This window comes from Allobosea sp. (assembly GCF_035944895.1).
Taxonomy (GTDB): domain Bacteria; phylum Pseudomonadota; class Alphaproteobacteria; order Rhizobiales; family Beijerinckiaceae; genus Allobosea.
The window spans coordinates 56,995-113,159 of record NZ_DASZAT010000014.1; the positions used below are offsets into that span (position 1 = coordinate 56,995).

49 protein-coding genes (2 of these 49 only partly in view) are annotated in these 56,165 nt (G+C 67.4%); 25 read left to right on the top strand and 24 right to left on the bottom strand.

Going from position 1 to position 56,165, the window contains the following annotated elements:
* The 3 genes in view from VGV58_RS25665 to VGV58_RS25675 are tightly spaced (at most 47 nt apart) and all read right to left on the bottom strand, a layout consistent with a single transcriptional unit that may run on beyond the window.
* A protein-coding gene (locus VGV58_RS25665) for a phosphotransferase family protein (protein WP_326876901.1) crosses the window boundary here: on the bottom strand, positions 1 to 834 show its 5' portion. It extends 207 nt beyond the left edge of the window; only the first 834 of its 1,041 coding nucleotides appear in the window; its start codon is at positions 832 to 834; its stop codon lies off the left edge, out of view.
* A 47-nt stretch (positions 835 to 881) separates the two neighbouring features.
* Positions 882 to 2,282: a bifunctional serine/threonine-protein kinase/universal stress protein gene (locus VGV58_RS25670; RefSeq protein ID WP_326876902.1), complete on the bottom strand. Its 1,401-nt coding sequence runs from the start codon at positions 2,280 to 2,282 to the stop codon at positions 882 to 884.
* An 8-nt stretch (positions 2,283 to 2,290) separates the two neighbouring features.
* Positions 2,291 to 3,031: a metallophosphoesterase family protein gene (locus VGV58_RS25675; RefSeq protein ID WP_326876903.1), complete on the bottom strand. Its 741-nt coding sequence runs from the start codon at positions 3,029 to 3,031 to the stop codon at positions 2,291 to 2,293.
* 291 nt (positions 3,032 to 3,322) lie between these two features.
* Between VGV58_RS25675 and VGV58_RS25680 the strand changes: the two genes are divergently transcribed.
* Together VGV58_RS25680 and VGV58_RS25685 are read left to right on the top strand one after the other, a co-directional pair.
* Positions 3,323 to 4,117: a phytanoyl-CoA dioxygenase family protein gene (locus tag VGV58_RS25680; protein ID WP_326876904.1), complete on the top strand. Its 795-nt coding sequence runs from the start codon at positions 3,323 to 3,325 to the stop codon at positions 4,115 to 4,117.
* A gap of 115 nt (positions 4,118 to 4,232) precedes the next feature.
* Entirely contained in the window at positions 4,233 to 5,822 is a 1,590-nt protein-coding gene (locus VGV58_RS25685) for a CYTH and CHAD domain-containing protein (RefSeq protein WP_326877076.1), read from the top strand.
* Positions 5,823 to 6,011: 189 nt separating this feature from the next.
* On the opposite strand, the gene VGV58_RS25690 is transcribed toward VGV58_RS25685, so the two are convergent.
* Both VGV58_RS25690 and VGV58_RS25695 read right to left on the bottom strand, forming a co-directional pair.
* Positions 6,012 to 6,386 carry a hypothetical protein gene (locus tag VGV58_RS25690; protein ID WP_326876905.1) on the bottom strand — a complete coding sequence of 125 codons (375 nt, stop codon included), beginning with the start codon at positions 6,384 to 6,386 and terminating at the stop codon, positions 6,012 to 6,014.
* 182 nt (positions 6,387 to 6,568) lie between these two features.
* Entirely contained in the window at positions 6,569 to 7,444 is an 876-nt protein-coding gene (locus VGV58_RS25695) for a LysR family transcriptional regulator (RefSeq protein ID WP_326876906.1), read from the bottom strand.
* A gap of 161 nt (positions 7,445 to 7,605) precedes the next feature.
* Between VGV58_RS25695 and VGV58_RS25700 the strand changes: the two genes are divergently transcribed.
* Together VGV58_RS25700 and VGV58_RS25705 are read left to right on the top strand one after the other, a co-directional pair.
* Entirely contained in the window at positions 7,606 to 7,860 is a 255-nt protein-coding gene (locus tag VGV58_RS25700) for a hypothetical protein (protein WP_326876907.1), read from the top strand.
* A gap of 117 nt (positions 7,861 to 7,977) precedes the next feature.
* Positions 7,978 to 8,763 carry an ADYC domain-containing protein gene (locus tag VGV58_RS25705; RefSeq protein WP_326876908.1) on the top strand — a complete coding sequence of 262 codons (786 nt, stop codon included), beginning with the start codon at positions 7,978 to 7,980 and terminating at the stop codon, positions 8,761 to 8,763.
* A 141-nt stretch (positions 8,764 to 8,904) separates the two neighbouring features.
* Here VGV58_RS25705 and VGV58_RS25710 read toward each other — a convergent pair whose 3' ends face one another.
* Positions 8,905 to 10,143, bottom strand: coding sequence for an aspartate kinase (locus tag VGV58_RS25710; protein ID WP_092158817.1), 1,239 nt, complete (start codon positions 10,141 to 10,143; stop codon positions 8,905 to 8,907).
* A gap of 149 nt (positions 10,144 to 10,292) precedes the next feature.
* On the opposite strand from VGV58_RS25710, the gene ubiG reads away from it, so the two are divergent.
* The gene (ubiG, locus tag VGV58_RS25715) at positions 10,293 to 11,045 is read left to right on the top strand and encodes a bifunctional 2-polyprenyl-6-hydroxyphenol methylase/3-demethylubiquinol 3-O-methyltransferase UbiG (protein WP_326876909.1); all 753 of its coding nucleotides are present in this window, start codon (positions 10,293 to 10,295) and stop codon (positions 11,043 to 11,045) included.
* A gap of 6 nt (positions 11,046 to 11,051) precedes the next feature.
* Here ubiG and VGV58_RS25720 read toward each other — a convergent pair whose 3' ends face one another.
* A complete protein-coding gene (locus VGV58_RS25720; RefSeq protein WP_326876910.1) occupies positions 11,052 to 11,414 on the bottom strand; it encodes a DUF4180 domain-containing protein in 363 nt (120 codons plus the stop codon).
* A 176-nt stretch (positions 11,415 to 11,590) separates the two neighbouring features.
* Here VGV58_RS25720 and ccrA point away from each other — a divergent pair, with 176 nt between their 5' ends.
* Together ccrA and VGV58_RS25730 are read left to right on the top strand one after the other, a co-directional pair.
* Positions 11,591 to 12,865: a crotonyl-CoA carboxylase/reductase gene (gene ccrA / locus VGV58_RS25725; protein WP_326876911.1), complete on the top strand. Its 1,275-nt coding sequence runs from the start codon at positions 11,591 to 11,593 to the stop codon at positions 12,863 to 12,865.
* Between the two features lie 203 nt (positions 12,866 to 13,068).
* The gene (locus tag VGV58_RS25730) at positions 13,069 to 14,001 is read left to right on the top strand and encodes an acetamidase/formamidase family protein (RefSeq protein WP_326876912.1); all 933 of its coding nucleotides are present in this window, start codon (positions 13,069 to 13,071) and stop codon (positions 13,999 to 14,001) included.
* A gap of 201 nt (positions 14,002 to 14,202) precedes the next feature.
* Here VGV58_RS25730 and VGV58_RS25735 read toward each other — a convergent pair whose 3' ends face one another.
* Positions 14,203 to 15,060 carry a YihY/virulence factor BrkB family protein gene (locus tag VGV58_RS25735; protein ID WP_326876913.1) on the bottom strand — a complete coding sequence of 286 codons (858 nt, stop codon included), beginning with the start codon at positions 15,058 to 15,060 and terminating at the stop codon, positions 14,203 to 14,205.
* Positions 15,061 to 15,225: 165 nt separating this feature from the next.
* Between VGV58_RS25735 and VGV58_RS25740 the strand changes: the two genes are divergently transcribed.
* The 7 genes from VGV58_RS25740 to VGV58_RS25770 all read left to right on the top strand — a co-directional run bounded on the left by VGV58_RS25740 (position 15,226) and on the right by VGV58_RS25770 (position 28,937).
* Positions 15,226 to 16,110 (top strand): DMT family transporter, encoded by an 885-nt coding sequence (locus VGV58_RS25740; protein WP_326876914.1) that lies wholly within the window; start codon positions 15,226 to 15,228, stop codon positions 16,108 to 16,110.
* A gap of 101 nt (positions 16,111 to 16,211) precedes the next feature.
* A complete protein-coding gene (locus VGV58_RS25745; protein ID WP_326876915.1) occupies positions 16,212 to 16,979 on the top strand; it encodes a fumarylacetoacetate hydrolase family protein in 768 nt (255 codons plus the stop codon).
* Between the two features lie 173 nt (positions 16,980 to 17,152).
* The gene (locus VGV58_RS25750) at positions 17,153 to 19,168 is read left to right on the top strand and encodes an autotransporter assembly complex protein TamA (protein WP_414644110.1); all 2,016 of its coding nucleotides are present in this window, start codon (positions 17,153 to 17,155) and stop codon (positions 19,166 to 19,168) included.
* Positions 19,168 to 23,490, top strand: a complete 4,323-nt coding sequence (locus VGV58_RS25755; protein WP_326876917.1) for a translocation/assembly module TamB domain-containing protein — start codon at positions 19,168 to 19,170, stop codon at positions 23,488 to 23,490. Before VGV58_RS25750 ends, VGV58_RS25755 begins: the two co-directional genes overlap by 1 nt.
* A 532-nt stretch (positions 23,491 to 24,022) precedes the next feature.
* The gene (locus tag VGV58_RS25760) at positions 24,023 to 25,366 is read left to right on the top strand and encodes a porin (protein ID WP_326876918.1); all 1,344 of its coding nucleotides are present in this window, start codon (positions 24,023 to 24,025) and stop codon (positions 25,364 to 25,366) included.
* A gap of 210 nt (positions 25,367 to 25,576) precedes the next feature.
* A complete protein-coding gene (locus VGV58_RS25765) occupies positions 25,577 to 27,913 on the top strand; it encodes an OmpA family protein (protein WP_326876919.1) in 2,337 nt (778 codons plus the stop codon).
* 10 nt (positions 27,914 to 27,923) lie between these two features.
* Complete coding sequence (locus VGV58_RS25770; RefSeq protein ID WP_326876920.1) at positions 27,924 to 28,937, top strand: hypothetical protein; 1,014 nt, start codon at positions 27,924 to 27,926, stop codon at positions 28,935 to 28,937.
* Between the two features lie 123 nt (positions 28,938 to 29,060).
* Here VGV58_RS25770 and VGV58_RS25775 read toward each other — a convergent pair whose 3' ends face one another.
* The 5 genes from VGV58_RS25775 to VGV58_RS25795 form a co-directional block, all read right to left on the bottom strand.
* Complete coding sequence (locus VGV58_RS25775) at positions 29,061 to 29,948, bottom strand: alpha/beta fold hydrolase (protein ID WP_326876921.1); 888 nt, start codon at positions 29,946 to 29,948, stop codon at positions 29,061 to 29,063.
* Positions 29,949 to 30,028: 80 nt separating this feature from the next.
* Positions 30,029 to 30,400 (bottom strand): MarR family winged helix-turn-helix transcriptional regulator, encoded by a 372-nt coding sequence (locus VGV58_RS25780; RefSeq protein ID WP_326876922.1) that lies wholly within the window; start codon positions 30,398 to 30,400, stop codon positions 30,029 to 30,031.
* A gap of 106 nt (positions 30,401 to 30,506) precedes the next feature.
* A complete protein-coding gene (locus VGV58_RS25785; RefSeq protein WP_326876923.1) occupies positions 30,507 to 31,802 on the bottom strand; it encodes an MFS transporter in 1,296 nt (431 codons plus the stop codon).
* Positions 31,799 to 32,959, bottom strand: coding sequence for an amidohydrolase (locus VGV58_RS25790; protein ID WP_326876924.1), 1,161 nt, complete (start codon positions 32,957 to 32,959; stop codon positions 31,799 to 31,801). Before VGV58_RS25790 ends, VGV58_RS25785 begins: the two co-directional genes overlap by 4 nt.
* Before the next feature lie 442 nt (positions 32,960 to 33,401).
* Positions 33,402 to 35,540 (bottom strand): lytic transglycosylase domain-containing protein, encoded by a 2,139-nt coding sequence (locus VGV58_RS25795; RefSeq protein WP_326876925.1) that lies wholly within the window; start codon positions 35,538 to 35,540, stop codon positions 33,402 to 33,404.
* Positions 35,541 to 35,738: 198 nt separating this feature from the next.
* Here VGV58_RS25795 and dapA point away from each other — a divergent pair, with 198 nt between their 5' ends.
* A complete protein-coding gene (dapA, locus tag VGV58_RS25800) occupies positions 35,739 to 36,632 on the top strand; it encodes a 4-hydroxy-tetrahydrodipicolinate synthase (RefSeq protein WP_326876926.1) in 894 nt (297 codons plus the stop codon).
* Between the two features lie 38 nt (positions 36,633 to 36,670).
* Complete coding sequence (gene smpB, locus VGV58_RS25805) at positions 36,671 to 37,144, top strand: SsrA-binding protein SmpB (protein ID WP_326876927.1); 474 nt, start codon at positions 36,671 to 36,673, stop codon at positions 37,142 to 37,144.
* Between the two features lie 17 nt (positions 37,145 to 37,161).
* On the opposite strand, the gene VGV58_RS25810 is transcribed toward smpB, so the two are convergent.
* From VGV58_RS25810 to lepB, 6 genes are all read right to left on the bottom strand, one after another.
* On the bottom strand, positions 37,162 to 37,548 hold the full coding sequence (locus VGV58_RS25810) for a nuclear transport factor 2 family protein (protein ID WP_326876928.1): 387 nt from the start codon (positions 37,546 to 37,548) through the stop codon (positions 37,162 to 37,164).
* Positions 37,549 to 37,610: 62 nt separating this feature from the next.
* Positions 37,611 to 38,339, bottom strand: coding sequence for a superoxide dismutase (locus VGV58_RS25815; protein WP_349256516.1), 729 nt, complete (start codon positions 38,337 to 38,339; stop codon positions 37,611 to 37,613).
* A 117-nt stretch (positions 38,340 to 38,456) separates the two neighbouring features.
* Entirely contained in the window at positions 38,457 to 39,071 is a 615-nt protein-coding gene (locus VGV58_RS25820; protein WP_326876929.1) for a LabA-like NYN domain-containing protein, read from the bottom strand.
* A gap of 176 nt (positions 39,072 to 39,247) precedes the next feature.
* Positions 39,248 to 40,159 carry a GTPase Era gene (gene era, locus VGV58_RS25825; RefSeq protein ID WP_326876930.1) on the bottom strand — a complete coding sequence of 304 codons (912 nt, stop codon included), beginning with the start codon at positions 40,157 to 40,159 and terminating at the stop codon, positions 39,248 to 39,250.
* Positions 40,152 to 40,883 carry a ribonuclease III gene (gene rnc / locus VGV58_RS25830; RefSeq protein ID WP_326876931.1) on the bottom strand — a complete coding sequence of 244 codons (732 nt, stop codon included), beginning with the start codon at positions 40,881 to 40,883 and terminating at the stop codon, positions 40,152 to 40,154. The genes era and rnc overlap by 8 nt, the downstream gene beginning before the upstream one ends.
* Positions 40,880 to 41,644: a signal peptidase I gene (lepB, locus tag VGV58_RS25835; protein WP_326876932.1), complete on the bottom strand. Its 765-nt coding sequence runs from the start codon at positions 41,642 to 41,644 to the stop codon at positions 40,880 to 40,882. Before lepB ends, rnc begins: the two co-directional genes overlap by 4 nt.
* 368 nt (positions 41,645 to 42,012) lie before the next feature.
* Here lepB and aqpZ point away from each other — a divergent pair, with 368 nt between their 5' ends.
* Positions 42,013 to 42,723, top strand: a complete 711-nt coding sequence (gene aqpZ, locus VGV58_RS25840; RefSeq protein ID WP_326876933.1) for an aquaporin Z — start codon at positions 42,013 to 42,015, stop codon at positions 42,721 to 42,723.
* A gap of 36 nt (positions 42,724 to 42,759) precedes the next feature.
* Here the strand turns inward: aqpZ and acpS are convergent, their stop codons facing one another.
* A complete protein-coding gene (gene acpS / locus VGV58_RS25845) occupies positions 42,760 to 43,164 on the bottom strand; it encodes a holo-ACP synthase (protein WP_326876934.1) in 405 nt (134 codons plus the stop codon).
* Positions 43,165 to 43,173: 9 nt separating this feature from the next.
* On the bottom strand, positions 43,174 to 43,926 hold the full coding sequence (locus tag VGV58_RS25850) for a pyridoxine 5'-phosphate synthase (RefSeq protein WP_326876935.1): 753 nt from the start codon (positions 43,924 to 43,926) through the stop codon (positions 43,174 to 43,176).
* A 203-nt stretch (positions 43,927 to 44,129) separates the two neighbouring features.
* Here VGV58_RS25850 and VGV58_RS25855 point away from each other — a divergent pair, with 203 nt between their 5' ends.
* Complete coding sequence (locus VGV58_RS25855) at positions 44,130 to 45,836, top strand: ATP-binding protein (RefSeq protein WP_326876936.1); 1,707 nt, start codon at positions 44,130 to 44,132, stop codon at positions 45,834 to 45,836.
* Between the two features lie 41 nt (positions 45,837 to 45,877).
* Here the strand turns inward: VGV58_RS25855 and VGV58_RS25860 are convergent, their stop codons facing one another.
* On the bottom strand, positions 45,878 to 46,588 hold the full coding sequence (locus VGV58_RS25860) for an FMN-dependent NADH-azoreductase (protein WP_326876937.1): 711 nt from the start codon (positions 46,586 to 46,588) through the stop codon (positions 45,878 to 45,880).
* Positions 46,589 to 46,706: 118 nt separating this feature from the next.
* On the opposite strand from VGV58_RS25860, the gene VGV58_RS25865 reads away from it, so the two are divergent.
* The 3 genes from VGV58_RS25865 (at position 46,707) to VGV58_RS25875 (ending at position 50,463) form a co-directional block, all read left to right on the top strand.
* Positions 46,707 to 47,594 (top strand): LysR substrate-binding domain-containing protein, encoded by an 888-nt coding sequence (locus VGV58_RS25865; RefSeq protein ID WP_326876938.1) that lies wholly within the window; start codon positions 46,707 to 46,709, stop codon positions 47,592 to 47,594.
* 111 nt (positions 47,595 to 47,705) lie between these two features.
* Positions 47,706 to 48,095, top strand: a complete 390-nt coding sequence (gene rpoZ / locus VGV58_RS25870; RefSeq protein ID WP_057192190.1) for a DNA-directed RNA polymerase subunit omega — start codon at positions 47,706 to 47,708, stop codon at positions 48,093 to 48,095.
* A 157-nt stretch (positions 48,096 to 48,252) separates the two neighbouring features.
* The gene (locus tag VGV58_RS25875) at positions 48,253 to 50,463 is read left to right on the top strand and encodes a RelA/SpoT family protein (protein ID WP_326877078.1); all 2,211 of its coding nucleotides are present in this window, start codon (positions 48,253 to 48,255) and stop codon (positions 50,461 to 50,463) included.
* 8 nt (positions 50,464 to 50,471) lie between these two features.
* On the opposite strand, the gene VGV58_RS25880 is transcribed toward VGV58_RS25875, so the two are convergent.
* Positions 50,472 to 51,314, bottom strand: coding sequence for a LysR substrate-binding domain-containing protein (locus tag VGV58_RS25880; RefSeq protein ID WP_326876940.1), 843 nt, complete (start codon positions 51,312 to 51,314; stop codon positions 50,472 to 50,474).
* A gap of 115 nt (positions 51,315 to 51,429) precedes the next feature.
* On the opposite strand from VGV58_RS25880, the gene VGV58_RS25885 reads away from it, so the two are divergent.
* The 3 genes from VGV58_RS25885 to parC all read left to right on the top strand — a co-directional run bounded on the left by VGV58_RS25885 (position 51,430) and on the right by parC (position 55,191).
* On the top strand, positions 51,430 to 51,813 hold the full coding sequence (locus VGV58_RS25885) for a tautomerase family protein (protein ID WP_126112688.1): 384 nt from the start codon (positions 51,430 to 51,432) through the stop codon (positions 51,811 to 51,813).
* A 245-nt stretch (positions 51,814 to 52,058) separates the two neighbouring features.
* Entirely contained in the window at positions 52,059 to 52,787 is a 729-nt protein-coding gene (gene recO, locus VGV58_RS25890; protein WP_326876941.1) for a DNA repair protein RecO, read from the top strand.
* Between the two features lie 157 nt (positions 52,788 to 52,944).
* A complete protein-coding gene (gene parC / locus VGV58_RS25895) occupies positions 52,945 to 55,191 on the top strand; it encodes a DNA topoisomerase IV subunit A (RefSeq protein ID WP_326876942.1) in 2,247 nt (748 codons plus the stop codon).
* 186 nt (positions 55,192 to 55,377) lie between these two features.
* Here parC and VGV58_RS25900 read toward each other — a convergent pair whose 3' ends face one another.
* Positions 55,378 to 55,785 (bottom strand): DoxX family protein, encoded by a 408-nt coding sequence (locus VGV58_RS25900; protein WP_326876943.1) that lies wholly within the window; start codon positions 55,783 to 55,785, stop codon positions 55,378 to 55,380.
* 221 nt (positions 55,786 to 56,006) lie between these two features.
* Here VGV58_RS25900 and VGV58_RS25905 point away from each other — a divergent pair, with 221 nt between their 5' ends.
* Positions 56,007 to 56,165: the 5' portion of a winged helix-turn-helix transcriptional regulator gene (locus VGV58_RS25905; protein ID WP_326876944.1), read on the top strand. Its footprint extends 132 nt past the window's final position; only the first 159 of its 291 coding nucleotides appear in the window; it begins with the start codon at positions 56,007 to 56,009; the stop codon falls past the right edge of the window.

Sequence of the window (56,165 nt, forward strand, 5' to 3'; positions counted from 1 at the left end):
GATGTACTCGTCCTGCGTCGGTATCCCCAGCGCCTCGCGATCGAGCCCGACAATGCCGGCATACATCTGCGGCGTCGAATGCCAGGGCAGGCAGGAGAAGGCGACGTCCGAGAGCGGATGGCCGAGCGTCGAGAGCTCCCAGTCGAGCACGGCGACGATCCTTGGCGCATCGGCCGCGAACATCAGGTTGCCCAACCGGAAATCGCCATGGACGATGGTTGTGTCCGGCGTCTCGTCGAGGTTTGAGCCGAGCCAGTCGATCAATCGATCGATCGCCGGAATCTCGCGCGTCCGCGTCTCGCGCCATTGCCGGCCCCAGCGCGCCAGCTGGCGGGCATAGTAGTTGCCGGGCTTGCCGAAGTCGGAAAGGCCCGCTGCCTGCCAGTCGAAGCCATGCAGCGCCGCCAGCGCCTCGGCCATGGCGAAGTACATCGCGCGCCGCTCGTCAGGCGCGACGCCGGGCAGAGCGGTATCATGGAAGACGCGGCCTTCCAGCCGCTCCATCAGGTAGAACGGCGTGCCGACGACATCATCGGCCTCGTACAGCAGCAGGACGGGCGGCACTGGCACGGGCGAGCCGGCGAGCGCTTTCAGGATGCGGTATTCGCGCTCGACTGCATGGGCCGAGGGCAGCAGCGGCCCCGGCGGCTTCTTGCGCAGCACGAGCCTGGTGCCGGCATCGGAATAGGAGACGAAGAAGGTCGGGTTCGACTGGCCGCCGCTGATCCGCTCGACCGCCATGCGGCCTTCAGTGCAGTCGGGCAAGGCGGAGCGCAGGAAGGCATCCAGCCGGGCGGGATCGAATTCGGGCGGGGCGGAGGAGGCTGCCTGCATGTCCGGCATATTCGGGAGGAGCGGCGGGGAGGTCAACGCGCGTCAGCTCACTCCTCGCTGCCGCCTTTCACCCGAACCACCGACACCGAGCAATGCGCCTCGGCGACGACCTTGGTCGAGACGCTGCCGAGATGGCGGCGAACGGCGGAAGAGGAGCGGGCGCCGAGCACGATATGGTCGATGTCGTTGTGCTCGGCATAGCGCAGGATCGCATCGGCGGCGCTGACCGCCTCGATGACATGGTAACTGACCCGGTCTTCAGGCAGATGCAGCGGCCGCGCCCAGTCCTTCAGCGCCACGAGACGGCCGATATAGAGCGAGCGGCCTTCCGCATCGACGGTCCTGGTTTCGCCGAGGATCTCGGTCTTGAGCACCGTCAGGCAGGCGAGCGAGGAATCCGGGCGCGCTGCCAGCAGCCGGCTGGTCTCGGCGAGGATTGTCGCCGCGAGCGCATCCGGGCCTTCCGAGAGATCGACCGCGGTCAGCACGAGCGAGGGGCCGGCCTTGCGTCGAGCGACCGTTGGAGCGCCCGTGACGTCGGCTTCGTCGCGCTTCTGGAACAGGTCGACCAGCCGCTTGCCGAGGCTGCGCTCTTCGGCGGTCGGGCGCTTGCGCGCGACGGTGACCTGCTCGGGATGGCGCAGGTCGAAGGCGAGCCTGGTGGCATCGGCATAGCGCCGGCCGCGATCGACCTCGAGGCAGCGGGAGACGATCGCTTCGAGCCAGGCCGGCGCCTGCTCGCTGACGGCGCGCAGCGGCTTGGGTGCGTGATAGAGACGCCGCTTCATGCCAGGCACGGTCTTCGGCCGCCCGAACGGCTCCTCGCCCGAAGCCATCTGATAGAGCAGGCAGCCGAGCGCGAAGAGATCGCTCGCCGGGTCGGAACGCTCGCCCAGGACCTGCTCGGGCGCGATATAGGCCGATGTCCCCATCGGCTCGGAGCTCTCCTCGCCGAGCAGATCAGGCAATTCGGCATGGCGCGCGAGGCCGAAATCGAGCAGCACCGCGCCCTTCTCGGTCAGGATCACATTCTCGGGCTTGAGGTCGAGATGGACGACGTTCTGCCGGTGCAGATCGGCCAGCGCCGTCGCGATCGCGATGCCGATGCGCTGGACCTCGGCGAAGGGCAAAGGCGCCTGCCTGATGCGATCGGCCAGGCTTGTCCCGGCGACAAGGCCCATGGCGATGAAGGGGAGGCGGGAAAGATCGCCCGAAGCGACGAAGCGCGGCACATGCGGCCCCGACAGGCGCTTATGGATCAGCACCTCGGTCTCGTAGCCGACGATGGCCGAGACGTCGGCGCCGGGGTCGAGCACCGGGATCTTCACGACGAGCGGGCCGGGATGCTCCGGATGGCGGGCATGCCAGAGGCTCGCCATGCCACCAGCTTTCAGCCGCTCGCCGAGCGTGAAGCCGTCGATGACCGAGCCGGTGTGAGGCCGTTCCATCTTGCCCCCTATCTGCCGATCTGCAGGCGCAGGCCGAGCCAGTCCGGCAGGCCCGCCGCCCTGATCTTCCGCGCGGTTTCCTGGGTGTCATAGGGCACGCGCACCATGGTGACTTCCCGCGTTCGTGTATCGAGCAAGGTGAAGCAGGCGGCCGGATCGCCATCGCGCGGCTGGCCGACGGCGCCGACCACGACGACATGCCGGTGCACGGCCGAAAGCGGTGCCGGCACATTGCGTAGCGGAATGAACGCCACCGGCTCGCGTCCGGCTCTGGCGTAAAAGATCGTCGGTAGATGGGTATGGCCGCAGACCACGGTCGCTGCATCCGTCGCCGCGAGGCAGGCTTCGGCGCTGCGGAGGTCGCGGACATAGTGCCAGGCAGCGGGATCGCGGGCGCTGGCATGGACGAAGAGCACGCTGCCGAGCTCGGCCGTCAGCAGCAGGCCACCCAGGAAGGCTTTCTGCTCGGGGCTGAGCTGCGCCCCGGTCCACAGCGCCGCCTCATGCGCGTTAGGCGTCATGCCAGAAGGGCCATGCACGGCGGCTTCGTCATGATTGCCGCGGATCGCGATCGCGCCGGCTGCGACGAGCTCTCGCGCCGCATCTGCGCAAAATCCGGGCTCGGGGCCGTAGCCGACGATGTCGCCGAGCAGCACCAGCCGGTCGGGCGCGAGCCGGCGCGCGGCTGCTAGGACCGCCTCGAACGCCTCGCGGTTGGCATGGATGTCGGAGAGGATGGCGATCCGCATTCAGTGTCCGGGCCCGAATCCGGGAAGGCCGCATGGTGGCAGCGCCGAAGCCGGCTTGGCCAGCGCGCCTTTCGGCTCAGGCGGCCGCTTGCGGGTTGATCGTGTTCGGCCCGGCTGCGATACTGCTCGTCCAATGATGATGTTCGCCGTCTTCCTCGCCTGACCTTCCTGCAGTCCCGGGTGCGCTTCGCGCTCCGGCCCTGCAAACGGGTGCCCCGCATCCGAAGGTCCCTTGCCAGCCTGCCCGCGCGGTGGGCGCTTCGGCTGGCCGATAGCGAAAGACATCTCTCAATGACTCACCCTGAATCCGACGCGCGCGTCCTCGACGACGCGCAGATCGCCCATTTCATCGAGCGCGGCTTCGTCCGGCTCGATCATGCCTTTTCGCCTGTACTCGCGGAGGAAGCCCGCGCCATCCTCTGGCGCGATCTCGGCTGCGATCCGAACGATCCGGCGAGCTGGACCAAGCCGGTGATCCGGCTCGGCATGTACACAAATGCGCCCTTCATCGCTGCGGCGAACACGCCGCTGCTGCACGGCGCTTTCGACCAGCTCGTCGGCGCCGGGCGCTGGTTGCCTTGTCGTGCCATGGGCACCTTCCCGGTGCGCTTTCCTTCGCCGGACGATCCGGGTGATGCCGGCTGGCATGTCGATGTCAGCTTCAGCTTCGACGATCCTGACTTCATGAACTGGCGGGTCAATCTCGCCTCGAAGGGCAGGGCGCTGCTGATGCTCTTCCTGTTCTCCGATGTCGGTAAGGACGATGCGCCGACGCGCATTCGGGTCGGCTCGCACCAGGACATCGCCCGCCAGCTCGCGCCGGCAGGCGAGGCCGGCCTGTCGCTGCGCGAGCTGGCCGCCGACGGCTTCGCCGGCAGTGCCGGGCGTGAGGAGGTGCTGGCGACGGGGGAGGCCGGCACGGTCTATCTCTGCCATCCCTTCCTGGTGCACTCCGCGCAGCCGCATCGCGGCACGCGGCCGCGCTTCATGGCGCAGCCGCCTCTGCTGCCGCGCGAGCCGCTCAGCCTCGATCGGCCGGACGGCGCCTATTCGCCCGTCGAGGCCGCGATCCGGCAGGCTCTCTGACGCCTGCGCCACTTCGCCCGGGGGGCTGTCCCCGGGCGAAGTGGTGACAAGCTGCCGCCTGCGCAGCTACTGTCTGAACTCACGCACTGCCCAGTGGAGAGAAGCCTTGGACGCCGTGCCGAGAGACGATGCCGCCCAGCCCGACGCTGCCGCGGCCTCTGAGCCGCAGAAGCTGCCGCCGCGCGAGATCGAACTGAAGCTGGCCGCTTCGCAGAGCGCGCTGGAGACGCTTCGCGGTGCCGACCTGATCGCGCGCCATGCCCGAAACCAGGGCGTCACCCGCCGGCTCGATGCGGTCTACTACGACACGCCCGACCGGCTGCTCGACCGTAACGGCCTGTCATTGCGAGTGCGCCGCAGCGGCAAGCGCCATGTCCAGACGCTGAAGCGCTCCGGATCGGGCGACCCGCTGGTGCGCGACGAATGGGAGGTGGCGCTGCCCGATGGCGCGCTCGATCTCGCTCTGCTGCCGCTCGCCGAGATCGGCGAGCCGCTTGCCAGCCTGTCGGCCGGGCAGCTCGCGCCGGTCTTCGCCACGCGGATCAGGCGGCGCCTTCGCCGGCTCGACTATGCCGGCGCGGTGATCGAGATCGCCTTCGACGACGGCACGATCGAGGCCGGCGAACAGAGTCTGTCCGTCAGCGAGGTCGAACTCGAACTGAAGGAAGGCGAGGCGGCGGCGCTCTACGAATTTGGGCTGGCCATGCTGGATGTCGCGCCGCTGCAGGTCGCGACGCAGAGCAAGTCGGCGCGCGGCTACGGACTGGCTTTTGCGCGCCTGCCGCGGGCGGTGAAGGCGAGGCCGGTCGAGATCGGCGCGCATGACAATGCCGATGCAGCGATCGCGGCGATCCTCGGCAACACCTACAGGCAATTGCTCGGCAATCTCGCACCTGTCACCGCTCGGTCAGGACCGGAAGGCGTGCACCAGATGCGGGTGTCGCTGCGCCGCCTGCGCTCGGCGCTGTCGGTGCTGAAGCGCGAGGTCGCATCGCCCGCACTCGAGCCGATCGGGCGGGAGGCGAAGCGCCTCGGGCATGTGCTGGGGCCGGCCCGTAACTGGGATGTCTTCATCACCCAGACCGTGCCGGATATCGAAGCCGAAGGGCTGGATGATGCCGAGCTGGCGGTGTTGCGCAAGGCGGCCGAACCGCACCAGGCGAAAAGCTATGCCGAAATCGCAAAGCGGCTGGAGAACCCGCAGACCAGCCGGTTCCTGCTGTCCTTCGGCGCCCTGATCGAGCGCCGCGGCTGGCGCAGCGGCCTTCCAAGCGAGGCCATGGCGGTGCTGGCCGAGCCAGCCGATGATTTTGCCGGGCGAGTGCTGGCACGAACGCATCGCCAGGCGCTGAAACGCGGCCGTGGCTTCGGCAGCCTCCGGCCCGAGGCGCGTCACGAATTGCGGTTGGCTTTGAAGAAGCTGCGCTACACCGCCGAGTTCTTCCTGCCGCTGCATGACGGCGCGGCGGCGCGCAAATATCTCGGCCGGCTGTGGCGCCTGCAGGAGGCGCTCGGCCTCGCCAACGATGCGGCGACGACGCAGCACCTCCTCGCCGAATTGCGCACCGGCAAGGCACCGGGGCCGGAGCTGCATTTTGCCGCCGGCGCCATCCATGGCTGGCAATCCCGACACACCATCGAAGCCGGCCGCAAGCTCAAGCGGCACTGGCGCAGATTCGAGTCGGCGAGCCCCTTCTGGAGCTAGGGCGTGCTGAACTCGTACGGAACCACCAAGGTCATCCTGGGCGAGCAAAGCTCGTCCCGGATCGATCGGAGAGCGCCGGAGCCCTGCGATGGATCCCGGAGCTGCGCGGCTAAAGCCGCTTGTCGAGGATGACAGAGCTGATCCAAGAAAAATCCGCAGGCTCCAGGCCGTTGGAGAGCTGCCGCGCGATCAGCTTGTCTTCCTGGTGACGATCGTCAGTTCGCCATCGTTGCTCACCTGGGCCAGGACGACGTCGCGCGTCGAGAAGCCCTTGGCCTCGACGGCGGATTTGGCGGCCGGTGCTTTCTCGACCGCTTGGCGCAGCTTCTCGAGCTCGGCCGTGGTGCGCGTCGCTATCAGCTGGTTCACCTGTGCCTTGCTCGCTTCGGGAAGCTCGTTGATCTCGACGACCTTGACCGAGGTTATCGTCGGCGCGCTCGCAGGCGCTTCTTGCGAGGAGGCGGGCGGCTTGGCCGCGGGGAGTTCCGTCGACGGCGCCTGGGCATAGGCCGCGCCGGCCAGGATGGCGGCGACGCTTGCGGTAGCGATCGTGATCATACGCATGGGCATGTCCTTCCATCGGTTGCGGAAAGGACGATTGAACACCAGCGATGGGACGAGAGCCCGGAAGCGATCGGGTCATTTCGTGATCATATCGTGGCGCTGGCGGGGCGGTCGCGGAGCGGCGCGTAGGTCACGCGGGCGATCGAGGCGTTCCGGCAATCCGGCCCCTGCTGCGCCGTCCGCTATCCCCAGCGATGCGCCTGTGTCGCGCGGGCGAAGGCCTGGCCGGCCGGGGAAAGCTGCCGGCCGGCCATGTTGACCAGGCAGACCTCGCGCTCGACCGAGGGCTCGACCAGGGGGCGGCGCAGGATGCCGGTGTGGGTGACCGAATATTCGGGCATGAACGCGAATCCCAGGCCGGCCATCACCATCCCCTGGATCCAGTCCTCGCGCTCCGAGCGAAAGCTGGCATAGAGCTCGATGTTGTTCTGTCCGCAGACATGCATCACCGTCTCGCGCATCTCGCAGGCGAGGCGGTCGACATAGGCCTTCTGCCGGGTATCGCCGAGCCGCACGGTATCCTGGCGTTCGAACGGATGGCCCGGCGGCACGATCACCACATAGCGCTCGCGGTAAAGCGGCATCGCCCGTGCTGACGGTGGATATCCGCGCGGTGCGTGCAGCACCGCCATGTCGATCTCGCCGATGTCGAGCTTGGCCTGGAGCTCGTCGAGGCTGCCTTCGTGGACCCCGAGCTCGATGCCCGGATGCTGTTCCTTGAAGCCCGCGAGCAGAGCGGACAACCGCATCGGCCCGATCGTGTTCATGATGCCGATCTTGAGCGGCACCTGGCGCAGCAGGCGGAAATCCTTCGCGGCCTGGCGCACGCTCTCGGCCTGCTCGGCCATCTGGGTGATGAACGGCAGCAGCCGCTGGCCGAGCTCGGTCATCAGAATGCGCTTGCCTTCGCGGTGGAACAGCGCGCCACCAAATTCGTCTTCGAGCTTCTTGATCGCGACGGTCAGCGAAGGCTGCGAGATGTTGCACGCCTCGGCCGCGCGCGTGAAATTGAGATGCTCTGCAGTGGCGATGAAGTAACGGGCCTGGTCGAGCTCCATGCGGGCGCCTCCTGTTTGTGCCGGGCACCCTTGTGGCATGGCGCACCCAAGGCTGGGACTATGGAACGATAGCGAAACGATAGTTCTGGCGCGAGGGCTGGTGGATCATAAGGCCGCTGTCAGCCGGGCAGCCCGCCCAGCCTGGATATGGGAGACCCGTGATGATCAGGACTTTCGCCGCTCTTGCCGCCGCCACCATCGTCGCCGGCGCCTTCGCTTCCCCCGCTCACGCTGTCCGGCTGCGCACCCAGCCCAACGGCCCCGCCGTCAACGGCCTGGTGCTCAACGGCCTGGTGCTCAACGGGCTCGTCCTCAACGGCAAGGTGATCAACGGCCGCTCCTGGCAGGGCACCTCGGTCCGCGGCGCCGAGCAGGCCGAGGCGCTCTCGCTTATCGCGGTCGAGCTGGCCGACTGAGGCCCGGCTTCTGCCATCGACGGGTCCCTGCCTCCTTTCCCGCCGGGAAGGGAGGCAAGGCTCGTTCGGCCATGTCCCCACGTCCGGCTGGACCGTTCGCCCCATCGGAGCCGTATCATGCGCCTGATCGCGTTCTTCCTCATGCTGCTCGCGGGCCCCGTTCTTGCGCAGGGACGCCAGGTTGCTGCGATCGAGGCGCGTGACGGCGCCTTCCGGGTGACGCTGGCCGACGGCTCCGTTCGCGAGCGCGAAGCCCTGGCGGGCATGGTGCTGGTCTATGCCGGTGGCGAGCAACGCATCCGCATGCGTGTCGCCGGCATTCGGCCCGATCCGGGCGATGCCAGCGGCCGAAGGCTGCTTCATGATTTTCGCGACGCTGCGACCGGCGAGCCGGTTTGCCAGGCAGCGCCCGACGGCACGCGCGAGGGTTTCCCGATCGCCGGCCGCGCCGACGCTGCCGGCATGTTGCATGCGGCGGAACCCGGCGCGTTCGAGATCGTCTGCACCGCCGGGGCACAGGGCAAATGCGTGCGCTTCGGCTACGCGCCCTGGCTTGCTCAGGCCGATGGCCGGCCCATGCTGGAGCTCTACAACGCCTGCATCCGCATGGTCCGGGCCGATTATTGCGGCGCCGGCGAGGCGACGACGCGCGACGGCATGAACATCGACCTCTACGACGTCCATGACACCCAGACGCCGGAACTTGCCCCCGAGCAGAGCTTCGAGGCGGCCTGGGGGCCGGATGGGGCGGTCTGCGTCGCCCACGTCCGGGTCAAGGAGAACACCTCGCTCGAGCGGCTGGCCGCGACCTGCCCGCGCCTGGCCGGCAAGCTCGGGCCGGCCTGCACTGAGGCCAGCGCCCGCGCCGCCGGGGCCCGCCTGTTCAACCGCTCGGCGCCATAGTCGGCGCGCATCCGGACGGATGCGGTCACGATGATCTATCGCATTGTTATCGCATTGGATTCTTCCGAAAAGTGGATTCCACTTTTCGGTCCGATGCCATAGCCGGAAAAACGCGCATGGCCGCTTGGCCGATGCCTCGTCTCAGGCCGCGTCGAGCCCGTAGAGCGAGTGCAGGGTGCGCACCGCCAGCTCGGTATAGGCGGCGTCGATCAGCACCGAGAACTTGATCTCGGAGGTGGTGATGGCGCGGATGTTGATGCCCTTCTCGGCCAGCGCCCGGAAGGCGCGCGCCGCCACGCCGGCATGGCTGCGCATGCCGACGCCGATCGCCGAGATCTTCACCACCTCGGTCGCGCCCTGGATGTCCTGGTAGGCGATGGTGTCGTGCTTCGATTCGAGCAGGCCCTTGGCGCGCTCGTAATCGGCGGTCGGCACGGTGAAGGTGATGTCGGTGGTCGCCTGGTCGTCGGAGACGACCTGGATGATCATGTCGACATTGATGTTGGCATCGGCCAGCGGCCCGAAGATCGCCGCGGCGACGCCGGGCTTGTCGGCCACGCGCCGGAGCGTGATCTGGGCTTCGTCGCGCGAGAAGGCGATGCCGGTGACGATCTGCTGTTCCACGATGTCGTCCTCGTCGCAGATGAGGGTGCCTGGATTGGGGTTTTCGGGGTCGTCGAAGGAGGAGCGCACATAGGTCGGCACGCGCTGGACCATGGCGATCTCGACCGAACGCACCTGCAGCACCTTCGAGCCGAGAGAGGCCATCTCCAGCATCTCTTCAAACGAGACCTTGTCCATCCGCCTCGCCTTCGGGACGATGCGCGGATCGGTCGTATAGACGCCGTCGACATCGGTGTAGATGTCGCAGCGATCGGCCTTGAGGCCGGCGGCGAGCGCGACCGCGCTGGTGTCGGAGCCGCCGCGGCCGAGCGTGACGATGCGGTGGCTGCGCGGGTTGATGCCCTGGAAGCCGGAGCAGACGGCGATCTCGCGGTTGCGGTCGAAGCCGGCGAGGATGCCGGCGCCGTCGACGCCCTCGATCCTGGCCGAGCCATGCGCGTCAGAGCCGTAGAGCGGGATCTGCCAGCCCTGCCAGGAGCGGGCGGGCAGGCCCATTTCCTGCAGCACGATCGCCATCAGCCCGGAGGTGACCTGCTCGCCCGAAGCGACGACGGTGTCGTATTCGGCCTGGTCGTAGACGGACGAGGCTTCCTTGCACCAGGCGACGAGCTCGTTGGTCTTGCCGGACATTGCCGAGACCACGACCGCGACCTGGTTGCCGGCGTCGAATTCGCGTTTGACGTGGCGGGCCGCGTTCTTGATGCGCTCGACAGTGGCGACCGATGTGCCGCCGAACTTCATCACCAGACGGGCCATGACGTCTAAAGGCTCTCTAATCTGCGCCCGGCCGGGCCGGGACGAAACGTCCCCTCGCACCTAGCGAAGGGCGGGTGTAGATGACGGGCAGCGCGGAAAGTGTCAATGCAGCCACCGCCCGCACGAGCATAAACGGGATATCAAAGGCGATGACGGCAGCGGCACGCGAAGGCTCCACCATCGATCCGGCCGAGGTCGCGCGCTTCGACGCGCTGGCCAAGAGCTGGTGGGACCCGAAGGGGCCGATGGCGGTCCTGCACAAGTTCAATCCCGTACGCCTCGCCTTCATTCGCGACCTCGCCTGCGAGCGCTTCGGTCGTGATCCGAAGTCGCTGCGTGCGCTGGAGGGGCTGAGCGTCGTCGACATCGGCTGCGGCGGCGGCGTGCTCTGCGAGCCGCTGGCGCGTCTGGGCGCACAGGTCACCGGACTCGACCCGGCGACGACCAATATCGCCGTGGCGCGGGCGCATGCGCAGAAGGCAGGCGTTACGGTCGACTATCGCGAGGAGACGATCGAGGCGGTCGTCGCGTCCGGCGCGCGCTTCGACATCGTCCTCGCCATGGAGGTGGTCGAGCATGTTTCCGATGTCGAGGCCTTCGTCGCCTCCTGCTGCGCGGCAGTGAAGCCGGGCGGTCTGCTCGTCATGGCGACGCTCAACCGCACGCTGAAATCCTATGCGCTCGCCATCGTCGGCGCCGAATACATCCTGCGCTGGCTGCCGCGCGGCACGCATGACTGGGAGAAGTTCGTCACGCCGGACGAATTGGAAGCAGCGATCGAGACCGGTGGACTCTCGGTCTTCGCCCGCGAGGGCGTCGCCTACAACCCGCTGGCCGACCGCTGGTCGCGCTCGCGTGATCTCGACGTCAATTATATGCTGGCGGCGAGCCGCCCGGCCTGATCGCCGTCAGGCTGCGAGCCGGGCGTCGAGCGCCGCGAGGTCGTCGACGAACCAGAGCGCCTGGCCCTGGTTGCTTTCGTAGACGAAGTCCCGCAGCGCCTTGCTGGCGGTGCACTGGGTGCTGATGTCGCCGATGACGGCGAGACGGATCCGGTAGTTGACGAATTTCTGCGCGACCTCGCCGGCGAGCCGTGTCGCGAGCTGGAAGAAGGCGGGATCGAGCCGCGCGACCGGGATCGCCACCATCGTTGCCTCCGCCGCCCAGGCGGCGCCGAGGAAGTCGTTGATGTCGCGCTCGGCGGCGAGCGGCTGGCCGTCTTCTGCGCAGATCAGCACGGTCGTGCCGTGAAGCTCTCGAATCATGTCCATGGCGGCGGTATCGTCGCTCCTTCGACAGGAGACAAGCGGCGAGGGAACTTCCGCCTTTCCCTCTTGTTTTTTGCGCTGCGGCATAATTCGATAGGAGTATGGCGCAGCGCAGCATTGGTCTGCATGATGCCGGCAACGCCACCGGATCAGAGGCGTGGCGACAAGGGAGAGGTGAGATGGCCCAGCTGCAACCCGTCGCGAAGCCCGCGTTGAAGGATCTCTACGAGCTCGGCGAATTGCCGCCGCTCGGCCATGTCCCGGCCAACATGTACGCTTGGACGATCCGCCGCGAGCGCCATGGCCCGCCGCAGGACAGCTTCAAGGTCGAGGTCGTGCCGACCTGGTCGATCGGCGAGGAGGAGGTGCTGCTCCTCGTGATGGCCGGCGGCGTCAACTACAACGGCATCTGGGCCGGCCTCGGCCAGCCGATCTCGCCTTTCGACGTCCATAAGGGCTCGTTGCACATCGCCGGTTCCGATGCATCGGGCATCGTCTGGGCCGTCGGCTCCAAGGTGAAGCGCTGGAAGGTCGGCGACGAGGTCATCGTCCATTGCAACCAGGACGACGGCGACGACGAGGAGTGCAATGGCGGCGACCCGATGTTCTCGTCGTCCCAGCGCATCTGGGGCTATGAGACGCCGGACGGCTCCTTCGCCCAGTTCTGCCGGGTGCAGTCGCGGCAATTGATGCTGAAGCCGAAGCACCTCTCCTGGGAGGAATCGGCCTGCTACACGCTGACGCTGGCGACCGCCTACCGCATGCTGTTCGGCCATGCCCCGCACACCATCAAGCCGGGCGACAACGTCCTGATCTGGGGCGCCTCCGGAGGCCTCGGCGTCTTCGGCGTGCAGCTCTGCGCGGCGTCCGGCGCCAATGCGATCGGCGTGATCTCCGACGAGACCAAGCGCGACTACGTGCTCGGTCTCGGCGCCAAGGGCGTGATCAACCGCAAGGACTTCAACTGCTGGGGCCAGATGCCCACGGTCAACTCGCCCGAATATGCCGAATGGACCAAGGAAGCCCGCAAGTTCGGCAAGGCGATCTGGGACATCACCGGCAAGAAGGACGTCGACATCGTCTTCGAGCATCCGGGCGAGGCGACTTTCCCGGTCTCCTGCCTCGTCGCCAAGCGCGGCGGCATGGTTGTGTTCTGCGCCGGCACCTCCGGCTTCAACATCACCTTCGACGCCCGCTATGTCTGGATGCGGCAGAAGCGCGTGCAAGGCTCGCATTTCGCCCATCTCAAGCAGGCGAGTGCCGCCAACCAGTTCGTGCTCGACCGGCGCGTCGATCCCTGCATGTCCGAGGTCTTCCCCTGGGACAAGATCCCGCTCGCCCACCACAAGATGTGGAAGAACGAGCATGCGCCGGGCAACATGGCCGTGCTGGTCTACGCCCCGCGCACCGGCCTGCGCACCTATGAGGACGTGGTCGAGGCGCTGGAGGGCTGACCCGGCGCTCGGACAAGGCCTCCACGAACCCGGAGGGGAGCGGGGCGTGGATTTCTGATCTCCCGAACCGGGCTCACTGGCGCCCTCGCCATGCGTTCGCATAGGCTGGTGCGAGAGGCGACTCCCGAAGGATTCGGCCGGGACGCTTCGCGACGGCCGATCCCTGTGTCCTGAAGCGCCCGCAAGACCGGCAGGTGAGACCCATGGCGCTTCATCGTTTCGTCCCCACCACCTATTCCAATGTGATGGCGACGCTGCCGCCGGTCCTTACGGTCGCCAGCGGCGATACGATCGTGACGACGACGCTCGATGCCGCCGGCATCGATCATGACGGCGTCCAGAAGGCACCGCGCGGCAATCCGATGACCGGCCCGTTCTCCGTCGAAGGTGCCGGGCCGGGCGATGCGCTGATCGTGACGATCGACAGGATGACTCCGAACCGCGCCACGGGCTGGACCTACTCGCCGCTGTCGCAGCAGGTGGTCGATCCCCGTACCGTCGCCGAATTGCCGAAGAGCGAGCGCTTCGAATGGGCGATCGATGCCGGCAAGGGCAAGGTCAGCCTGATCGGCGGCTCGGAGCGTATGTCGGGCTGGAGCTTCCCGCTGACACCGATGATCGGCTGCTTCGGTGTGGCGCCGGCTGGCGGCCAGGCGATCTCCACGGCGACGAGCGGGCCTTATGGCGGCAATATGGACTATCGTCGTTTCGGGCCGGGCGCGCGCATCGCTTTCCCCGTGTCCGAGACGGGCGGGCTGTTCTTCCTCGGCGACGGGCATGCCTGCCAGGGCGATGGCGAGATCGTCGGGACCGGCATCGAGACCAGCTTCGAGATCGAGTTCACCCTGCATCTGCGCAAGAATGCGCCGGGCCGCTGGCCGCGCTGCGAAACTGCGACCGAGATCATCACCCTGGCGAGCGGACGCCCGCTCGACCAGCCGCTGCAGTTCGCGACGACCGAGATGCTGCGCTGGATCGTCGAGGACCTCGGCGTCGATGCCGTGGAGGCGAGCCATCTGCTTGGCCAGATGGTGCGCTACGACGTCGCCAACGTCTTCAATCCCGCCTATTGCGTCGCCTGCCGGCTCGAGAAGACCGACATCACCAGGGCCATGTCGCTGCTCGGCCGGGGCTGATGCTTGCGGCATCGACCGCCCAGCCTGGGCTCGAGCATTTTCGAGCGAAGTGGACGCCGGTTCGCGTGAAGACAATGCGATAAATCAAAGGCCGGGAGCAATTCCGCGATTCGGGGAATTGCTCCCGGCCGGAAATCAGCCGTTGCTTCGCTGCAAGCTTGCATCTTCATGAGGGGGCGCCCGGAGATCGGGGAGGAGCGATCATAGCCCGCTCAATACGTCTCCGCTCGACTTCTCCGGCGCCCGGCGCAGCGCGATCGCGGCGTTGAGCTCGGCGCCATAGAGGAAGATCGCCGCCAGCCAATAGAGGAAGACCAGCGCGATCATCGCGGTGGCGAGGCCGGCATAGGTGGTGACATAGGCGCCGGCGAAGGAATCGAGATACCAGCCGAAGCCGATACCGCCGATCAGCCAGACCACCAGCGTCATCAGGATGCCCGGCCACATCGCTCGGATATGCGGGGCGCGGGCCGGCAGCAGCTTGTGGGCGACGCTGAGCGCCAGCACGACCAGCACGGTCGCTCCTGCGATCCGCAGGAAGGCGAGCAGGAAGCCGAGCGGGGCAAGCGCCGGCGCGAAGCCGACGATGCCGCGCCAGATCAGCGGGCCGAGCACGACCAGCAGCGAGAAGGCGAGCATGAAGATGGCGCCGCCGACGACATAGACGATCGATTCCAGCCGCGTGCGCCACCAGCTGCGCCATTCATAGGCCTCATAGGCGCGGTTGAGCCCGATCCTGACGGCTTCGACGCCGGAGGAGGAGAAATACAGCGCCAGGATCGCGCCCAGCGTCAGCGCGTCCTTGCGCACTGCGGTCAGCACGGAGCGGACTTCGCGCGCGATCGGCTCCGCCACCTCGCGCGGCCAGGCTTCCAGCAGCAATTGCGCGGCTTCGTCGGCAGCCGCCTGTGAGCCGAAGAAGCCGCCGAGCGCCGTGATCAGGATCAGGAACGGAAACAGCGACATCAGCACCGAAAGCGCGATGTGACTGGCGATCGCCCAGCCGTCATGGGCGATGAAGCGTTCGAAGGCGAGGGCGGGGACTGAGCGCAGCGACATGCAGGTCTCGGGCGGGGCAGGGCGGTGATTGTCGCCGGTTCGGGGCTGCTGGCAAGACGGGAGGGTGCGCAGGACGGGAGAGCGCGAGAGACATGGCCTCACGGCGTCCGCATGCGGCGACAACTGCCGCTATCGGGCCTATCAGGCGGCTAGAAGGCTGCTGCCATGTTCGATTCCCCGCTCTTCCTGCGCCTGTCGCCGGCTCTGTTCGTCTTCCTCTGGTCGAGCGGCTGGATCGTCGCCGGCTATTCGGCCCGCTATTCCGATGCGCTGACTTTCCTTTCGGTCCGCTTCGGCTGTGCCGGCCTGGCGCTCGCCGTGTTCGCCGTCGCCCTCGGCGCACCCTGGCCGAAGACGCGGCGCGCCCTTTTCGATTGCGTGGTCGCCGGCATCCTGCTGCACGCCATCTATCTCGGCGGCGTCTGGTGGGCGGTGCGCCACGGGCTGCCGGCTGGCGTCTCCGGCTTGATCGCCGGCTTGCAGCCAGTCCTGACCGCCTTGTTCGCACCCTTGATCATGCGCGAGCGCATCTCGCCGATCCGCTGGCTCGGCATCGTCTTCGGCTTCGTCGGCATCGCGCTGGTGCTGGAGCCGAAGCTGGTCGGCGTCGCGCCCGAGGCACTTTCCGCGATTGCGCTGCCGATCATCGTCAATGTCGTGGGCATGTTCGCCGTCACCTTCGGCTCGTTCTGGCAGAAGGCCCGCATCGTCGAGGGCGACCTGCGCACGGTAACGGCGGTGCAGTACATCGCCGCCTTCCTGTTCACGCTGCCCTTCGCCTTCCTGCTCGAGCCGATGCGGATCGAGTGGAATCTGACCATGGGCCTGGTGCTGGCCTGGTCGGTGCTGGCGCTCTCGCTCGGCGGGATCGGGCTCTATCTCGTGATGATCCGCCGCGGCCAGGTCTCGCGCATCGCGACCTTCCTCTATCTCGTGCCGCCGGCGGTGGCGGTCGAGGCCTGGATTCTCTTCGGCGAGACGCTGAGCCTGATCCAGCTCGTCGGCATGGCGATCGCCGTGCTCGGCGTCGTGCTCGCCAGTCGCAAATAGCAGTTGCGCGATCTCCGGGTTCCCGGAAGCCGGTCGATGCTGTAGCCAGAGAGGATGAGGCGGCGAGATTCCGCCACGCTGGCGACGGGGACGAGATGACCATGGCTGTGACGACCGATAATCTTGCTGGCGCCTTCATCGCCGCCCGCCGCGGCCACAAGCTGGTCGATATCGCGACCTTGCCGGTTCCTGCCGATGTCGACGCCGGCTTCGCCGCGCAGGCCGAGGTCAACAAGGGCATGGGCTATCCGCTCGCCGGCTGGAAGGTCTCGCTCGGCGAGGGTGGCCGGCCGATGGCCGGACTGATGCAGGGTCCCTATCTCAAGTCCGGCGACACCTATCGCGGCGTGCATGGCGCCGAATTGCGGGTCGAGATCGAGCTTGCCATCCGGCTCGGCCGCGACATGCCGCTGCGGCCCGGCCAGCCCTATACCCGCGATGAGCTGATCGACCATTGCGACGCCGCGCTCGTCGGCATCGAGATCGTCGAGAGCCGCATCGCCGACTGGACCAATGTGCCGTTCCCGCTCTGGCTCGCCGACGCGATGGGCCATGGCGGCTATCTGCTTGGCCCCGAGGTTCCCTTCAGCATCTTCGACGACGTCTCGGCGCTGAACTGCACGGTCGAGCTCGACGGTGACGTGCTCTATGACCGCCAGGCCTTGCACGCCAATGGCGATCCGCTGGTCACCGCGCTCGCCTGGGCCAATCGTCCGGTCGAGGGGCCGCTCGGCCCGCTCAAGGCCGGCCAGATCATCACCACCGGCAGCCTCTGCGGCGGTGTGCTGGCGCCGACGGTCGGCCCGGTCATCGCCCGGCTCGACCCGGTCACGGCGATCTCCTTCGCGCTGGCCGAGCAGGGCGATTGAGCAGGGAGCGCGATCCGATCGCAGACATCCAGCAAAGCGCGGATGGCGAACGATTCGTTCAGGTTTTCGGTTGACGTTAGCCTGATCCCGAGCGTCGAATTGTGATCAATCGGAGGCGCGATCACAAAATCAACGCATTCGCTGCGTTCTAGTTGGGTTGCGTTGGAGGTTTGATGCGGTCATGGCGAAGGGGCAGGATCGGCATTGCCAGCGGAGGCTTGGTTGCTTTCGCGGCGATGCTTGCCGGTGAGATTTCGCCGGCCCGCGCCTTCGACCTGTCTTCGCTCGACGTCTTCAACCTCTTCGGCAGCAAGGACAAGCCGCCGCCGGTCAGCGAGACGACGCTGCCCTATGAATTGAAGTTCGAGCTCGGCGACGTGCCCGATGCCAGCGCCCTGAAGCGCAGCATGCAGGACGCCTCGCTGCTCTATCGCCTGCGCGAGGATGCACCACCCGACGGCGAGACGCTGGCCCGCCGCGCGGCTGCCGACATCAACCCGCTGATCGATGCGCTCTGGGCCCAGGGCTATTTCAACGCGCAGGTCGCGATCGCGGTCGACGGCGTCGCGGTGACGCAGGCCGGCGAGCCGCCGGCAGGTTTGGCGCGCACGGCCGAGGCTTATCGCAACCGCGCCCCGGCGCCGATCGTGGTCACGGTCGATCCCGGCCCGCAATTCTCGCTGCGCAATGTCGAGATCGTGCCGAGCGGGCGCCGCGATCCCGAAGCGGTGATCTCCGATCCAGGCAAGGTTTCCGGTCTCGTGCCCGGCGCACCGGCGACATCGTCCTCGATCCGGGCGGCGCAGGCGGCGCTGGTCGATTATTGGCGCGGCAAGTCCCGCCCGCTCGCTCGCGTCGTCGAGGTTCGCCCGGTCGTCGACCACGCCGCCAAGACCATGGACGTCTCGGTCCTGGTCGATCCCGGCCCGGTCGCCGGCTTCGGCGACGTTTCGATCACCGAGACCGGCGACATCCCGCCCGAGGTGATCCGCTCTTTCATCTATCTCGAGCCGGGCGAGCCCTATTCGCCCAAGGCACTGGCCGACACGCGCAAGTCGATCGCGACGATTCCCGCCGTCGGCTCGGTCCGCATCCGCGAGGGCAAGGGGCTGGACCAGGCCGGCAACCTGCCGGTCTTCGTCGAGGTCAACGAGCGGCCCAAGCGCCTGCTCGGCTTCTCCGCCCGCTATTCGACGATCGACGGCCCGGCGGTGAAGACCTATTGGGAGCACCGCAACCTGTTCGGCGGCGCCGAGCGCCTGCGGCTCGAGGCCTCCGTCTTCTTCGCGCCGCGCATCGACGGCACCAAGATCCAGCGCTTCGGCGATTTCGAGCCGACCGACCTCGGCGCTCGCTTTTCCGCCAGCTTCCTGAAGCCGGCGCTCGGCGGCAGCCGCAACGACCTGCTGATCGATGCGACCGGGGTGCGCGAGCGCGTCGGCACCAACCGCTATGGCGGCTACACTGCGCGCTACGCCAATGTCACCGCCGCGATCCGCCACCGTTTCAGCGACGTCTTCTCGATCCAGGCTGGCATCGAGGCCGAACGCGGCCAGACCAGCGACGTGCTCGGGCAGGTCGACTACATGCTGGTCGGCGTGCCGCTCTCTCTGCGCTACGATTCGACCGACAGCCAGCTCGACCCTACCCGCGGCATCAGGGCCACCGCCTCGGTCACGCCCTATGCCGCCTTCGGCGACAACGCTGCGCCCTTCATCCAGAGCAAGGCCTCGATCTCCGGCTATTACGCGCTCGACGAGGACGCCCGCTATGTCCTCGCCGGCCGGATCGGGCTCGGCTCGATCGCCGGTGCCGACCTCGATGAAGTGCCGGCGACGCGGCGCTTCTATGCCGGCGGCGGCGGCTCGGTGCGCGGCTACGCCTATCGCACGCTCTCGCCGCTCGGCCCGCTCAATCACCTGACTGGCGGGCGCAGCCTGTTCGAGGCCTCGGTCGAGGCCCGCATCAAGATCACCAACACGATCGGCATCGTGCCCTTCTTCGACGCCGGCATGGCCTTCGCGTCGCAGTTCCCCAGCTTCAAGGAGAAGATGCAGTACGCCGCTGGCCTCGGCCTGCGCTACTACACGCCGATCGGGCCGATCCGGCTCGACGTCGCCGCGCCGCTCAACCCGCGCAAAGGTGACAAGCCGGTCGCGCTCTATATCAGCATCGGGCAAGCCTTCTGATGGGTACGCTCCGTTTCCCCCGTCTGATCGCCGGCATCGCAGCCCTGGTCATCGCCGCGACGCTGGTCGTCTTCACCGGCCTTGGCGGCTTCGCCCAGAACGCCGGCGAGCGCGGTGTCCTTGCCGATCTGATCTCGAAAGCGCTGTCGACCGACGGCAGCCAGGTCTCGATCGGCGCCGTCGACGGGGCGCTCTCCTCGGATGCATCCATCCGCGACATCGTCATTTCCGATCGCGACGGCCCCTGGCTCAGGCTCGATCGCGCCCGGCTGATCTGGACTCGCTCGGCGCTGCTGTTGCGCCGGCTCGAGGTCAACCGGCTCGAGATCGGCAAGCTCGAGATCCTGCGCAAGCCCGTGCCGGAACCGGGTGCCCCGCCGCCGGCCGACAATTCGCCGATCCTGCCGGAATTGCCGCTCAAGGTGATCATCGAGACCTTCCAGCTCGGCGAGCTGGCGCTCGGCCCGACCGTGATAGGAGCGCCTGCAAGGCTTTCGGCGACCGGCGCGGCTCGCCTCGGCCCGCCCAATGAAGGCCTCGACTTCCGGCTCGCCGGGCGCCGGCTCGACATGGGCGGCACGCTCGACGTCAATCTGCGCTTCGTGCCGCAGTCGACGCAGCTCCAGCTCGCGGTCAAGCTCGATGAGCCGGCCGGTGGCCTGATCTCGACCATCGCCGATCTGCCGGACCGCCCGCCGGTCAAGCTCGACCTCACCGGCGACGGCCCGCTCGACCGCTTCCGCGCGACGCTCGCCTTCACGGCCGGCCCGACCATCGGCGCCAACGGCACCGCCGACCTTTCCCGCCAAGGGGCAGGGCGGCGGCTTCTGCTTGCGCTCGATTCGCGCATCGCCGGCCTGATGCCGCCGCCGGTCGCGCCGGTCTTCGAGGGCTCGACCCGGCTCGACGGCGCCGTGGGGCTGGCCGATAGCGGCGCCGTCTCGGTCGACCAGATGGCGCTGGTCTCGGCGCTGGCCCGGCTCGATGTGAACGGCCTCTACGGCGCCGAGAAGAACCTCGACTTCAGGATCACCGCCGCCGCCCGCCCCAATGCGGAAGGGCGCACCGTCGCCTCCGGCGCCGAGATCGCCAAGCTCGCCTTCGATGCGAGGATCCAGGGGCCGGCTGCCGGCCCGCGCGTCAACGCCAGCCTGCAGGCAGAGGGCGCGAGCGTCCCGGCCGGCAAGCTCGGCAAGCTCGATTTCACCTTCACCGCGACGCCGACCGGAGCGCTGAATGATCCGGCGACGCGCACGGTACTGGTCTCCGATGGCGAGGCTTCCGGCGTCGCGCTCGCCGATCCCGGTTTGGCCCGCTTCATCGGCGACCGCTTGCGCTTTACCTTGCGCGGCACGGCCTCCGAAGGCGGGGGCGGCGAGTTCGAGACGCTGAAGCTCAGCTTTGGCGGGGCGGAACTCGGCTATGCCGGTCGGCTCGATCCAGCCCGCATCCTCGGCAAGGTGCAGGCGCGGCTGCCGGACCTCTCCCGGCTCAGCACGCTCGCCGGCCGCCCGCTCAAGGGCTCGGCCGCTGTCGCCGCCGATGTCGATGCCGAGCCAAAGAAGAAGCTCTACGCCGTCAAGCTCGACGGCGGCGCCGAGTCCCTGACGCTCGGCCAGGAAGCGCTCGACCGCCTGCTCGCCGGCAAGCTCTCGCTCGGCGGCGAAGTCCGGGTGCCCGGCAGCGGCGGCCTCGTCGTCAACGGCCTGCGCATCGCCGGAACCCATGTCGCGGCGACGGCCGATGGCGCGCTCGGCGCGCAAGGCTCGAGCCTGAAGGCCAACATCGCGATTCCCGATCTGCGCCGCGCCGATCCGAAGCTGTCGGGGCAGGGCGCTTTCGACGCGACGCTGACCGGCCCGCTCGACAAGCTCGACGCGACGCTGAAGGCCGGCATCACCAACGCCACCGCACTCGGCCGGCCGGTGCCGCGCCTGGCGCTCGATGCAACGCTGCGCGATCTGCAAGGTGCGCTCTCCGGTGACGCCAAACTCTCCGGTGAGGTCGATGGCCGCCCGGCGACCGGCGCCCTCCGTTTCGCCAAGCGCGATCCGGGCGGCTGGGCGCTGCCGCAGCTCGCCATTGCCATCGGTTCGGTCACGCTGAACGGCGCGCTCGATCTCGACGCGGCCAATCTGGCTGAAGGCAACCTCAAGCTCGCGGCCCGCAATCTCGACGATCTCTCCGCCCTGGCGCTCGCCAAACTAGGCGGCCGGATCGAGGCCGACGTGAAGCTGGCGCGGCCCACCGGCGGCCAGAATCTGGATCTGAAGGCCAGCGCGCAGAAGCTTGTTGCGCCTAGCATTTCGCTCGATCGTCTCGATGCCGACATCGCCATCGTCGATGCGCTGCGCAAGCCCTTGATCAACGGCACGGTCCAGGTCGATCGCGCGGTCGTCGCCGGCGAGCCGGTGAGCGCGATCCGCCTGGTTTCCAAGGGCGGGGCCGACGCCAGCGACATCAGCCTCGATGCCAATGCGCGCGGCTTCTCGCTCGCTTCGAAGGGCCGGCTCTCGGTCGCCGATCCCCTGCGCTTCGACCTTGCCAGCTTCACCGCGACCCGCGACCGCCGGAAGATCGCGCTCGCCAAGCCGGCGAGCTTTACCGCGATCGATGGCGGCGTTTCGATCCGCGATCTCGCCATCGCGCTCGACGGTGGCCGGATCACGCTCGACGGCGAGGCCGGCAAGGCGCTCGACCTGCGCTTTGCCGCGCAGAACGTGCCGCTCTCGGCCGCGCGCCTGGCGTCGCCGACGCTCGATCTCTCCGGCACGCTCGATGCGGAAGCCACGATCAAGGGCACGCCCGAGGCGCCGACCGGCCCCTGGCGCCTGCGCATTGCCCGCCTCGTCGCGCCGCAGACCCGCTCCGCCGGCCTGCCACCGATCGAGATTTCGGGGCAGGGCGCCCTCAACGGCCGTAACACCACCCTCGACGCCAGCCTGAATGCCGGCCGCTTCGTCAACCTGACGGCCAGGGGCACCGCGCCCCTCGGCGGAGACGGAGCGCTCGACCTTTCAATCCAGGGCAAAGCCGATGCCCAGCTCGCCAACACCCAGCTCGCAGCCGACGGCCGGCGATTGACCGGCCAGCTCGCGCTCGACCTGCGCGCCGGCGGCACGCTTGCGGCGCCGCGCCTGTCGGGTGGCGCGACGCTCTCCGGCGGCAGCTTCAGCGATGCGCTCCAGGGCGTGAAGCTGACCGGTCTCGAGGCGCGCGTCGTGGCCAACGGGCCCGAGCTCGTCATCGAGCGCTTCGCCGCGCAGACGCCGGGCAATGGCACGCTCTCGGCCCGCGGCAACGTCAAGCTCGATCCGGAGGCTGGCTTCCCCGGCACGATCCGCATCGAAGGCAGGCGCGCCCAGCTCGTCGACAGCGGGCTGGTTCGGGCGGTCACCGATCTCAATCTCGACCTCGCCGGCCCGCTGGCGCAGCGGCCGCGCATTGCCGGGCGCATCGATGTCGTCACCATCGAGGTCTCGGTGCCCGATCGCCTGCCGTCGAGCTCGCGGCCGGTCGACGGCATCCGCCATGTCAACGCCAAGGGCCAGGCGGCGGCCCGCCTCGCGGCCGAGCGCCGGGCCCGTGCCGTCGCGAATCGCAAGGGCGCTCGTGCGCCGGCCTTCGACGCCGTGCTCGACATCACCGTCTCGGCGCCTGGCCGCGTCTTCATCCGCGGGCGCGGGATCGACGCCGAGCTGGGCGGCGACCTGCGCGTCGGTGGCACCTCCGCCGCGCCGGCCCTGACCGGTGGCTTCGATCTCAGGCGCGGGCGATTGAGCCTCGCCAGCCAGCGCCTCGACTTCAGCAAGGGCCGCGTCACCTTCTCGGGCGACGTCATGCCGACGCTCGACTTCGTCGCGGAGACCCGCGCAGCCGACGTGACCGCTCGGATCATCGTCTCCGGCGAGGCCTCGGCACCCGAGTTCACCTTCACCTCCTCGCCCGAGCTGCCGCCGGACGAGGTGCTCTCGCGCCTGCTCTTTGCCCGCGCTTCCGGCTCGCTCTCGCCGTTCCAGGCCTTGCAGCTTGCCCAGACCGCGGCCCAGTTCTCCGGCGCCGGCGGCGACGATGTCTTCGAGCGCATCCGCCGCTCGCTCGGCGTCGACAATCTCGATGTCCAGATGGGGCCGGGCGGGCCGACGGTCGGTGTCTCCCGCTCGATCTCGGACAACATCACCCTTGGCGTGAAGGCCGGCGCCAAGCCCGAGGACAGCGGCGTCTCGGTCGGCATCGATGTCACCCGCCGCCTGAAGCTCCAGGCCGAGACCAATGCCGACGGCAGCGCCGCGGTCGGCGTCGGCGCCGAATGGGAATACTGAGCCTGGAAATCGCGCCATGGCGCCGTCATTCCAGGCCGAGCCGAAGACTTGGGAGCCGGAGTGCGGTTCCGGAAGCCGGTGTTCCGACGGCCATGCTCGCCGCTCGCAGGCGCCCTCGAAAGGCCGTGAGATTCGTTGCAGTGCGGCTCGGCGACTCACGCTCAGGGAAAATGGGGGAGATTCGCCCCTGGAAGGCTGCGACAGGGCCCGTGCAGAGCCTCCGCCGGCCCGGTTCGGTTAACGCTCTCTTAAGTTCGCAGGTCAAAGCGTGGCCCGGCTGCAACACCGGGGGGTAAAGCGGGGCCTCGGCGGGGACTGTGGCGTGATCGTGGTTGATCGGCGGCCGGGCATTCGTAATGGTGACTGTGCGGCGGGACGTTCCCGGTCGCTGTTTTTCGTCTTCGCCTCCGAACGGTTCGGGGACGCGGGCGAAAGACCGGGATAAGCGGGTTCATCGGACAGGCCTCCTGGGGCCACCGATTAGGAACACGCCGACGCCCGAGGGTCTCGAAACTCTTTTGGAGGTAATCAAATGAAGCTCGTCAAGAGCCTCCTCCTCGGTTCCGCCGCCGGCATCGCCGCGGTTGCCGGGGCTCAGGCCGCCGACCTTCCTTCGCGGAAGGCCGCTCCGGTCGAATACGTTCGCGTTTGCTCCGCTTACGGCGCGGGCTTCTTCTACATCCCGGGCACCGACACCTGCCTGCGCGTCGGTGGTCGTGTTCGTGCTGAGTACACGATCGGTTCGCGCTACGGCGACAACCAGGACGCCTACGGCATGCGTGCCCGCGGTCGCCTGAACGTCGACGCTCGTACCGCGACTGCCTACGGCACGCTGCGTACCTTCTTCCGCTACGAGATCACCAACAACTCGGGCATGTACCAGAACACCACCCCGGCCGGTAACCAGGGTATCACGTTCGCGGGCCAGACCCACTCGACGGCTTCGACGACCTCGACGGTCCTCGATCTGGCCTTCATCCAGTTCGGTCCGATCACCGCCGGTCGCGCCCAGTCGTTCTTCGACTTCTACGCGAACGACTTCGGCTTCTCGACGCTTCGTACGGCTGACTCGCGCCTCAACCTGTTGGCTTACACCGCCACCTTCGGTTCGGGCTTCTCGGCGACCGTCTCGCTCGAAGATCGTACTTCGGGCACCGGCGCTCGTGAGAACTCGTTCGGCTTCGGTTCCGGCCAGCTCGGTCAGGACTTCCCGGACATCGTCGCCTCGGTGCGCGTCGATCAGGGTTGGGGTTCCGCTCAGCTGTCGGGTGCTCTCGCTCAGCGCAGCGCGGGTAACATTGATGCCGTCACCGGCGTCATCACCAACAAGCAGGACGAGTGGGGCTGGGCCATCCAGGGTGGCGTGAAGATCAACCTGCCGATGCTTGCGGCTGGCGATCACCTGTTCTTGCAGGCCGCCTACGCTGACGGCGCTCTCGGCTACCTCGGCTGGGGCGGCAACGCCGGCATCGGCCGGACCGGTGCGCTCGCGATCTCCGATCTCGGTGTGAACCCGCTGACCGGACAGGTCGACTCCTCGACCGGTTGGTCGGTCGTCGCCGGTCTCCGTCACTTCTGGACCCCGCAGCTGCGTTCGGAGCTGTACGGTTCGTACTCGGAGATCAAGCTTGCTAACCGCGTGGCTCTCATCGGCGGTGGCTTCAGCACCCTCGATCCGAAGGAGCTGATCGTCGCTGGTAACCTGATCTGGTCGCCGGTTTCGGGTCTCGATATCGGTGTTGAGGTTCTCTACACCAAGGTCGAGCTCAAGAACTCGGTCCAGGCTGTCAACAACATCGGCCTGCGCAACACCGGCCGGTTCATCAGCAGCGAAGATGCTTGGGCTGGTCGCCTCCGCATCCAGCGCGACTTCTGATCGATCATCCGATCGTTCAAGGGAGGCCCCGGGGAAACCCGGGGCCTCTTTCGTTTTGAGCTGGCGCTCGCAGAGCAAAAAGCCGTCTGATCGTCACAAGGGCGGGACGGTCCCTTGCTTGACTTGGGATCGCGATAGGGCGTGATTGGAACGGGCTGCAGGCGGCGGGATTCGACGCCGGCCACCCTTGGGCAAGGCGGGGATTTCGGCATGGCGCGGCAGGCCGGGTGGCTCTGGGGGCTTGTTCCGCTGTCCTTGGTCTGGGCGGCCGCCAATGCGCTGAATACCGAGCCGGTACGCCGCGACATCGAGGCGAGGGCGCTTGCGGCGAGCGCTGTGGCCGGGTCTGCCTCGGGCGCCCGCAGCGTCTCGATCCGTGTCAGCGGGCGCGACGTCTATCTGGATGGCGAGGCCGTCACGGCCGATGGCGCCAGCAAGGCGCTGGCTCAACTTCAATCGGAATTCGGCGTCCGGCGCGTGCTCGGCGGGCTGACGCAGGTCATCGCCCAGAGGCCCTATAGCTGGTCGGCGACGCGGCAGGGCAATCTCGTGACGTTGTCCGGCTTCGTGCCCGACGAGGCGACGGCCATGGCAACGTTGGCGGCGGCGCGGGCACTGGACCCGGGGTTGAAGGTCGATGACCAGCAGAAGGTCTCTTTCGGTGCCCCGGTCGGTTTCGCCGAGCTCGCAGCCCTGCTGATGGGCGATCTCGGCCAGCTCTCCATCGGCAAGGTCGGGTTGGACGATTCCCGCTATTGCGTCGAAGGCACGGCCGCGACGCCGCAGAGCTTCCAGTCCTTGCGCGAGCGTGCTGCCAGTGCGTCGCCGAAGGGCTTCACGCGCGTCGATTGCCCGCTCAGCCCGGCGACGGTGAGCCCTTATCGCTGGAGCGCCGAGAAGAGCGCATCCGGCGCCGTCACGGTTTCCGGCTACTATCCCTCCGATGCGGCGCGTCGCGAGATCGGTGCGTTGCTCGGCCGCGCTTTCCCCTCGGCCGGTGCGGTGAACGATCGCATGCTGCAGGCTGCCGGCGAGCCGCCGGCATTTGCGAGCAGGGTGGCGCGTGCCGTCGCCGATCTCGCTCGCCTGCGCAGCGGCAAGGCCGAGCTCGACGGCGCCGCCTACCGCATCTCCGGGCAGGGGCCGGACGGTTACGAGGCCTGCGAGGCGCTGAAGCTGAACATCGCGCAAGGTGACGGTCCCGATTCGGTCGCGCTCGCCAGCGTCACCTGCCCGCCATCTCCGCCGCCGGTGCCGAAGAGCGAGCCGGCGCCCGCTCCATCGGTCGATGTGCCGCCGACCGCGCCGGCGACACCGAGCGCGCCCGCTCCGGCCAGCCAGCCGTCGGCTCCGGTCAATCCGGCCCCTGCCGCGCCCGCCCCGGCTGCAGCCACCGAGCCGCAGCCCGCGCCGCTGGCAGCGCCGCGGCCGCTGCAATGGCGGGCCGAGAAATCCGAAAACGGCATCGTTCTGTCCGGTACCGCGCCCGATGCCGCGGCCAGGGCGGCTGTGCTGGAGGCGGCGCGCGCAGCATTATCCGGCGGCGAGGTCGTCGATCGAACCGTGGTCGAATCTGGTCCGCGCGGCGGTTCCGATTATGGCGAGGCGGCCCGCTTTGCTCTCGGGCTCCTCGGCAAGATGGCGCAAGGCAGCGTCTCGCTGGCCGGATCGGCTCTCAGCCTCACCGGCGCGGCGGCGGACAAGGCCGGCTGGCAGGCTTTGGAGGAGGCGCTGAAGGGCAGGGCGTTGCCAGCGGGGCTTTCGCTTTCGGGCCGGCCGGCACTCACATTGCGCAGCTATGGCTTCAGCGCCTCGATCGACAAGTCCGGCGGCTACCTCAACGGCTATCTGCCCGACGCTGCCGCCAAGGACGCGATCGCGGCCTTGATCGAGGCTTCGCCTTTGCGAGGCCGCGTCAGTGACGAAACCGAGATTCTGCCGGCGGCGCCGACCGGATTCGGGGTCGCGGCGCGCGGGGTGGTCCAGGACCTGCTGCGGCTCGATCTGGGCTCGGCCAGCGTGGTCGATCGTGAGGTCAATGTCCGCGGGCTGACCTGCCGCGCGCTGATCCGCGACGAGGTCCAGACCAATCTGGCAAGCGGCCTGCCGGATGGCTTCTCCGGCAAGGCCGAGATCGGCATGCGCCAGACCGGCTGCGTGATCGATCCGCCGAGCAATTGCCAGAACGAGCTCGATGCGCTGACCCAGCGCTACTACGTGATGTTCGGCCAGGGCACCGCGGTCGTGACGCTCGATCCGGTGACCGAACGGGCGATGACGGAGGCCGCAGCCATCCTCAAGCAATGCCCGACATCGCGCGTCACCATCGAGGGCCACGCCAATCTCGATGGTGAGCGCAGCGGCTTCAACAATCTCGATCTGTCGAACCGGCGGGCGCTGCGGGTCCGCGAGGAATTGATCCGCCGCGGCATCGGCCCTGTCCAGCTCGAGGTCAAGGGCTACGGCACCGACCGGCCGCTGGTGGCCCATGGCGATCCCGAGGCGCGGGTGAAAAACCGCCGCGTCCAGTTCACCGTGGCGAAGTAGGAGACTGGCGATGCTCTATCTCGCGACCCAGTTCGCCTGGTTTCTTCTCGCCGCCTTCGCGATGGGCCTGGTCTTCGGCTGGCTGACCGGCCGGGGCGGTCCTCGCGGCTTCGCCAGCGGCCCGGTCGTGGGCCTCGCCCTGTTCTGGGCTGCGCTGGCGGCGCTGGTCTGGCTGCGGCTGGTCAATGACCAGGTGGCATTCTGGATCGAGACCGCGCTGCTCTATCTGCTCGCCTATGCCGCCGGCTGCCTGATCGGCAGCCTGTTCGCGGGCGAAGGCGAGGCGCTGCCGGCGCTCGCCGCGCCGGCCTCGCGCCTTGCCTTGCCGCAGCCTGCCCCAGCGCTTCCAGCGCTGGCCGCGCCGGCGAAGAGCATGGAGGCCGCACCCGGTGAATCGGCCCCCATGCCGAAGGTCGAAGGCGAGGATGCGATCGCCGGCAAGCGTCCAGCCGGCTTCGCCGCCGCTCGCGGCGGGCAGGCCGACGACCTCAAGCTGATCAAGGGCATCGGCCCGCAGAACGAGGAGCGCCTGCACGCGCTCGGCATCTGGCATTTCAGCCAGATCGCCGGCTGGACGCCTGACAACGTCGAATGGGTCGGCACCTATCTCGCCTTTCCGGGGCGCATCGAGCGCGAGGACTGGGTGGCGCAGGCGACCGCGCTGGCACGAACCGCGACGACGGTCGAGCCGGTGACGGCGGCTCCGCTCTCCGGCGTGGCGCTCGAAGGCAAGCGGCCGGGCAATCTCCTGCCAGGCGCGCGCGGCGGCAAGCCGGACGATCTCGGGTTGATCGACGGGATCGGCCCGGCGATCGCAGAGACGCTGAATACGCTCGGCATCTGGCATTTCGACCAGATCACCGCGCTCGGACCGGACGAGTTGCGCTTCCTCGCCCATCACACCGGCTTCCCGGGGCGCGATGTCGCCGAGCAATGGCAGGCCGAGGCGAAGATCCTCGCCGGCGGCGGCGAGACCGAGCACTCGCGAGCGGTCAAGGCGAAGCGCCGCAAGAAGAAGCGCTGAGTTCTGCGTCATGGTCGGGCGTGTCCCGACCATCCACGCCTTCAGTCGGCCGATCGAGTGCGGTGATCAAGACGTGGATGCTCGCCACAAGGGCGAGCATGACGGAGAACGAGCACGAAGCCGTTAGGCCGCCTGCTTCTCCGCCTTCGCGATCAGCCGGCCGATACGGCGGACCATGTCCTTGCTGCCGAGCAGGGGGGCATGGCCTTGGCCCGGCGCGGTGAAGGTTTCGCAGCGTGGATGGCGCTGCCCCATCTCTTCCAGCGTCTTCTCGGCCAGGAGATCGGAGTTCTCGCCGCGGATCGCCAGCACCGGGACATGGTTCAGCGCCGCGAAATAGGGCCAGAGCTCGGGTAGCGGCGCCTCGAGATCGAGCTCTTCCAGCGTCTTCAGCAGCCGAGGGTCATAGTCCGGCACCAGAGCGCCATTGCGCTCGGTCCAGGTCCGGCGCGCCATGATCTCCCATTCGGCCTCGCTGAAGAGCGGGAATTGCTGGTCCGAGAGCCGCTTCAGGATCTCGGCGCCCTCGGCGAAGCTGCGCGGCGTCGGCAGCTTGCCGACATAGCCGCGGATGCGCAGCAGCCCGCGCGCATCGATCACCGGCCCGACATCGTTGAGGATGGCACCGCGGATCGCCGCCGGCCGTGCCGCTGCCAGCGCCATGGTCAGGAGCCCGCCGCGCGAGGTGCCGACGAAGACGCCTTCCTCGACGCCCGTCGCCGCCAGGACCTGCATGAGATCGTCGAGCTCGACGCGGATGTCGTAGTCGTGCCAGTCCTTGGCGTAATCCGAGCGGCCGCGGCCGCGATAGTCGAGCGCCAGCACCCGCCGCGGCCCATCTTCCGCCAAGGCCAGCGCGAGCTCGTGGAAATCAGCCGAGGTGCGGGCGAGGCCCGGGAGGCAGATGATCGGCAAGGCGGACGCCGCCTGCGGTCCATACTCGCGGACATGCAGCTTCAGCCCGTCGCGAGCGCTGATGAAATGGGAGCGGAAGCCGGTATCGGAATTCATGCGGGGGGACTCGGGGGCAGGGCGGGCGTCTCGCACCTAACCATGGCTGTGCCGGGGGCGGAAGACGACGTTGGCGGGTGCTACGACGCGCCCCAGCCTCGCAGCTTGGCGATGCAGCGATTGAAGACCGCGAGTTCCTCCGGCGTGAGAGCGGAGAGGAAATCGCGCTCCATGACCTCGCCGAGCCGGTCGGCCTCCTGCCTGACGCTCTCGCCCTTCGCCGTGAGCCGCAGTGCCACGCGCCGCGCATCGGCGCTTTCGAGATCGCGCAGGATATAGCCTTCGGCGATGAGCTTGCGCAGATGCTTGGAGACCAGCGTCTGCTCGATGAAGCTGGCTTCCGACAGCGCCTTGGACGACAGGCCGGGCCGGTCGCCGATCGTCCTGATCACGCGCAGTTCGCGAATGTTCAGGCCTAGCTTCTCCTTGTAGACGCGCGAGGCCTTCGCCATCGCGGTCTGGTTGACCTGGTCGATCCGGAAGGTCAGGAACGATTCGGGCAGGTCGAGGCTCCTTCTGGCGCTGGCTAGACGTCTTACCCGACTTCGCCGGCCCGGCTCAACGCCGGGCCTCGCCGCGATCGGCCTGCCAGAGCGCGATCAGCGCCAGGCAGCTGCAGGCGATGAGGTAATACGACGGCACCATGTCCGAGCCGGTCTTTGCCACCAGCCAGGTCAGGGTGAAGGGCGCGAGTCCGCCGAACAGCAGCACCACCATGTTGTAGGCGATCGACATGCCGGTCGAGCGGACAGTGGTCGGGAACATCCCGGCCAGCAGCCCTGGCGTCGGCGCCCAGATCGCCGCGATCGGCAAGGCGCAGATCGCCTGCACGAGCAGCAGACGCTCGAAGCTCGGCACCGCCACGACATAGGCGAGCAGCGGATAGGACAGCAGCGCGAAGGCGAGCATGCCGCAAAGCCAGACGCGGCGCGGGTTCCAGCGATCGGCGAGCTGGCCCATGATCGGCACGAAGAAGAACAGCAGGATGCCGCCGATCAGCGAGCTCAGCATGGCGCTGGTGAAGGGCAGCTTGAGCTGGCGCACGACATAGCCCGGCAGGAAGATGAACCAGACATAGTTCGAGGCGGTGCCGGGGATCATGATGGCGCAGCTGCGCAGCAAGGCGCTGCGATGCTGGGCCAGCACGGTGCGGAACGGCGTCTGCCTGACCTTCGGACCGCTGTCCTTCTCGTATTCCGGCGATTCATCGACGAAGCGGCGGATATAGAAGCCGAGCGGCGTGATCAGCGAGCCCAGCAGGAAGGGGATGCGCCAGCCCCAGTCCTGCAGACTTTCGGGCGTCATCGCTGTCGAGAGCGCGTAGCCGGAGAAGGCCGCGAGCGCGAGCGCCAGCGCCTGCGAGCACATCTGGAAGCTGCCATAGAGCATCTTCTTCCGTGGCGGGGCGTATTCGACCAGCATCGCGGTGGCGCTGGCGAATTCGGCGCCGACCGAGACGCCCTGCAGGATGCGCGCGATGATGACGAGGATCGGCGCCAGCATGCCGATCGTCTGATAGCTCGGCGTCAGCCCGATCAGCACGGTCGAGAATCCCATGATCAGGATCATCACCGTCAGGATCGGCTTGCGGCCGAAGCGGTCGGCATAGGTCGAGAGCAGCACGCCGCCGACCGGCCGCACCAGGAAGGAGATCGCGAAGGTCGCCGCCGTCAGCAGCGCCGAGACCAGCGGGTCGGCGCTCGGGAAGAAGACCTGCGCGATGATGGTCGAGAAGAAGCCGTAGACCAGGAAGTCGTACCATTCGAGCCCGTTGCCGATCACCGAGGAGATGACGGCGCGGCGGACCATCGAGGCCGAGCGCGGCTGGGCGGGGGCGATAGCGGCGGCAGTCATGCGCTCGCCCCTTCCATGGCCTGGCGTGTGGCGATGCGGGCGAGGATGCTGGCGCCGATAGGCAGCAGGCGGTCGTCGAAATCGAAGGTCGGGTGGTGGCACATCGCCCCAGGCTGGCCGAGGAAGATGTAGGCGCCCGGCCACTGATCGAGCATCAGCGCGAAATCGTCGGAGAAGGGCAGGGGCTTCAGGTCGATCTGGACATTGCCCGCGCCGAGCACCTCGCCGGCTGCTGCCGCCGCGGCCGCCGCGGCACGCGGATCGTTGACGCAGGGCAGGCAGCTCGCCTTCTGGATGCAGGCGATCGTGCAGCCCGACATCACCGCGAAGCCCTGGCAGATAGCGTCGAGCTTTTTCAGGATCAGCGCCTCGACTGCCGGGTCATAGGTGCGGATCGTGCCGGAAAGTTCAGCCGAGGCCGGGATGATGTTCGGCGCCGTGCCGGCCGTGAGCCGCCCAAGGCTGATCACTGCCGGCGCGAGCGGGTCGACATGCCGACCGACGATCGAGGAGATCTCGGTCGCGAGCCTTGCTGCGACCTGCAGCGGGTCGATCGTGGTGTGCGGAGCCGCGCCATGGCCGCCGACGCCGTCGATCCTGATCTCGAAGGCGGCGATGCCGGCGAGCGTCGGGCCGGGCCGGACCGCGGCCGTGCCTTCGGCATAGAGCGGGATGGTGTGGAGCGCGTAGACCTCCGAGCAGGGGAAGCGTTCGAACAGCCCGTCCTCGATCATGCGCTTGGCGCCGAGCCCGACCTCCTCTGCCGGCTGGAAGATCAGATGGACCTTGCCGCGCTTGGGCGGATTGGCGGCGAGATGCCGGGCGGCGCCGAGCAGCATCACCGTGTGGCCGTCATGGCCGCAGCCATGGAAGCGGCCGGGCGCGGTCGAGCGATAGTCGGCGCCGGTCTCCTCGGTCATCGGCAGGGCGTCCATGTCGGCGCGAAGCCCAATGGTCGAGCCGGGAGCCGCGCCTTCGATCACGCCGACGAGGCCGGTGCCGCCGAGGCCCCGATGGACAGTGACGCCGAAGGAAGCCAGCGTCTCCGCCACGAAAGCCGAAGTCCTGACTTCCTCGAAGGCGGTTTCGGGATGGGCGTGAAGGTCGCGGCGCCAGGCCTGCAAAGTCGGCGCGTGCGCGGCAATGTCCGGCAGCATCTGAACTCCTCCCTTGTGCGTTTGGAAGAGCAGGTACTTGAAAATTTCAAATATTGCAATTGGCAGGGATGATTATTGCGGGGAGGGCGCTTGCGACGCAGCGAAGCGCAAGGTGTCGCTTGTGAAGCGGGCGTGACGGGACAGGCGCGGGGAACCCCTCTCCCGGATGGGAGAGGGGCAGGGGTGAGGGACCGCCGCCAGTCATTAAAACGCAGACAGTCCAAACGCGTCGTCATTCCGGCGCTGCGCCGCTATGCGGCTTGTCCGGAATGACGATGGTTTGACCGAGGAGCGCATTGGGGAGGTGCGCGTCGCCGCGCCTTCTGCGGTTAGGGCAGGCCCTCATCCCTACCCTTTTCCCACACGGGAGAAGGATTCCCCGCGCGGTTCACCAGCGCTAGGCGCGAACCTGAACGATCCAGCCCTGTAGGAGAGGGGGCGCTCAATCCCGCTTGCCGCCGCGCTTCAGATCGTAGTCGATCATATAGGCGGTGCGCTGGTTGAGGCGCTGGCGGTAGACCTGCAGGTTCTCCATCACCCGCTGCACGTAATTGCGCGTCTCGGTGAAGGAGATGCGCTCGACCCAGTCGATTGCGTCGACCTCGGGCAGGCGCGGATCGCCATAGGCGGCGATCCACTTCTTCACATTGCCGGAGCCGGCATTATAGGCGGCAAAGGTCAGGATATAGGAGCCGCGCCAGTCGCCGAGCAGGTCGTTGAGATGAGCCGCGCCCATCCTGGCCGAATAGAGCGGATCCTTGGTCAATCGGTCGAGCTCGAAGGGAAACTGCGCCCGCCGCGCCGTCTCGCGCGCTGTCGCCGGCATCATCTGCATCAGGCCGAGCGCGCCGGCATGGGAGACCGCGGCCGGGTCGAAGGCGCTTTCCTGCCGGGCGATGGCGTGGACGATGGCGCGCTCCATCGGATCGCCCACCGACGGGAACTCCGGCACGCCGAAGGTCGGGAAGGCGGCCTCGTCGAGCGGGAACCCGCGTTGCAGCGCGAGCTTCCCGATGGTGAGCAGCGTCTTGGCGTCGCTGCGCTGGCGAGCGATGTCGGCGATGGCTTCGAGCGCGGCGGTGTCATGCAGGCGCTGCGACAGGTCGATCACCAATTGCCCGGCGAGGTCGGGCGCCTCGATCGCATAGAGCAGCTTCGCCGCCTTGAAGCCGGGCAGATGCGCCAGCGGCGCCGCCATGGTGCGCCGCACCGGCAGGTCGGTGAGGCCGAGCCGGGCGCGGGCGAGCTGGCCGTAATAGGCGACCGGGTGCTCGGCGGCGCGGCTGTAGAAGGTCTTCGCCTCGTCGGCCTTGCCGAGTGCGTCAGCGGCGCGGCCTTGCCAATAGGTGGCGCGGGCGACAGAGATCGGGGTCTCCGCGATCTTGGCGGCCTCGGCGAAATGCTTTGCCGCCCGCTCTGCGTCCTTCTCGAAGCGCAGGGCGATCCAGCCGGAGTGCCATTCGGCGTCGATACGCTCGGCCGTGTCCTCGGCGCCGTGGCCGGACGCGACCGCATAGGCGCCCTTGGCGTCACCCTCGTCGAGCAGCTTGCGGGCGATCAGCCGGCGCTCCTCCCACCAGCCATCGCCGTCGCCGAGCAAAGCGGGATCGCGCGGCACCTCGGCGATCGCCTTGGCGGCGTCGGCCGGCTTGCCGGAGCGGCGCGCCTGCTGCGCCTGCAGGAAGGCGAAGGAGATGTCCTTCTTCAGGGCGGCCGGCACGGCGTCGATCTGCTTCTGCGCGATCGGCCCCTTGGCCTTGGCGCTGGCGAGACGGACCTTGGCCAGGGCGACATAGTCCTGCGAGACACGGGCGGCGTTGCGCAGCGCCTCCTCGCTCTTTCCGGCGAAGAGATAGCGCTCCGTGCGCAGGCGATGGTCGGCGGTGGTGAGCTTGTCGCCGAAATTGTCGAGCACGATCTTCTCGAGTCCGGCGCCGAGATGGTCCTTGAGCCAGGTTCGGCGCGCGAGCGCCAGCGCTTCGTCCGCCTTGCCCTCGGCCGCGAGCGCACGGGCGAGGGCGACACGCCCGGCGGGGCTGATAGGCTCGCGGCCATGGAAGAAGGCGCGCACGGTCTCGGGGCTGCGCCGGTCGGTGACCAGCGCCGCTTCGGCGCGCCGACGGAACGGTGTCGTGCCGGGATAGTTCGGGAAAGCGTCGAGGAATTCGGCGATGCGCTCGAAGCTGACGACATTCGACAGGCTGCGCAGCGCCACCCATTCCAGCATGCCGCGCACCGCCTTGTCGTCGATGCCGCGGGCGATCGCGTCGCCTTCCTCAAGCTTGCCGGCGCGGTAGGCTGCGACCGCCTTCTTCAGCGGTTCGAGGTCGATGCGCTCTTCCGGCCGGACGATCGCGGCCGGAGGCACGGGCGATGCGGGCGGCTCGGTCTGCGGCGCGAGCGAGGCCGTCACGCCGACATCGACGCTGGCAGGCCCGGTATCGTCGCTGGTATTGACGCGCGCCAGGCGCTCGACCTGCAATGGATGCGAGCCGTCAGGGCCCGCGGAGCAGGGGCCGGCAGTCACCAGAATGAGCGTCAGGCCGGCTCCGAAGAACCGTCGGCCCGGCGATAGTGCCATATGAGGCATCCCCCCAAGCAAGCCGGATCGTAGCAGTAGGCCATGCTCCCGCAGGGAGCTTTACGAAGTCCTAACTATGCCGCCACGATTTTTGATGGGTTGCCGGCTTTGCGGACTGCAGCTGAAAGGCTATGTCTGTCGCCTGTTTTTTGGCGGGAAACCGTTTCACGCCGAACTTTGTCGTTTTCAGGACCGTCCATGACCAAGCATGCGCCACTCACCGGTTCGATGCCCGCGCTGGTGACGCCGTTCAAGGGCGGCAAGATCGACGAGGCGACGTTGCGCGCTTTGGTCGACTGGCAGATCGAGAGCGGCTCGACCGCGCTGGTTCCGGTCGGCACCACTGGCGAGAGCCCGACGCTCAGCCATGACGAGCACGGCCACGTCACCGAGATCGTCATCGATCAGGCCAGGGGCAGAGTGCCGGTTATCGCCGGCGCCGGCTCGAACAACACCACCGAGGCGATCTCGCTGGCCAGGCACGCCGAGAAGGCTGGCGCCCAGGCCGTGCTCGTGGTCACGCCCTACTACAACAAGCCGACCCAGGAAGGCATGTACCAGCACTTCAAGGCGGTGAACGATGCGGTCGGGATTCCGATCATCATCTACAACATTCCGCCGCGCTCGGTCGTCGACATGTCGGTCGAGACGATGGCACGCCTGTACGAGCTGAAGAACATCGCCGGGGTGAAGGACGCGACCGCCAATCTCGCCCGCGTCTCGCTGCAGCGCCATGTGCTCGGTCCGGACTTCATCCAGCTCTCGGGCGAGGACATGACGGCGCTCGCATACATGGCCGCCGGCGGCCATGGCTGCATCTCGGTCGTCGCCAATGTCGCGCCCAAGCTCTGTGCCGATCTGATGGCCTGCGCCCTCAAGGGCGACTATGCCGGGGCCCTGAAGCTCCAGGACCGGCTGGTGCCGCTGCATGACGCCATCTTCAAGGAGCCGGGCCTCGCCGGCGCCAAGCACGGGCTGAAGCGCCTTGGCCGGATCGAGGAAGAGGTTCGCCTGCCGCTGCTGCCGGTCACGCCGGCGACGGGCGAAACCATCCGCAGCGCCATGGTTCACGCCGGCCTGCTGAATGCTTAAGTGAGGTAGTCGGCAATGCCGACTACCGGAGTGTTTCGATGAGCAAGCCAGATCCCGAGCGCTACAAGCTTGCGGCCGACAACCGCAAGGCGCGCTACAGCTATGCCATCACCGAGACCTTGGAAGCCGGCATTGCCCTGCAGGGCACCGAGATCAAGTCGCTGCGCGGCGGCAGGGCGACGATCGGCGAGAGCTATGCCGGGCCGATGGGCACCGAGCTCTTCCTGTTCAACGCCCATATCCCGGAATATCTGGAAGCCAACCGCTTCAATCATGATGTCCGCCGGCCGCGCAAGCTGCTGCTGCACCGCCGCCAGATCGACAAGCTGATGGGCGCGATCCAGCGCGAGGGCTACACCGTCATCCCGCTCAAGGTCTATTTCAACGACAAGGGCCGGGCGAAGGTCGAGCTCGGCCTCGGCAAGGGCAAGAAGCTGCACGACAAGCGCGAGACCGAGAAGACCCGCGACTGGAACCGCGACAAGGCGCGCATTCTGAAAACGGGCGGGTAGGCCGCGGGCAGCTGCGTTTACTGGGGGAGCTCATTGGGCTCTACGAAGCTTCCCTCCGGCGCCGGATGGGGCAGGGACCAGCCGAAATAGACCTCGACCTCGACGATCTTGCCGCCTCGGATCGTCAGGATCTCGGTGTTCCGGAAGCCCTTGCCGTCGATGGCTTCGCCCTCATAGCTGACGAAGACGGTCTCACCGAGCGCGATGAGGTGTTTGAACGTGCAGGCGCGGATGCGCTCGCTGTTCGGCCAGCAGCGCTCGAAATAGGTCTCGCGGTCGAGCCGGTTGTCGAGCGGACTGCTGAAATGGAAGTCCTCGGCGATGAGGGCTTCGAGCGCGGCCCGATCCTTGTCGACATAGGCCTGGTAGCAGGCGTGCGCGATATCGCTGGCATCGTCCGGCATGGTCTGCCCCTTACATCCCCATTACAACTGTAACGGGAAGGGAAGGGGCAGGTTCCGTATGGTCAGCTCATCGCCTTCTTGAAGTTCTCGTTCGCCTTGTCCCAGTTCACTGTCTTCCACCAGGCGGCCAGGTATTCCGGCCGGCGGTTCTGGTACTTCAGGTAATAGGCGTGCTCCCAGACATCGATGCCGAGCACCGCCTTGGCTCCGAGCTCGAGCGGTGTGTCCTGGTTCGCGGTCGAGATGATCGCCAGCTTCTTGTCCTTGTCGACGACGAGCCAGGCCCAGCCCGAGCCGAAGCGCGTCGCGCCGGCCTGGTTGACCTTCTGCACCAGCTCCAGCATCGAGCCGAAAGCGCCGTCGATCGCGCTCTTCAGCTCGGCGCCGGGCTGTTGGGCTCCGCCCGGTGTCATCAGCTCCCAGAAGAAACTGTGATTCCAGTGGCCGCCGACATTGTTGCGCACGGCGGTGCGGGCATTGTCGGGTGCGGTGCTGAGATCGGCGAGCACCGTCTCGATCGGCGTGGTGCGCAGCGCTTCCCACTGGCCGGCGGCCGCGTTGGCGCCGTTCACATAAGCTTGATGATGCAGCGAATGGTGGATGCGCATGGTCTGCGCGTCGATGACCGGCTCCAGTGCTTCGTAGGCATAGCTCAGCTTCGGCAGCGTGAAGACTGGTGGTGGCGCGGCAGGAGCCGGCGCGGGGGCCGCCTGCGCCAGCACCAGCGCCGGACGGGCGATCACGAAGGCTGAACCGGCGGCGAGGCCGGTGAGAAAGCTGCGGCGTTCCAAGGCGTGCCCTCCGGTGTCGTTGCGGAAACAGAGCTTGCGCGAGCCGCCGCCGCGGTCAAGTGCCCGCGGCTCAACGCCGCTGCTCCTGCATCGACAACGCGATAGGGCGGGGCAGGTTCAGCCCTCCGGGGGCTCGTCGCCCTGGCGGATGCCATAGCGGCGTTCCAGCCCGGGGTTGCCGGCGCCGGGCGCGCGCGCGGCGCGCTCGGCCGGGTCGCGGCCGACCTTCTGCATCAGGCTGGCGAGTTCGACGAACTCGTCGCATTGCCGGCGCAGATCGTCGGCGACCATCGGCGGATTGGTGTTTATGGTCGAGACCACCGAGACCTTGACACCCTTGCGCTGCACCGCCTCGACCAGCGGGCGGAAATCGCCATCACCGGAGAACAGGTAGATGTGGTCGAGATGGGGGGCGAGCTCGAGCATCTCGATGGCGAGCTCGATGTCCATGTTGCCCTTGACGCGGCGACGGCCGGTCGCGTCGGTGAACTCCTTGGCCGCCTTGGTGACGACGCGGTAGCCGTTGTAGTCGAGCCAGTCGACCAATGGTCTGATCGAGGTGTATTCTTCGCTTTCCACGAGTGTCGTGAAGTAGAAGGCTCGGATCAGATTGCCGCGGCTCTGGAATTCCTTGAGCAAACGTCGGTAATCCATGTCGAAGCCGAGCTGCTTCGACGTCGCGTAAAGGTTGGCTCCGTCGATGAAGAGCGCGATGCGCGGTTCACCTGCCATGTAATGGCTCCTGCTCAAATCGAGTCGATCAATAAGAATCGGCACGGATCAAGGTTGAATAATGTCAGGCTGGCGCTCCAAATCGAGCGGTCCTTCGGTGTTTATGTGGTGAATGCGACGTACCGCGCAAGATTGTGAATGAATTTTGCCATTTGCGCGTGCAGGCACGCAGGTGCTCATCTTTTGGGAAATTCCAGGCCCATCTCGCGATAGCGCTCCGGATCGTCGCTCCAATTCTCTCGGACCTTGACGAAGAGGAAGAGGTGGACCTTCGCCTCGGCCGCTTCGGCGATCTCGACGCGCGCCTTCTGGCCAATCGCCTTGATCGTCTGGCCGCCTTCGCCGAGCACGATCTTTCGCTGGCCCTCGCGCTCGACATAGATCGTCTGCTCGATCCGGACCGAGCCGTCCGGGCGCTGCTGCCAGCTCTCGGTCTCGACGGTCGAGCGATAGGGAAGCTCGTCGTGCAGGCGCTCGAAGATCTTCTCGCGGGTGATCTCGGCGGCGAGGAAGCGCAGCGGCGCATCCGAGATCTGGTCCTCGGGATAGAGCCAGGGGCCGGGCTTCAGCCGGGTCTCCAGCCAGCTCAGGATGTCCTTGACGCCATAGCCGGTCAGCGCCGCGACCATGAAGGTCGTCTCGAACGTGGCCTGCTCGTTCACCGCCGCGGTGATGGCGAGCAGCTTCTCTTTCGGGATCGTGTCGATCTTGTTGAGGATCAGGAACTTCGGCTGCCTGAGTTCGGCGAGCTTCTCCAGCAGCGCGGTGTTCTCTTCATGGTCGAAGCGGCCGACATCGATCAGCACGCCGATCAGGTCGGCATCGGTCGCCCCGCCCCAGGCGCTGGTCACCATGGCGCGGTCGAGCCGGCGCTTGGGCGCGAAGATGCCGGGCGTGTCGACGAAGATGACCTGTGTCGGGCCGGAGAGGGCGATGCCGCGCACCTGGGTGCGCGTCGTCTGCACCTTGCGCGAGACGATCGAGATCTTGGCGCCGACGAGCTGGTTGAGCAGCGTCGACTTGCCGGCATTGGGCGCGCCGATCAGCGCGACGAAGCCGCAGCGGGTTTGCTGGTCGCCCTCAGCCATGGTCGGCCTCCGCTCCTTCGTTCCACAGTCCCTGCCGCCGCAGGAAGGCTTCGGCCGCCGCCTGCTCGGCCAGCCGCTTCGAGCGGCCTTCGGCCTCTGCTTCCACCAATGAGCCGATCCGTACCGCGATACGGAAGATCGGCGCATGGTCGGGGCCGGAGCGGCCGCGCTCGGCATAGGTCGGCGTCGGATGGCCCTGTCCCTGCGCCCATTCCTGCAACGCGGTCTTGGCGTCGCGCAAGGGCGTCACCGGCGTCAGCAGGCGCTCGCCGAAGCCGGCCTCGACCAGCTTGCGTGCGGCATCATAGCCGCCGTCGATGAAGACGGCACCGATGATCGCCTCGCAGGCATCGGCCAGGATCGCCTTGTTCTTGCGCGCGCCCGAGAGGATCTCGCCCTCGCCGAGCCGCAGGTACGGGCCGACGTCCCAGGCGGCGGCAACCGCCGCGCAGGTCTCCTTGCGCACGAGGTCGGCGAGGCGGCGCGACATGTCGCCTTCCTCGGCCTGCGGATAGGTGGTGAACAGCATGTCGGCGACCGAGAGGCCGAGCACGCGGTCTCCCAGGAACTCGAGCCGCTGATAGCTCGCGAGCCGGCGCGGATCGGCGCTCATATGGGTGAGCGCCGTCTCGAGCAGGGCCCGGTCGCGGAAGCGGTGGCCGAGCCTGTCCTCGAGCCGGGAGAGCTCAGGCAGCTTGCGGCCGCTATCGGTGGGCTTGCTCACTTGATCGTCGAGAACATGCGGTTCCAGCGCACCGTCCAGGGCCATTCCCAGATGCGCCAGGCCGACGCGCCCTCGTCGATCGAGAAGAAGATGATCTCGGCGCGGCCGACGAAGTTCTCGAACGGCACGTAGCCGACGCTGCGGTCGCGCGAATCGAGCGAGTTGTCGCGATTGTCGCCCATCATGAAGAAATGGCCGGCCGGCACCGTGAACACCGGCGTGTTGTCAAAGGTGCCGGTGTCACCCTCGCGCTCGATGATCTGGTGGCTGACCCCGTTCGGCAGGGTCTCGCGATACTGGATCACGGGAGCGGAGCGGCCCCAGGCATCGGTGGTGACGAAATCGGCGATCCGCTCGCGCTTCACCGGCGCGTTGTTGATGTGGAGGATGCCGTCGATCATCTGGATGCGGTCGCCCGGCAGGCCGATGACGCGCTTGATGTAATCGGTCGATCCGTCGCTCGGCAGCTTGAACACGGCGATATCGCCGCGCTTGGGCTCGGCGGCCCAGACCCGGCCCTGGAACAGCGGCGGGCTGAACGGCATCGAATGCTTCGAGTAGCCATAGGTGTATTTCGAGACGAACAGGTAGTCGCCGATCAGCAGCGTCGGGATCAGCGAGCCCGAGGGGATGTTGAAGGGCTGGAACAGCAGTGTCCGGATCACCAGGGCGATCAGCAGCGCCTGGACGACGACCTTGACCGTCTCGAGGATGCCACCTTCGTCCTTGGTCTTGCTCTTGATCTCGGCGTCGTTGGCCACACGGGCCTCCTGCTGGCTACGGTTCGAGTGCGCGGTCTAGCCGACTATCGTGCGTCGGACAACGAAGGCGCGCTCTGGCAAGGCAATATGGGCGGGATGGACGGCCCTTGCACGGGCCGAAGGCACGCCGTGCCGATACTCCTATCGGCCGGCGCCGAAAAGCCCCGGATGGTGCCCTCAGCGCAGGGCGCCCCTGCGAGCGCTGCCGAAGGGCGAACCCGGTTGCAGGCAGGGGCGCGGGGAAACACCGCCTGCGTCGATGGCGCGATAACCCACATCGGCGCTGCATGCCCCTGCATCTGCGCCAGATTGACGCTGGATTATACCGCGATCACAGTCCTGTGGTCGCAACCAAAGGGCGAATCGAGATGAGCACGAAAAACTACGTCGCAGAGGTGATTGGGACCTTCTGGCTGACCTTTGCCGGCTGCGGCAGCGCCGTGATCGCGGCGGGCTTTCCGCAGGTCGGCATCGGGTTGCTTGGCGTCTCTCTCGCGTTCGGTTTGACCGTCGTCACCATGGCCTATTCGATCGGCCATATCTCCGGCTGCCATCTCAACCCGGCCGTCACGATCGGCCTCGCCGCCGGCGGGCGCTTCCCGGCCGGCCAGGTGGTGCCCTACATCGTCGCCCAGGTTGTCGGCGCCATCCTCGCCGCTACCGTGCTCTATTTCATCGCGGTCGGCGCGCCGGGCTTCGATCTCGCCAAGGGCTTCGCCTCCAACGGCTATGGCGAGCACTCGCCCGGCAAATACGGCCTGGCCTCGGCCTTCCTGACCGAGGTGGTGATGACCATGATGTTCCTGTTCATCATCATGGGCGCGACCCATGGCAAGGCGCCGGCCGGCTTCGCTCCGCTCGCCATCGGCCTCGGCCTCGCCTTGATCCACCTGGTCAGCATCCCGGTCACCAACACCTCGGTGAACCCGGCGCGCTCGACCGGCCCGGCGCTCTTCGTCGGCGGCTGGGCCCTGCAGCAGCTCTGGCTGTTCTGGCTGGCGCCGATCATCGGCGGCGTGCTCGGCGGCGTGATCTATCGCTGGCTGAGCGGTGAGTCGCAGGACCAGGTCACCGGCTGAGGCCGGCCCTGGCCGCACACGATATGCAATCCGAGGTCAGGCCTGGATGGGCCTGGCCTCGATCACCACGAAGGCCTGGGCCAAAGGCGGGTCGTCGGTCAGCGAGACATGCACGACCGCCTCATGGCCCGGTGGCAGCATCTGCGCGAGACGCGCTGCAGCGCCGCCGGTGAGCCGCATGGTCGGCCGCCCGCTCGGCAGGTTCACCACCTCCATATCGCGCCAGAACACGCCTGACCTGATGCCGGTGCCGAGCGCCTTCGAGCAGGCCTCCTTGGCGGCGAAGCGACGGGCATAAGAGGCCGCGCGCGTGGCGCGGCGATCGGATTTCGCCTGCTCGCCCGGCGTGAAAATGCGCTGCGTAAAGCGCTCGCCGAAGCGGGCGAGCGAGTTCTCGATGCGGCGGATGTCGCAGAGATCGGAGCCGATGCCGAGGATCATTCCAGCGGTCTAGCTGGCTGCGCGGCCCTCGTCCATCGCTCGCCGCATCACCGCGATGGCCGTTTCCAGCCCGACGAAGATCGCTTCACCGATCAGGAAATGGCCGATGTTGAATTCGACGAAGGCGCGAACGCCGGCGAGCTTGCGGGCGGTCTCGTAGTCGAGCCCGTGGCCGGCATGGACTTCGAGACCGAGCGAGGCGGCGAACGCCGCGCCATTGGCGAGCCGCTGGAACTCGGCCTCGGCCTTGTCGGCATGGCCGTCGGCGACCGCATGGCACCAGGTGCCGGTATGCAGCTCGACCACCGGCGCACCGAGCTTCGCCGCCATGGCGATCGGCGCCTCGTCTGCCTCGATGAACAGCGAGACGCGGCAGCCGGCTGCCTTCAGCCGGGCGATCGGAGCTGCGAGCGCATGCGCCTGGCCGACCACGTCGAGCCCGCCTTCGGTGGTGCGCTCCTCGCGTTTCTCGGGCACGAGGCATGCGGCGTGCGGCTTGAACCTCTCGGCAAGACCGATCATCTCCGCCGTCGCGGCCAGCTCGAAATTGAGCGGCTTGGACAATTCGGTTGCCAACCTTGCCATGTCGGCGTCGCGGATATGACGCCGGTCTTCGCGTAAGTGGGCGGTGATGCCGTCGGCGCCAGCAGCCACCGCGAGAAGGGCAGCACGCACCGGATCGGGCAGGGCGCCGCCGCGCGCATTCCGCACGGTCGCGACATGGTCGATGTTCACGCCTAGGCGCAAGCGGTTCTCGGTCATCGTCGCCCCTCCGTCATCTGCCGTCTACGCCGCGTCCGGCGATGGTTCAAGGCAAGCAATGTGATCGACACCGTCAGCGTTCTTGATCAATCGATACACGCAATGCGTGTTTAATCTGAAAATGCACGAAATATGCGGCGTGCCTGTTGTTAAGTCCTGGAAATTAGCCTCCGAAAACTCCCTTGGGCGTTTTCGTACCCGTCATGCAGCTTCCCGCAAACCACCGGCAGTTCGAGAACGAGATCGCATCCGACCGGCGTGATCCGAACCAGCCGGCCGACCGTGCGCTTGGCCGCGTCATCGCCTGTTCCGGCTCGCGCGCCACGATCGCGGCGAGTGCGTCCGGGGCGGCGCCGGGTACGCAGGATGGCTGCGCTATCGGCCGCCTGCTCTCGATCAATCTCGGCAGAAGCCGCATCGTCGGGCTGGTCTACGAGATGCGCGCACTGGAGTCGGCCTGGAACGAGGCTGGGCCCAATTCCATAGCGGTCGAGGTCGAGCTGCTCGGCGAGGTCGTCGATGGCGAGAACGGCGCGGCGCGCTTCGACAGCGGCATCACCACCTATCCGCCGATCGGAACGCCCGCGCACCGCATCCGCTCGCGCGACCTGGAGCGCATCCACGATCTCGGTCAGCGCAAGGGCGTCGTCCTCGGCAGCCTGACGCAGGATGCGGGCATCGCGGCGAGCGTCGACATCGAGCGCCTGCTGTCGCGGCATTTCGCCGTGCTCGGCACCACCGGTGTCGGCAAGTCCAGCGCCGTCGCGCTGATCCTGCGCAAGGCGGTCGCGGCCAGGCCGAATCTGCGCGTGCTGATCCTCGATCCCCACAACGAATACGCCCACGCCTTCCCCGAGAACTCCGCGCGGATCGATGCGAGCACGCTCGACCTGCCGTTTTGGCTGTTCCGGTTCGAGGAGTTCGCCGACATCGTCTTTCGCGGCCGCCCGCCGCTGGAAGACGAGGCAGAGATCCTGCGTGAGGTCATCGCCGTCGCGCGCAGCCGCTATCGTACCGTATCGCCGCAGGACATGGCGCGCGATCTCGGCAGCAGCGTGCTGAAGCGGCCGTTGGAGCTAGGCGCCGCACGTCGCCCGACCGAAGCCAGCGGAACAGCCGAGCTCGCCGCGCCTTATCGCCTTGCCGATCTCTTCGCGGCGATCGACGAGCTGATCGGCCTCCACGAATTGCGCTATCCGCGTGTGACCCTGCGCGCGCTCAGGGTGCGACTGGAGACGCTGCACGCCGATCCGCGCTACGGCTTCCTCTTCGCCCATGCCAACAGCATGGAGACGATCGCTCCGGTGATCAGCCAGGTCTTCCGCGTTCCGCATCGGGGCCGGCCGATTACCGTCTTCCAGCTTGCCGGGTTGCCCTCGGAGGTCGTCAACGCCGTCGCGTCCAGCCTGGCGCGGCTCGCCTTCGACCTCGCCATGGCAAGCCGCGGCAGCTACGAGATCCTGCTGCTCTGCGAGGAAGCGCATCGCTATGTGCCGCAGGACCGGGCGCTCGGCTTCGCGCCGACGCGTCAGGCCATCGCCCGCATTGCCAAGGAGGGGCGCAAATACGGCGCTTATCTCGGCATGGTGACGCAGCGTCCCGGCGAACTCGACCCGACCATCCTGTCGCAATGCTCGACCGTCTTCGCCATGCGCCTCGGCAATGATCGCGACCAGGAGATCATCCGCGCCGCGATCGCCGATGCCTCGGCCAGCACCATCGCCTTCCTCTCCTCGATCGGTAATCGCGAGGCGATCGCCTTCGGCGAGGCGGTCGCGACGACGATGCGCATGCGTTTTTCCGAGCAGCGACCCGAGGAACTGCCGGCGATGGCAGGTCGGGTGTCGGTGCAGGCGGAGCACCGCGAGCCGCTAGTCGAGGAACTCGTCGCCCGTATGCGCGGGCTCTGACGGCAGGCGCGCCGCCCCATCGCATCGGCGATGCGGCTCTGTCAGGCTAGCAGCGGCTCCCGGCCTGTTGTGTCAACCAGGTTCAGCGCGAGTTCCCCGACGAGATCGTCGACAGCGGCTTCGGCTGCCGAGATCGATGCCCGCAGGCGCTCATCGGCGAACTCGTCATATTCGATGGCGATCGAATGCGTTTCCGTCAGGCCGATATAGCCCATCGGCACGGTGAGGCCGCGCTCAACCAGATTGATGTCTCCCAGGCGCCCGCCGGGATCGTAGCCATAGTCACCGCGCGAGGAGAGGATGACGAGGCGCTTTCCGGCTGGCAGCATCGGCCAATAGGGCTCGCCCTGCCGGCTGCGGTCGAAGCCGAAGGTGACGCCGACGCGCACGACATTGTCGACCCAGGCCTTGAGCTGGGCGGGCAGGCCAAAATTATACATCGGCGCCCCGATCACGATCAGGTCGGCGCGCAGCAATTCCTGCACCAGGACATCGCTCTCGGCGAGACAGGCCCGCGCTGCCTCGTCGCGGCGTTCGGGGCGGGTGAAGGCTGCCGCGATCCAGTCGCCGCTGACGGGCGAGGGCGACTGCTGGCCGACATCCCGATAGGCCACGCTGTCCTGCGGCCGTGCCTCCTGCCAGCGCTCGATGAAGCGGCGGGTCAGGCGGCGGGTGTGCGATCCGCGCGGGTCGATCCCGGACAGCCCAGGGCGGGCGCTGGCATCGATCTGAAGGATGTTGAGGGGCTGCATAGTGCTCTCCATGAAACCGAGTAGCTCATGCGAAGCTCTCGCTTTCCTTCAGATAAGTCGCTATTCAGCTGCACGACAAAGGCAAATTCCTCAGCCAATAGATGAGATTGTTTCATCTATGACAAGCCCTCGAAAGCTCCCGCCTCTGGCCGCGCTCCGCGCGTTCGAAGCGGCGGCGCGGCATCTGAGCTTCCGGAAGGCGGCCGATGAACTGGCGGTGACGCCGACTGCGATCAGCCATCAACTGCGGCTGCTGGAGGCGACGCTCGGCCTGCCGCTGTTCGAGCGGCATGTCCGGCGGGTCTCGCTGACGCCGGCCGGGGCACAGCTCTACCCCGTGCTGAGGGAGGGGCTGGACAGGTTCGCGCGCGTTATCGCCGAGCTGTCGCCGCAGCCCCGGCGCAGTGCCGTGACGGTCACTGCGACCACGCTCTTCACCGCTCGCCGTCTGATTCCGGCCCTGAGCTCGTTCCAGGCGCAGTGGCCGCAATTCGCGCTGCGGCTGCACGCTTCGGACGATGCCGTCGATCTGGCTGGTGGCGCGGCCGACATCGCCGTGCGTTACGGGGCAGGGCCGTTCACGGGGCTGACCTCCGAAGTGCTGTGCCAGGACCGCTTCGGCGTCGTCTGCAGCCCCTCGCTCAGCCTGCGCACTCCCAGTGATCTCACCGCGGCGACGCTGATCCATTCGGAGTGGCACCGTCGGGACCTGCAGCCGGATTGGCGGCGCTGGCAGGCCCTGGCGCAGGTGCCAGGCCTGAAGGTCGATGCCGGCCTGCGTATCACCGATGAAAGCCATGCGATCCAGGCGGCGGTCGCCGGGCAGGGTGTCGTCATCGCCAGTCTGCTCATGGTCGAGGACGAGCTGGCGCGCGGCGTGCTCGTTCACCCTTTCGGCCCTATCATCGAAGGGCATCACTATCATCTGGTCGCGACGGAAGAGAACATGGCCAGCGCCGATGTCGAGGCTGTCCGGCAGTGGTTGAAGGCGGTCGCGTCGCCGTGATCGCCAGCGTCTTCGGCAAGCCGGTTCAAAACCTTGCATCTGCGGCGCTCAGCCTGTATGAGCGCCGTTCAACCTTTCCATCGCATCGCGCACGATCAGAAGGAGCCGCGAATGGCTCGCGTCACCGTTGAGGACTGCATCGACAAGGTCGAGAACCGCTTTGAGCTGGTTCTCCTCGCGAGCCACCGCGCCCGCATGATCGCCTCGGGCTCCTCGATCCTCGTCCAGCGCGACAACGACAAGAACCCGGTCGTCGCCCTGCGCGAGATCGCCGACGAGAAGCTCACCCCCGAGGATCTCAAGGAAGACCTGATCCACTCGCTGCAGAAGCATGTCGAGGTCGACGAGCCGGAGGCCGACACCGTGCCGCTGCTGACCTCGCAGTCGCATGTCGCCACCCCCGATTCGGAAGTCCAGTTCGATCGGATGAGCGAAGACGATCTGCTGCGCGGCCTCGATGGGCTCGTCCCGCCGACCGAGAGCGCCGACGACGAGGACTGAGCTGTCGGAAAGCGTTGACGATATCTGCTAAAGCCCGGCCCTGCCGGGCTTTTTTCATGCCCCTCTTGTACGGATTGGCCTTGCCGTATCCTGCCGCCATCGTCGATATTGAAGCGAATCCTATCGAGTTGAGCGGTGGAGTTGCGCCCGCATGGGCATGATGCGGCAATATGAGCTTGTCGACCGGGTCAAGCGCTATAACCCGAACACCGACGAGGAACTGCTCAACCGCGCCTATGTCTATGCCATGCGTGCGCATGGCACGCAGAAGCGCGCCTCGGGCGACCCGTTCTTCGCCCATCCGCTCGAAGTCGCGGCGATCCTGACCGAGCTCAAGCTCGACGATGCCACCATCGTCGCCGCCGTGCTGCACGATACCGTCGAGGACACCGAGGCGACGCTGGAGGAGATCGAGACCCTGTTCGGGCCCGATATCCGCCGCCTCGTCGATGGCCTCACCAAGATCAAGAAGCTCGACCTCGTCTCGAAGAAAGCGGCGCAGGGCGAGAACTTCCGCAAGCTGCTGCTCGCTATCGTCGACGATATCCGCGTGCTGCTGGTCAAGCTCGCCGACCGGCTGCACAACATGCGCACGCTCCACTACGTGCCGCCGGAAAAGCGCCTGCGCGTCGCCGAGGAGACGATCGAGATCTATGCGCCGCTCGCTGGCCGCATGGGCATGCAGGAGCTGCGCGAGGAGCTGGAGGAACTCGCTTTCCGCCATATCAAGCCGGAAGCGCACGCCACCATCACCAAGCGGCTGGAAGAAGTGACCCAGCGCGAGGGCAAGGTCATCGGCGAGATCGAGAGCGATCTCAAGACCAAGCTCGCCGAGCGCGGCATCGAGGCGCAGGTCTATGGCCGGCGCAAGCGCCCTTATTCGATCTGGAAGAAGATGGAGCGCAAATCCGTCTCCTTCGAGCAGCTCTCCGATATCTTCGGTTTCCGCGTGATCATCGACAAGCCGGAGGACTGCTACCGCGTGCTCGGCATCGTCCATATGACCTGGCCGATGGTGCCGGGCCGGTACAAGGACTACATCTCGACGCCGAAGCAGAACGACTATCGCTCGCTGCACACCACCGTGGTCGGCCCAGGCCGCCAGCGCGTCGAACTGCAGATCCGCACCGACGGGATGGACCGCGTCGCCGAATTCGGCATCGCCGCCCATGCCCGCTATAAGGACGGGCGGACGGCCGGCGTCGTCGCCGCGGCCGACGAGAGCCGGGCCTATCAATGGCTGCGCCGCACCGTCGACCTGCTGGCCGAGGGCGACAATCCCGAGGAGTTCCTCGAGCACACCAAGCTCGAGCTCTTCCACGACCAGGTCTTCTGCTTCACGCCGAAGGGCCGTCTGATCGCCCTGCCGCGCGGGGCGACGCCGATCGACTTCGCCTATGCGGTCCACACCGATGTCGGCAACACCGCTGTCGGCGCCAAGATCAACGGCCGGATCGCGCCGCTGCTGACCGAACTCCAGAACGGCGACGAGGTCGAGATCACCCGCGCCGAGGGCCAGGCCCCGCCGGCCGCCTGGGAATCGCTGGTGGTCACCGGCAAGGCCAGGGCGGCCATCCGCCGCGCCACGCGCGTCGCGGTGCGGCGGCAATATGCCGGCCTCGGCCGCCAGATCCTGGAACGCGCCTTCATGCGGGCCGAGCGCCCGTTCTCGGACGACAAGCTAAAGGCCGCGCTGAAGCGGCTCGCGCGTACCGCCGTCGACGACGTCCTTGCGGCGGTCGGGCGCGGCGAGATGTTTTCGGGCGACGTCGTGCGGGCGGTCTATCCCGATCTCGAACCGGAGAAGCGCGGCGTCACTGGTGAGGCCAAGGCGCCCCCGCCCGGCAAGGGCTGGTTCGAACTGCGCCAGGGCGAAAACCTCAAGTTCAAGCTGCCGAACGAGACGCCGGGCTCCGACGCGATCCCGATCCGCGGCCTCGGCGGCGACCTGCCGGTGCGCTTCGCGCCGGGCGGCGGCGCCGTGCCGGGCGACCGCATCGTCGGCATCCTGACGCCGGGCGAGGCGGTGACGATCTATCCGATCCAGTCGCCCTCGCTCGCCGCTTTCGACAACGAGCCGGAGCGCTGGCTCGACGTGCGCTGGGACCTCGACGAGAAGCGCCCGCAACGCTTCCCGGCGCGCATCCAGCTCAACTCGATCAACGAGCCCGGCTCGCTCGCCCAGATCACCACCACCATCGCCGAGCATGACGGCAATATCGACGCCGTCTCGATGGTCCGCCCGACGCCTGATTTCACCGACGTCACCATCGACCTGACGGTCTGGGACCTGAAGCATCTCAGCGCGATCATCAGCGAGTTGCGCGAGAAACGGGTGATCAGCCGGGTCGAGAGGGTGGTGGCGTAAGGGGGGGGCTATCCCGCCCGGAACGCCGCGGCGAGCTCTCTGACGAAGGCGTTGGCGCGCGGCGTCGCGACATTGCTGCGTAGCACGACGTCGAAGGTGTCGAGCGCCGGCAGTCCCCAACTGGGACCGAGGTCGACCGCCCCGCGCGGCGCGATGCGCGCCGCCAATGGCGAGACGCCGAGCCCGCCTTCAACGGCCGCCAGCACGGCTGCCATGCCGCCGCCGATGAAGGCTTCGCGCCAGGGCAGGCCGGCGCTGTCGAGCGCATCCATGGCATGGCGGCGCAGGCGGCATTCCGGCATCAGGCTGACCAGCGGCACCGGCCCATCCGACTTCGCCAGCGAGGGCGCGCCGAACCAGCCGAAGGCGTCACGTCGCAGCACCTCGCCGGTACGCCCCGGCCCGAGCCGGCGGATCACCGCGACATCGAGCTCGCCGCGCTCGAAGGCCGTATCGAGCGCAGCGGAGGGCTCGATACGCAGCCCGATCACCAGAGAGGGGTCGTGGCGTGCCAGTCGTGCCAGCAGGGCGGGGGCATCGGCTCCCACCGCCTGTTCGCTGATGCCGATGCTGATGCGCTCCTGGACCTGCTGGAACGAGGTTCGCGCCCGTTCATGCGCCGCCATCAGCTCGCGCGCTGCCGGCAGAAAGCGCTCGCCCTCTGCGGTCAATCGCACAAGCCGCGGATGCCGCTGCAGCAGCAATTGGCCGAGCGCCTCCTCCAGCTTCTTGATGCGCGTCGAGATCAGCGATTGCGCCGTGCCGAGCGCCTCGGCAGCGCGGGTGAAGCTGCTGAACTCCGCCGCGCGCAGGAAGGCGGCGACGCCGTCGAGATCGAGTGTGTTGCTCATCTTGGATCGCAATTTGATATCATTGATATAATCAAAGATAGTGTTTTCAGATTAAACGAACAAGCCTAGTTTCAGGGCGTCGGCGGCGAAGGCCGCCTATCCCATGGAGCCCATCATGCCTCTGATCCGGATTTCGATGCGCCGCGGCCGCCCGGCCTCGCACCCCGCCGCCATCGTCGATGGCGTCTATCGCGCCCTCCGCGCGACCTTCGAGGTGCCGGAGAACGACCTCTTCGCCGTGGTGCATCAGCACGAGGCTGAGGAGTTCATCTTCGACAACAACTATTTCGGCTTCAATCGCAGCGACGCGCTGGTGATCATCCAGCTTACCGTCGCCAACACTCGCGGCGTCACCCAGAAGAAGGCGCTCTATGCCGCCATCGCCGAGAACCTGCAGAAGGAGCCGGGCCTGAAGCCCGACGACATCTTCATCAACCTCGTCGAGGTCAAGCGCGAGGACTGGTCGTTCGGCGGCGGCATCGCGCAGTATGTGGCGTGAGCCGACCTCGCAGTTTGAGGCGCGGGGAACCCTCTCCTGGAAGGAGAGGGCAGGGTGAGGTGCGGGAGGTCAGACCAGTTCCGTGAGATCTCACCGCGTGGTCGGGTTCAGGCTCGCGATATCCCTCCCGAACACCTCACCCCTACCCCTATCCTTCCAGGATAGGGGATCCCGCGCCTGTTGCTGACAATTCAGCGCCTGAAGGCACTGGAAACATCACCCCTGATGCCCATAACTCTCCTCGCATGGAATGGAGCGACGAGGGCACGGTCATCGGTGCCAGGCGTCATGGCGAGAACGCCGTGATCCTGGAGGTGATGACGCGCGACCATGGTCGCCATCTCGGCCTCGTCCGCGGTGGCCGCTCCAGCAGGCAGCAACCGGTGCTGCAGCCCGGCAATCTCGTCTCGCTGACCTGGCGGGCGCGGCTCGACGAGCATCTCGGCGAGTACAAGGTCGAGCTGCTGACTTCGCATGCGGCCAGGCTGATGGCCCAGCCGGTCGCGCTCTACGGCCTCGCCAATGTCGCTGGGCTGCTGCGCCTGCTGCCGGAGCGCGATCCCCATCCCGGCCTTTATGAGGGCCTCTCGGTGCTGCTCTCCCATCTCGACGAGATCGCGATCGCACCGGCACTGATGGTGCGCTTCGAGCTCGCCATGCTCTCCGAGCTCGGCTACGGGCTTTCGCTCGAACGCTGTGCCGTCACCGGCATCCGCGAAGATCTCAGCCATGTCTCGCCGAAATCCGGCAAGGCGGTCAGCCGCAAGGCAGCCGAGCCCTATCTCGACCGGCTCCTCAGCCTGCCGGCCTTCCTCAGCGAGGGGCAGGGCGCGCGCCGGCCGGCGCCGGCCGAGATCGCCGCCGGCTTCGCGCTGACCGGTTTCTTCCTGCGCCGTGACCTCTACGAGCCGCGCGGCCTGCTGGAGCCGCCCGAGCGGGCGCGCCTGCTGGAGCTGGCAGCGAGAATCCACTGATTTCCGCTGGTTTTCAGGTCTCGGCGCTTTGCGTCGCTTGCATCCCGGCTGCATCGTTGCATCAAGTGATTCGGGCCCTTATTCCCTCGTGCTTGCGAGGTATGGACCGGTATCGGCCCCTCTGCTGGGCTGCGTGTCGAACTAGATTGGTAGAAGCATGGGCAAACCCGTCGAGCCGCCTCCGGAGGGGGAAGCCGAGCGCGTCGATCTGAAGAGCGCGCTCGAGGAGCGCTACCTCGCCTATGCGCTCTCGACGATCATGCACCGCGCCTTGCCGGATGCGCGCGACGGGTTGAAGCCCGTCCATCGCCGCATCCTGCACGCCATGCGCCTGCTGCGGCTCGACCCTGGCCAGGTCCACAAGAAGTGCGCCCGCATCGTCGGCGACGTCATCGGCAAGTTCCACCCGCATGGCGACCAGTCGGTCTACGATGCGCTGGTGCGCCTCGCTCAGGACTTCGCTCAGCGCTACCCGCTCGTCGACGGCCAGGGCAATTTCGGCAATATCGACGGCGATAACGCCGCCGCCTACCGCTATACCGAAGCGCGGATGACCGAGGTCGCGCGCCTCCTGCTCGACGGGATCGAGGAGGACGCGGTCGATTTCCGCGAGACCTATAATGGTGAGGACGAGGAGCCGATGGTGCTCCCGGCCGCCTTCCCGAACCTGCTCGCCAACGGCTCGCAGGGCATCGCGGTCGGCATGGCGACCTCGATCCCGCCGCACAACGCCGCCGAACTCTGCGACGCGGCGCTCTATCTGATCCAGCATCCGGAGACGACGTCCGAGCAGTTGATGACCTTCGTGCCGGGGCCGGATTTCCCGACCGGCGGCATCATCGTCGAGTCGCGCTCGTCGATGGTCGAGACCTACCGCACCGGCCGTGGCGGGTTCCGCACGCGGGCGCGCTGGCATGTCGAGGACCAGGGCAGGGGCACCTGGTTCGCCGTCGTCACCGAAATCCCCTACGGGGTCCAGAAGGGTCGGCTGATCGAGAAGATCGCCGAATTGCTCAACGACCGGAAACTGCCGCTGGTCGCGGACCTGCGCGACGAGTCGGCCGAGGACATTCGCGTCGTCATCGAGCCGCGCGCCCGCAATGTCGACGCCAACCTGATGATGGAATCGCTGTTCAGGCTCTCCGAGCTGGAAGCGCGCGTTCCGATGAACATGAACGTGCTGACCGGCGGTGTCGTGCCGCGCGTGCTCAGCCTTGCTGAAGCTCTGCGTGCCTGGCTCGACCATCGCCGCGAGGTCTTGCAGCGGCGCTCGCGCTTCCGCCTCGGCCAGATCGACAAGCGCCTCGAAATCCTCGCCGGCCTGCTGATCGTCTATCTCGATCTCGATCGGGTGATCAAAATCATCCGCGAGGAGGACGAGCCCAAGATCGAGCTGATGAAGGTATTCGAGCTCAACGAGGTCCAGGCCAACGCCATTCTCGACACCCGCCTGCGCGCTTTGCGCAAGCTGGAGGAGATGCAGCTCAAGACCGAGTTCGACGAGCTGACGAAGGAGAAGGGCCAGATCGAGGGCCTGCTCGCCTCCGAGGCCCAGCAGTGGAAGACCATCTCCTGGGACATCCGCGAGGTGAAGAAGCTGTTCGGCCCGGAAACGGCGATCGGCAAGCGCCGCACGACCTTCGCCGACATGCCCGATACCGCCGATATCGACCTGACCCAGGCCATGGTCGAACGCGAGCCGGTGACGGTGGTGATCTCGAAAAAGGGCTGGATCCGGGCGCTGAAGGGCCATGTCCAGGACCTCTCGACCCTGTCCTTCAAGGGGGATGACGGCCTCCGCACCGCCTTCTTCAGCGAGACGACGTCCAAGATCCTGGTGATGGCGACCAACGGCAAGGTCTTCACGCTGGAGGCCTCGAAGCTGCCCGGCGGGCGCGGCTTCGGCGATCCGATCCGGCTGATGATCGAGCTGGAGGAGAGCGCCGAAATAGTTGCCGCGTTCCCCTACAGAGCCGGCCTGAAGCTGCTGGTCGCGACGACCGAGGGGCGCGGCTTCGTCGTGCCGACCGACGATGTCGTCGCCAATACCCGCAAGGGCAAGCAGGTGCTGAACGTCGAGGCGCCGATGGAGGCGATGCTGGCGGTGCCGGCCGAGGGCGATCATGTCGCGATCATCGGGCAGAACCGCAAGCTGCTCTGCTTCCCGATCTCCGAGGTCGCGGAGATGGGCCGCGGCAAGGGTGTCAGGCTGCAGCGCTACAAGGATGGCGGCTTGTCGGACGCCAAGGTCTTCAAGCTGGAGGACGGGCTGACCTGGCTCGATTCCTCGAACCGGACCTGGACGGTGGCGCAAGCCGAATTGCTCGAATGGCTCGGCCACCGCGCCGAGGCCGGCCGCCTGCCGCCCAAGGGGTTCCCGAAGAACAACAAATTCGGGGGCTGACCAAGGCAGGAGGCTGCTGGCGCATCGTCATCTGGCGGTGCGCTGCGGCGTCGGCCAGCCGACCGAGCGGCCGAGATCGGTGGTATGGCAGGCCGATAGGGTGAGCGCCAGCAGAGTGGCGGTGATCAGACGCGACATGGAGTTGCTCCGGTTGGGGCGGGTGGGAATAGCGCGAGCCGGGCTGGCTCAGTCTTGGCCGAGAAGCACCGACTTGGCCGCTGCCTCGATCGCGCTGCGATGGGCGCCTGCAACCAACAGGCAGAGCGCAAGCAGGATCACGGCGGGCAGCGGTGAGCCCGGCAGGACCGTGAGGTGCGCCAAGGTGGCGCCGACCATGGTCGCGGCCAGCAGCAGGGCAGCAAAACCGGCGAATGCGGGCCGGAGCAGGGCGGCTGCGCCAGCGAACTCGATCGTCCCGGTCAGATAACGGAACCATTGCCCGAAGCCGATCGTGTCGAAGACATCGATCATGGGCTGCAGGCCGGCGAGCTTGGCGCCGCCGGCGGCTGCGAAGGCGGCGGCGAGCAATGCCTTGGCGGCCCGCAGGCCGAGTAGGCGCCAACGCGGCGCCGCCGAAACTTCAGTGACTGACATCGATGTCTCCGAGGAATGCCCGAGGGCTACGGCGGGCCGTCCCCGCCGCTTTCATCGCGAGAAAATCGAGAGTAAGATCGAAAACACAAGTAGGATGAAATTTGTGCTGTAGTATGGAAAATGAGACTATTGAGCTGCGAGACCTGGATCGCAATGTGGAAACGCTAGCGGAATCAGATGCTTGCCCTAGTTCCGCGGCGGTCGAGCAATTTCACGCCGCCATGCGCGTCCTGACCGGCAAGTGGAAAGGCGAGATCCTGTGGCGGCTCGGGCAAGGGACGCTGCGCTTCGGCGAATTGCGTCGCTCGATCCCAGGCATCACCCAACATATGCTGACGACCCAGCTGCGCGACCTCGAGGCGCACGGCCTCGTCAAGCGT

Bases quoted from the DNA above. Each gene is read 5' to 3' on its own strand.
- VGV58_RS25710 (WP_092158817.1), bottom strand. From the start codon at position 10,143: ATGGCCCGTCTGGTGATGAAGTTCGGCGGCACATCGGTCGCCACTGTC.
- VGV58_RS25675 (WP_326876903.1), bottom strand. From the start codon at position 3,031: ATGCGGATCGCCATCCTCTCCGACATCCATGCCAACCGCGAGGCGTTC.
- VGV58_RS25690 (WP_326876905.1), bottom strand. From the start codon at position 6,386: ATGCGTATGATCACGATCGCTACCGCAAGCGTCGCCGCCATCCTGGCC.
- VGV58_RS25680 (WP_326876904.1), top strand. From the start codon at position 3,323: ATGACTCACCCTGAATCCGACGCGCGCGTCCTCGACGACGCGCAGATC.
- VGV58_RS25790 (WP_326876924.1), bottom strand. From the start codon at position 32,959: ATGCTGCCGGACATTGCCGCGCACGCGCCGACTTTGCAGGCCTGGCGC.
- recO (WP_326876941.1), top strand. From the start codon at position 52,059: ATGGAATGGAGCGACGAGGGCACGGTCATCGGTGCCAGGCGTCATGGC.
- VGV58_RS25875 (WP_326877078.1), top strand. From the start codon at position 48,253: ATGATGCGGCAATATGAGCTTGTCGACCGGGTCAAGCGCTATAACCCG.
- VGV58_RS25705 (WP_326876908.1), top strand. From the start codon at position 7,978: ATGCGCCTGATCGCGTTCTTCCTCATGCTGCTCGCGGGCCCCGTTCTT.
- VGV58_RS25720 (WP_326876910.1), bottom strand. From the start codon at position 11,414: ATGGACATGATTCGAGAGCTTCACGGCACGACCGTGCTGATCTGCGCA.
- acpS (WP_326876934.1), bottom strand. From the start codon at position 43,164: ATGATCCTCGGCATCGGCTCCGATCTCTGCGACATCCGCCGCATCGAG.
- VGV58_RS25820 (WP_326876929.1), bottom strand. From the start codon at position 39,071: ATGGCAGGTGAACCGCGCATCGCGCTCTTCATCGACGGAGCCAACCTT.
- rpoZ (WP_057192190.1), top strand. From the start codon at position 47,706: ATGGCTCGCGTCACCGTTGAGGACTGCATCGACAAGGTCGAGAACCGC.
- VGV58_RS25775 (WP_326876921.1), bottom strand. From the start codon at position 29,948: ATGAATTCCGATACCGGCTTCCGCTCCCATTTCATCAGCGCTCGCGAC.
- VGV58_RS25670 (WP_326876902.1), bottom strand. From the start codon at position 2,282: ATGGAACGGCCTCACACCGGCTCGGTCATCGACGGCTTCACGCTCGGC.
- VGV58_RS25850 (WP_326876935.1), bottom strand. From the start codon at position 43,926: ATGACCGAGAACCGCTTGCGCCTAGGCGTGAACATCGACCATGTCGCG.
- VGV58_RS25865 (WP_326876938.1), top strand. From the start codon at position 46,707: ATGACAAGCCCTCGAAAGCTCCCGCCTCTGGCCGCGCTCCGCGCGTTC.
- ccrA (WP_326876911.1), top strand. From the start codon at position 11,591: ATGGCCCAGCTGCAACCCGTCGCGAAGCCCGCGTTGAAGGATCTCTAC.
- VGV58_RS25695 (WP_326876906.1), bottom strand. From the start codon at position 7,444: ATGGAGCTCGACCAGGCCCGTTACTTCATCGCCACTGCAGAGCATCTC.
- VGV58_RS25880 (WP_326876940.1), bottom strand. From the start codon at position 51,314: ATGAGCAACACACTCGATCTCGACGGCGTCGCCGCCTTCCTGCGCGCG.
- VGV58_RS25765 (WP_326876919.1), top strand. From the start codon at position 25,577: ATGGCGCGGCAGGCCGGGTGGCTCTGGGGGCTTGTTCCGCTGTCCTTG.
- VGV58_RS25780 (WP_326876922.1), bottom strand. From the start codon at position 30,400: ATGGCGAAGGCCTCGCGCGTCTACAAGGAGAAGCTAGGCCTGAACATT.
- VGV58_RS25885 (WP_126112688.1), top strand. From the start codon at position 51,430: ATGCCTCTGATCCGGATTTCGATGCGCCGCGGCCGCCCGGCCTCGCAC.
- parC (WP_326876942.1), top strand. From the start codon at position 52,945: ATGGGCAAACCCGTCGAGCCGCCTCCGGAGGGGGAAGCCGAGCGCGTC.
- VGV58_RS25735 (WP_326876913.1), bottom strand. From the start codon at position 15,060: ATGTCGCTGCGCTCAGTCCCCGCCCTCGCCTTCGAACGCTTCATCGCC.
- VGV58_RS25745 (WP_326876915.1), top strand. From the start codon at position 16,212: ATGGCTGTGACGACCGATAATCTTGCTGGCGCCTTCATCGCCGCCCGC.
- VGV58_RS25855 (WP_326876936.1), top strand. From the start codon at position 44,130: ATGCAGCTTCCCGCAAACCACCGGCAGTTCGAGAACGAGATCGCATCC.
- VGV58_RS25750 (WP_414644110.1), top strand. From the start codon at position 17,153: ATGCGGTCATGGCGAAGGGGCAGGATCGGCATTGCCAGCGGAGGCTTG.
- VGV58_RS25770 (WP_326876920.1), top strand. From the start codon at position 27,924: ATGCTCTATCTCGCGACCCAGTTCGCCTGGTTTCTTCTCGCCGCCTTC.
- VGV58_RS25700 (WP_326876907.1), top strand. From the start codon at position 7,606: ATGATCAGGACTTTCGCCGCTCTTGCCGCCGCCACCATCGTCGCCGGC.
- VGV58_RS25755 (WP_326876917.1), top strand. From the start codon at position 19,168: ATGGGTACGCTCCGTTTCCCCCGTCTGATCGCCGGCATCGCAGCCCTG.
- VGV58_RS25900 (WP_326876943.1), bottom strand. From the start codon at position 55,785: ATGTCAGTCACTGAAGTTTCGGCGGCGCCGCGTTGGCGCCTACTCGGC.
- VGV58_RS25730 (WP_326876912.1), top strand. From the start codon at position 13,069: ATGGCGCTTCATCGTTTCGTCCCCACCACCTATTCCAATGTGATGGCG.
- VGV58_RS25860 (WP_326876937.1), bottom strand. From the start codon at position 46,588: ATGCAGCCCCTCAACATCCTTCAGATCGATGCCAGCGCCCGCCCTGGG.
- VGV58_RS25785 (WP_326876923.1), bottom strand. From the start codon at position 31,802: ATGACTGCCGCCGCTATCGCCCCCGCCCAGCCGCGCTCGGCCTCGATG.
- dapA (WP_326876926.1), top strand. From the start codon at position 35,739: ATGACCAAGCATGCGCCACTCACCGGTTCGATGCCCGCGCTGGTGACG.
- aqpZ (WP_326876933.1), top strand. From the start codon at position 42,013: ATGAGCACGAAAAACTACGTCGCAGAGGTGATTGGGACCTTCTGGCTG.
- ubiG (WP_326876909.1), top strand. From the start codon at position 10,293: ATGACGGCAGCGGCACGCGAAGGCTCCACCATCGATCCGGCCGAGGTC.
- smpB (WP_326876927.1), top strand. From the start codon at position 36,671: ATGAGCAAGCCAGATCCCGAGCGCTACAAGCTTGCGGCCGACAACCGC.
- era (WP_326876930.1), bottom strand. From the start codon at position 40,159: ATGGCTGAGGGCGACCAGCAAACCCGCTGCGGCTTCGTCGCGCTGATC.
- VGV58_RS25740 (WP_326876914.1), top strand. From the start codon at position 15,226: ATGTTCGATTCCCCGCTCTTCCTGCGCCTGTCGCCGGCTCTGTTCGTC.
- VGV58_RS25795 (WP_326876925.1), bottom strand. From the start codon at position 35,540: ATGGCACTATCGCCGGGCCGACGGTTCTTCGGAGCCGGCCTGACGCTC.
- VGV58_RS25810 (WP_326876928.1), bottom strand. From the start codon at position 37,548: ATGCCGGACGATGCCAGCGATATCGCGCACGCCTGCTACCAGGCCTAT.
- VGV58_RS25760 (WP_326876918.1), top strand. From the start codon at position 24,023: ATGAAGCTCGTCAAGAGCCTCCTCCTCGGTTCCGCCGCCGGCATCGCC.